Source organism: Candidatus Pantoea carbekii, assembly GCF_000971765.1.
Taxonomy (GTDB): domain Bacteria; phylum Pseudomonadota; class Gammaproteobacteria; order Enterobacterales; family Enterobacteriaceae; genus Pantoea_A; species Pantoea_A carbekii.
The window spans coordinates 767,843-825,513 of the sequence record NZ_CP010907.1; the positions used below are offsets into that span (position 1 = coordinate 767,843).

The window sequence follows — 57,671 nt, forward strand, 5'->3', positions numbered from 1 at the left end:
GCAAGGAATTTAAAGATCACGGTGAAGGTGGTGTTCTAGTTGGTAGTTCATTAAATGGGAAAATATTATTGGTAGATGATGTAATTACTTCCGGTAAAGCAATCCGTGAATCGGTTGATGTCATCAATTCATATGGTGCTACATTGAGCGCTGTTCTGATTTCCTTAGATCGTCAGGAACGTGGATATGGTGAAATTTCCGCAATGCAACAAATAGAACGCGATTACAGATGCAAGGTAATCGCAATTACTACGCTGAATCAAGTAATTGATTATTTAGAGAAACAAGAACATATGACGGATGATCTTTTTAATCTACGCGCATACCATGACAAGTATTCTGTTTGACTTATTGTCAATAAATGTACTATTTTTATACTATACTTTATTTTATATAAAATATAAGCCACTAGAAAATACTCCTTATGCCTAGCCTAATGGTGCAATTTATAACATAGCACTTTGTTGATTTAAATATTTTCATTATAGGTAAATATTTTTTAAAATCATTTGGTTAAGAAATGGCAGCAATTATAATGCTTAATTTACTACCTCAATATCTCTTAATTAGTCAATCAGTTTTCTGATGTAAACTAAGTATAACAAAACAAATTTTTTTTATTTATAACCAGAATGACCAAATCCATTGATAGCTCTTTCGCTAATAGTTTCAAAATGTTCTACTAAATTAAATTCAACCTGCACAACAGGTAAAAAGACAAGCTGTGCCAATCGGTTACCTGGGTGAACATGAAAATTTTCTTGACTTCTATTCCATACTGAAATCATGAGTTGTCCTTGATAATCAGAATCAATTAGACCAACTAAATTTCCTAGAACAATACCGTGTTGATGTCCTAAACCCGAACGTGGTATAATAACTGCCATTAGATTTGGATCTTCAATATGAATAGCAAAACCCGTTGGCACTAACGTAGTCATACCTGAAGCAATTTCTAGAGTATTATCCAAACAGGCACATAAATCTAATCCAGCTGAGCCAGAAGTTATATAAGTTGGCATTGGAAATTCGTTTCCGATACGTTTGTCAATAATTTTTATGTTGATTTTTTTCATCATAATGAGTTATGATCTCATCTATTAATTGTTGACCAAGATATACTTTGTTATTAAGCGGTAAAAATTTTTCTCCCTCTTGCCATAAAAGATGAATTGAGTTTGTATCGCTGTTGAATCTCTTTCCTAGCTGTTTTATATCATTAGCGCAGATTAGATCTAAATTTTTCAGCAGTAATTTTTGCTTTGCATTCTCTTTTGTATTCTGTGTTTCCACAGCAAATCCAACTACAAAAGGGCGATTTTTCTTAAGAGCTGCTACATCTGCAACAATATCAGGGTTTTTAATTAATCGTAATATAAAATTATCATCGTTAATCTGCTTTTTTATTTTTTTTATTTCAATATGTTCTGCACGATAGTCTGCTACAGCTGCATTAGCAATAAAAATATGTTGTTGATGAATGTCTTTCATCACCGCCGCTTGCATTTCTAATGCACTATCAACATTTATACGACGAACACCATTAGGCGTTTGAAGTATTACGGGACCACTAATCAGTGTAACTTGTGCTCCGCATCTTGCTGCGGCTGCAGCAATAGCAAATCCCATTTTGCCTGAGCTGTAATTACTAATATATCGTATAGGATCCAATGCTTCATGGGTGGGACCAGCAGTAATCATAATGTGAAGATGTTGCAGATTTTTAATAGGCTGAAACCATGAAACTATATATGCTAGAATATCCATTGGTTCAAGCATGCGTCCAAAACCTATATCACCACATGCTTGATTCCCTGTAGCTGGTCCCCAAACTAGCATACCACGCTGCTGTAGGTGTTTCAGATTTTCTTGTGTGATTATTGCATGATACATTTGTTGATTCATCGCAGGAACAATGGCAATCGGCATTTTACTAGCAAGACATGTAATAGTTATAAGATCATTAGCTCTTCCTGTAGTTATGCGTGAAATTAGATCAGCAGTAGCAGGGACGACTACAATTAAATCAGCCCATTTTGCTAATTCAATATGCTCTATTGCTTTTTGTTGTCTATTAGGATTCAGTGAATCATCACATACTAAATGTCCTGATAATACTTGTAGACTAAGAGGAGTAATAAACGATTTAGCAGAATCAGTCATTATTATACGTACCTTCGCATTCTGTTCTCGTAATCGACGCACTAATTCTGGTACTTTGTAGGCTGCAATACCTCCACCAATTCCTAGCAGGATTTTTTTTCCAGTCAATCCCATCACATTTCACCTTAATTGAAATACTTTGCTTCAGATATAATTAATCTCACTAATTTATCATACAATTTTAAAATTTTCTTTATCTGAAATATTTTATATAGGTAATCGAAAACAAGATTTTTAAAAAATGCAATTATATATTGACATATGGTATCATTAATGCATACAATTATAACTCAATCATGCTATACTGTTAAATTAAATTAATACTTTTCTGCTAAACTAGTCTTTTTATTTATGTATGATATTTAACCAATGAGTTGTGTGGATTTCTGTAATGATTAAAATTTAAAAACGATACGAATAAACACTATTTAAATATCAATTGCATATAAATGCATTACTCATAAATAATATTCAAATCAATTTAATTTAAGTAAATTTAACATTAGATTAACTTCACCTAATTATTTGAATTAATATCGCAGCAAAATTACATTTAGATGTATTTAAAAGACTAGAATATTAACTATATTTTATTTATATATTAGCAATGGAGTATAATGAAGATGTCACGAGTCTGTCAGATAACCGGAAAACGTCCAATGACTGGTAATAATCGTTCGCATTCCATGAACGCAACTAAGCGTCGTTTTTTGCCAAATCTACATTATCATCGTTTTTGGGTAGAATCAAAAAAACGCTTTATTATCTTGCGTGTATCAGCTAAAGGAATGCGAATTATTGATAAAACAGGCATAGATATAATTTTGTCCACAATCCATGACAATATGTCTAAATAATAAAATTACTTAGGACATTTTAAGTATGGCTACTAAAAGTATTCGAGAGAAAGTTAAACTTCTTTCCTCTTCTGGAACGGGTCACTTTTATACGACTACGAAAAATAAACGTAGTGTGTCAGAAAAACTAGAACTTAAAAAATTCGATCCGATTTTACGTAAGCATGTAACTTATAAAGAAGTTAAAATTAAGTAGTATTAATTACTCGTATTTTTTTATAATTGCTTGATGTACTATAGCAGGTAGTAAATTTTGCACATTACCAGCATATTGTGCTACCTCTTTAACAAGAGAAGAAGAAATGAATGAAAGTTTTTCTGAAGCCATCAAAAAAATGCTTTCAAGGTTTGGTAGTAAATAACGATTCATATGTGCTAATTGCAATTCATATTCTAAATCTAATGTTGTACGCAGTCCACGAATTAGAATATTAGCGTTTTGTTTTTTAGCAAAATTTGTAATTAGGCCGCTAAAACCAACTACATGAACATTGGATAAATGTTTTGTAGCTTCACATGCTAAATTTACACGTTCATCAAGACTAAATAATGGATTTTTATCCGAATTATCTGCAATTGCTATCACAATATTATTAAATAATTTCCCCGCCCGTATGATAATATCCAAATGGCCAAGAGTAATAGGATCAAAAGTCCCGCAATAAATTGCCTTATTGATCATAAATCAAATCCTTATGATCTTGAAGTATTATGTAGAGCCCAGAGCGCTAAGTATTTATTAAAAGTGTATTGTGCCTTCACTACTGCTAAAATCCACCCGTATTTACCATCAAGAAAGGCACGTTGCAGCAATATCGTTTTTAAAAACCCGCTTATCGTATGAGTAAAAATAGAAAATATGCTACAGGATCGACCACGTTGAAATTGTCCTTCCGCCCATGCTTGAGCATAATTTAACTGTTTATGCTGAAAGACTATGATATCACGACAAGTAAGGTGTTTCAATTCACCCGAAAGGGCTATTATAGGTGCACCTTGCGTATTTAATGATTCATGCACCAAATTTTCGTTATAGCATAGTTTACGTGGATATAATCGTATCACACGATCAGGATACCAACCACTGTAGCGCATAAAACGTCCAAGAAATAGATTACTGCGTTTAAAACTATAAACTTTTTCTGAAGCAGGTTCTTCTAGTATTTTTTGAATCATATGACGTAATTCGGGCGTTATCCGTTCATCAGCATCAAGCATTAGGATCATATCACCTGTAGAAAAGGATTGAGCAAGTTGACGTTGTTTGCCAAATCCCATCCAATTTTTTGATTCATAGATTTGTACACCATATTTACTTGCTATTTTAATAGTAGCATCGCTACTACCAGAATCAAGTAAAATGATTTCATCTGCCCAATAAACAGAATCTAGCGTTTCAGTTAGCAGTTCAGATTCATTTTTAGTGATAATGACTATAGAGAGGCTTTGACGTTGTAACATAAGTTATTTAGATCGGAGAGGTAAATATGGTTTTAGCAAATAAATAAGATCATTTAATGCTCCCTGATTTTGATGTAGTACTTTTACTGCATTATGTCCATAGTTTTCACGAGCATATTTACTATTTAATAAACTAATAATTTCTTTTTCTAGAGAAAATTCGTCTTCTACATTAATTAGTCCTTGAGCTTTTTGTAATTTATTGCATATATCTTTAAAATTCCATGTATGCGGTCCTGTTAAGATAGGGATAGTATGCACAGCAGCTTCTAGCGGATTATGTCCGCCATGTGCAACTAAACTGCCACCAATAAAAGCAAGATCCGCTATACCGTATAATAACATTAATTCGCCCATAGTATTTCCAATAACCACTTTTGTAGTACTAGAAGGAATGTCTCCGCTGCTACGCAATGTAAACATTAAACCAAGTTTAGATACTAAATTACATACATCTTGAAATCGTTCAGCGTGACGCGGTACTAAAATAAGTAAAAGTTTTGGAAAATATTTTAATAAACGACGATGTACATTTAAAACAATATTCTCTTCGCCTTTATGTGTGCTACTTGCAATCCATACAGGACGATCGGGAGCCCACTGACGTCGTAATGTCAATGCTGCTATTGTTAGTTGAGATGTTAACGAGATATCAAATTTGATGTTTCCAGTGATGGCTAGATGGGATTCTTTTAAACCAAGACTGAGAAAACGTTCACCATCTTCGGTACTTTGTGCAGCAACAAGTGTAATATGTTGTAAAAGTGTGCACATAAAATTGCCAATTTTTTTATAAGATTTTGCTGACCGTTCAGAAAGACGCGCATTAGCAATTATTAATGGAATATGACGCTGATGTAGAATACGAATGATATTCGGCCATAACTCTGTTTCCATAATAATCATTAATTTTGGTTTTATAATATCAAGAAAACGTTTGATAGCACAGGGTATATCATATGGTAAATACACATGATATACATTATTACCAAATTTTGCTTTCGTGTTTTCCGATCCAGTGGGAGTCATAGTAGTTACAGTAATCGGTAGAATTGGATAATAGCAACGAAGCGCATTGATTAAAGGAACGGCAGCAATAATTTCTCCTACTGAAACACAATGTAATACAATGCCATATGGTTTTACTTTTCCATAACAATATCCGTATCGTTCAGCCCAACGTTTTCGGTAAGCTGGATTTTTTCTACCGCGTATCCACAAACGTAAGCATATTAGGGGTTGTATTAAATAAAGTAAAATTGTATATAAATTTGCCATATAATTATTATGCATAGTTGAGGGTGATTTCTATCATGTATTTAAATCAATTTTTCTCAAATAAAGATAAATATCTATTAATAATGATTTTCAATCAAACATTAATAACTTTTTGGTAAAGCGAGCTTAGTAATTTAGCAAATCGCTCTGGTGTTAAAAATTGAATTTTTTGACGTGCTGCATCACCCATTGTAGAATTATCTGTACGTGATGGTGTCGCTAATATTGCTTCGTTTAAAGATTTAATGTCGAATGTATTACAAACAAAGCCTTCTTGACCAATGTTGATAAGCTCTGCACCTCCGCAGTTAGTGCTGGTAATAATTGCTAAACCGCAAGCCATTGCTTCTAATACAACGTTCGGAAAAGGATCATAAAATGTAGGTAATAGTAGCGCATCTGCCGCATGATAAAATGGTCGTACATCTTGTTGTATGCCTACAAAACGTAGACGAGCCAAACAATGAAGTTGATTTGCTAATTGTTGATAAAAAGAAAAATTTTTATCCTGTCCTACTATTATTAAATATCTATCGCTGTTCGAAATGGCTTCAATGGCTACTTTTAAACCTTTACGTTCAAACCCTGAACCAACATAAATCATTACAGTAGAATTTAGTGGAAGATTTAATATTTGACGTGAACGATAACGTGTTATTTCCATAGCCGGTTGAAATTTTTCACTATCGATAGGATTATAAATGACATGAATTTTTTCAGCATTTAATGAAAAAAAACGCAAAATGTTTTTTTTAACCATATTTGAATTACAAATCACTGCTTTTAGTGATGGTGCATTAAACAAGTGTTTTTCAGCTTGAAGAACATAATGATGATAAGGACTTAAGTATGTATTAAATTGTTTCCATGAAGTTCTACTAATACGTGCTCTTTCTTCAAGCCAGACGCGATGTACACCATCTCCTGCACGAAAGATATCACATCCAGCAATACGTTCATGACTTTGTACAATATCGAATTTTTCACGTTCCCAGCATTTTCGTGCAGCGCATGCAAACCCATATTCGCGTGATAGCCGTCCAAGTTTAATTGGATTGCAAATATGTAAGTTTAACAATGGATATAAGTTTGTGTTTTTCCATTTACGCGTAATGATATTAAAATTTATTTTTTCATTTCTAAGTGCTTGTAGAGTACGTGAAATAAATCGCTCTGCACCTCCATCTAATCTATACTGCTGTCTCACAATTGCTAAACGTAATTTGTTCATCCAAAGAGCCTCTTAAAGCCACAGAAACAATTTTCTAGATGGTAAAAATTGATATTACATCATATAATATTCAGTTTAATTAAATTATTCATGTAAAAACATATTATATTTATTTTTTCAAATACTTAAATCAACAGAATTTATTTTCTAAATCATTAATATGAATTTATTAGATGCAATTGCTATTGAAAGCATCGATACGATTATTATGTTTTATAAAATAAGAAGATTTAAAAAATAAATAATAAATATTAAAAATAGAAAATTAGATTACTTACAGTAACATTCATAACATTTAACGAAGTCTAATTATTTATTACCTCTATAATATAGATTTTTTAGATAATTTTTTAATAAAATAAATTATAATAATAAATTTATTATTTTTAATTTTTAGAATTATGCGTTAATTAAGTAATAGTTATAGTAACTCCTTAAGTTTTACGTTAATTTTTCATTAACGTTTTTTTCTATAAAAGTTTTGATTTGTAGTATATTATTTTTATTTAGACCAAATAAGCATTCTGCCGGTTGTGCGAACTTAAAGCATGTATCGAAAACAAAAGTAGAAGCTGGGATATCATTGAGAGGATCAATCAAAAGAACGTTGTGAAGGGGCCGTTGTTCTTGAATCTCACAGCAACCGTAAAACATAATAATTGGAATTTTTTGCGCGTCAGCAATATAAGCATTTCCTGAATCAGAAGAGATATAAAAATCCATTTTAGAAATAGCCCATGGTACATCCTCTAAACTTAATTGACCAATCAGACTGATAAGATTACTTTGATTACCTGTTAACTTTAATAAATCATCTAAATAGTTTTGATCTTCCGAAACACCGAATATATAAAAGTTATACGATAAACAACTTAATGAATCAATAAGTTGAAACCAAGTCGAAGCAGGAATAGTCTTTGCTTTGTTCCCTGCTGAAATACTAATACCAATTTTTATTCCTTTAAATTGTACGGATAGCACATCAGGAGGTACTGTAGGAAAATGTAAAGGTGAAGTGGCATGTTTAGGAAAGTCTGTATACCGAAAATTCCGATTAATTAGTTTTAGATAGCTGTTGATTGTCAAGTCTGTCTTAGTATGTATTACTATTCCTGTAGCACTACTATAGAAAAGTTTATGATGAATTTTATTTATATATGTTTTTAAAAACTGTTTATTTGGTGCATTACAGAGTGAGGCAAGAAAAAGGTTTATAGTATTAGGCTGTACAAGATAAACATTATCATACTGATTCATTATTTTAAATAACAGAATCATTTTTTTAAAAAAATTGTTTTTAACTTCTTCTATTATATAATAGTGCAATATTTTATCATCATGAAGTACTAATGGTTCTATAATTTTACTCATTATTATGTCTGAATGTCCTAAAGCATGCAACATAGGAGTAACATTAATAAAATCACCGATTTTTGCAGTTTGGATTATTAAATTTTTTCCCGTGGTTTTCTTAAAAAGATTAAATATTTTTTGAAAAGGAAATAATAATAAATACATTAAAACGTAACCCATAAATTTTTATGAATTGATTAATATTGATTGTATATGAGATAACACATGATTTACTTTTAGATCATTAAGGTTATAAGTAGACGAAATCAGTGCTATTTGATTCCTACCATATCCACCAATTAATTGAGGATCTGTTGGGCCATATAAAGTTATATTAGGTCGATCTAAAGCTGCTGCTAAATGACTTAAACCTGTATCTACAGATACGATTGCACGTGCACCGACTATTTGTTCTGCGATTTTTTCTAATGTGAGCTGAGGTAAGATAGTGACATGCTTAAATCCTTCTGACAAGCGTCTTACACGCTGATATTCAAGTTCTGTTTTCCATAATAATTTTATTTTTAAATTAGTAGGCTTGATTTTCTGAATCAATTGACGCCAGTAAAATTCTGGCCAATGTTTATTATCATGTGTAGTAGAATGTAAAAATAATAGATATTCATAAGCGTCATGTGGTAGTTGGAAAAAGGAATTTCTAGAAATTGCGTACTCTCCTTTTGTAATTGGTTTAGAATATCCAAGACTTTTGGCAAAGAGCTCACGTGTACGTTCTACAGCATGTTGTTTTTTATTAATTGAATGACATTGATCGTACCACCAGCTAGCAAAAGGTTCACGTGCACTTTTAATATCTTGTCCATGTTTTTCACCTTTTGCTAAACGTGTTACTAGTATAGCACTTTTGATCAATCCTTGAGCATCAATAATCTTATCATACTGATAAGATTGTAAATCTCGTTTAAAATACATGCGTTCTTTACGTTGTTGAGTACCGAACCAGTGTTCTCGCCATCGTCTAATTGCCACGCGTTTTACTTTATTTACTGATGGGTGCCAAGTAGGTATTTGAGCAAAATTTTCCTCAACTACCCAATCAAAACAAATTTCAGGAATTGCTCTTATTGCATCAGTAAGTGCTGGCAATGTATGTAATATATCGCCCATAGAAGAAGTTTTTACAATTAATACGTACATGTTGTTTATTTTATAGAATATAAAAGGGTATTTAATTCCTGATATACAAGTTTAGGCAAGATATTAATCATACTTTGATGATAGCCGTCTTTAGTATTACCTGTGCGTATGTTATCATAATGACTGCTGAGATGAATAATACGTGTTTTATTAGATAAAGGCGGAGTAAAATTAGGACTACTGGGTCCATATAAAGCTACTATAGGACAATTAAGCGCTGCAGCAATATGCATTAGACCTGAATCATTACTAACTATTGCAGTACATAGTGATATCAGAATTACCGCCTCTTCAAGTTTTGTATGGCCTATTAAATTACTGCAATGGCTATGAGTTGTGTTTGATAGTGTTTGTATAATTGCTTGACCTATTTTTCTTTCCTTTTTTGCACCTAATAGTATTACTTGATAACCTTCATAAATTAGCTGCTCTGCTAATAATGCATAGTAATAATACGGCCAACATTTTGCTGGACCAAATTCTGCACCTGGACAAAATCCGATTATAAGTTTGTCGCTTGGCAATATGAACTGCTGCATTAAAAGACGTTTTTCATTTTCTTCAACTTTTAACCTTGGCCATAATAATGGTTTGGGTAATAAATTCGAGGAATGAACAGGTTGATCATATGCTAATGCTATGTAACGTTCAACCATTAATGGAAATTTAGATTTATCTAAAACACGTATATCATTTAATAAACCGTAACGCATTTCACCACGCCAACCAATTCTTCGCTTAATCTTAGCAAAAAATGGCACTAAGGCTGACTTAAAAGAATTGGGTAATATATAAGCACGATCATAAAGACCATTTTTTTGTAAAAATTTACCTAAATAAAATCGTTTTTTTAATGCTAGCTCTCCATGCTTAAAGGGTAGCAATAGTCCTTTATTGACCTCTGGCATTCGTAATAACAACGATCGACACCAATCTGGTGCCATCACGTCAATTACTGCTTCAGGATATTGAGATTTAATTGTACGATAAAGGCTATGTGACATCATCATATCACCAATCCACGAAGGTCCAATCACTAGAATATTTATCATATAGAATGTATTTCTTATTGATTGTTGAGATAAGTTATATATGTATTTATACCTTCCGCTACTTTCTTAAATGGTTTAGTATAACCTATTTGACGCAAATTTCTTAGATTAGCCTGTGTAAATTGTTGATAATGTCCTTGAAGATTCACTGGAAAAGGAATGATTTTGATACTATTTTTTTTATTATGGGATTTTAATATTAATTGGGCTATTTCTTGGAAAGATACTGCACAACCAGTTCCGCAGTTGTAAATACCAGAAATATGGTTTTCCCAACACCATAGATTTACTGATACTACATCATTAACATAAATAAAATCACGACGAAAATTATTGCTACCTGCAAATAATTTTAGATCCTCTCCTTTTTTAATTTGAGTATTAAGATGGAAGATAATGCTTGCCATGTTTCTTTTATGTTCTTCTCGTGGTCCGTAAACATTAAAGTAACGTAAACCACATATTGGTGAATAGACTTTCGGTAATATGCGACGTACATAATGATCGAATAGCATTTTTGAATAACCGTATATATTTATTGGTTTTTCATATTGACGTTTTTCAATAAAATTTTCTTTACGGTTACCATATATAGCTGCAGAAGAGGCATATATAAACGGAATTTTGGCATTGATGCAAAAATGCAATATATTTTTGGAATATTCGTAGTTATTATTCATCATGTAATTTCCATCCCATTCCGTGGTCTTTGAACAAGCTCCTTGATGAAATACTACTTCAATTTGATTAAAATTTTTGCTTGCTAAAATATTATCCATAAATTCTTGTTTGTTTATATAATCTTCTATGTTCATATCCACAAGATTCGCAAATTTAGTGCCATCTTTTAGATCATCAACGACTAAAATATCATTATAACCAAGATCGTTTAATGCTTTAATAATATTACTACCGATCATACCCGCACCACCTGTAACGATGATCATATACTTTTCCCCTAGAGAATAAATGATGAGGCATTCATACGGCTACATCATAAGATTATAAAGTAAATAGATAGTGGTTTGATAATAAAGTTAAAACTAATGATGCATTTCATGCAGTATTAAATAATTTACATATAAAGATAGCAAATTTAAATTTGCTGTTTTATTTACAAAAAATCAAAATAATTCATCTGTTGTTAAATATCAATTTTAAAGTCAGGTTAATTTGAATAGGTTTTTAAAAGATTAAATAAATGAAGTTATGATAAACGTTAATTTTATTCAAAAGATCTCAGAACAAGAAATTTTGAAATACAATTTTTATCGTTTAATTAATGAGTAATAAAATTACAATGAATATTTTTAGTCATAATTCTTTTCTATATTGCATGAAATATTCATTTTAAAATTTTAAAATTCAATGTGTTATTGATATATCGGGTATGTTATAAACAATTTTTTACCGTGTCTTTGTTAAATTAATTATAATTTAGTTATATTAACATATTAATCTTATTTGTTGTTTTAAAAAATTATGTCCGATATTTTGTTCAAAATCGAGTACATTGATAATTTTTTCTGCATATGTATTTCAAATAGGTTGACCATATATTCACTTAATTAGAAATTTTAGATTATTTATCTTGCTTGTAAACTTGAAAGAATATTGACTCAACACCAGAAACATAATTTTCAATAACATAATGTTTTCTTACATGCTGACCAGCGGCTCTAGTGAATTTCATTCTTAATTCAGCATTATTATATAATCTCGTCAGATATTTTGTAAGCTGTGCAATATTTCCATATTCAAATAACAGTCCGTTTACATTATGTGTAATTAATTCCGCGGTTCCTGTTACATTTGAACCAATCACTGAAGTATTTACTAACATTGCTTCAAGGATAACGCGAGGTAATCCTTCTTTAGATGAAGCAAGAATGAAAATATCAAAGGTACTTAAATAATCTAAAGCATTATTCTGAAAGCCAGTAAAAATAACGTGTTGATGAAGATTTTCACGAAATGCTATATCTTGCAAAGATTGACGTTCTGGTCCTGTGCCTACAATAATGAATTTCCAATTGCTAGAAGAATTAATTTTTTTAAATTTTCCTAAAGCTTGTAAAATATGATGATGAGATTTACGTGCAATTAATGATCCAATTGTTCCAAAAATAAAGGTTTTTGGTGAAATTTTTAAATTCATACGAACGACAAAACGATCGGGCAAAGATTGATGGGTATCAATGGCGTTTGGAATAACTATGCAGCGTTGCTCATCAACACCATGCTTTTGAAGTATTACATTGACACTATGAGAAACAGCAATGATCATATCACAATTTTCATTGATCATTTTAACTAATTTTTTATTAAGCGATGGTTGGATACGACAATGCTGTACAACTGCAACATTAAGTTTTTTTGCTGCAATATATCCTTCTATATTTGTACTTGGTTGATTATTCATATACAGTATGTCGTATTTTCCTAATATTAGTAATGAAGAAATTTTTTTAGCATTAGGTAAAATTTTCCACTGCATATTAACATAACTAATGAAAAAAATTTTTAAATTTTTGCTAAAAAATAAAGCAATACGAAAAAATTCTTGAATAATTTTTACCCATTGTGGTTTTTTGCGTTTTGGTATAAACAATACTGGAATCTTTAAAGATGAAAGAGCCATGTCAAGAGATTCACCGTTACCGCGGAAGTAATTATTATAAAAACAACATGTGATTGAAAAATTTTCTCTATTAATACGTTTTAATAGTTCAAGCATACTATTAGTACCACCGCCCCATTCTTCGCCATTGTCAAGTAACAAGATTTTTTTTTTGTTTGATTTCATTATGTGCTAATGTCCTAAATTTATGATCTGAGCAATATAAATGGATGTGTTCTCATAAAATAGTCACTGTTTCAAAAAAAAGACGATAATGTTTTATGTGCTAAAAGCATGATTAAAAATTTATTTTATAAATATGATTATTTGAATTAAAAAATAAAATAAATAATCAATACATTTTAAATCAACATGTTATACCTTAAGCGTAAAACTTGTTTTTTTGAAATATTAAAATAAAAATGAATATTTTAATTAATGATTCTTCCCATACTAGAAAGAACAATAATCATAGGAGTTATAATCAAGATTACATTTTAATTTATTCGATAAGTCCTACAGAATTTTCTAGTATTTCATATCTTCAATCTTTTATTACATTTTTTATATTACACAAATAATATTTTAATTTAAAAAAGATCAGCGTTAGTTAAACTAATGCTGATCTTTTTTTATTATGTATATAAATATTTAATATAATTAAAAGTAATATTTTAATATTCAAAGTTATTGATGACATTATGAATTACAATATTTAATACCTCATTTTTTAGTTAAATGGATATTGAAATTATTATATGTTTTTACTTATTTTGCAAAATTTAACAATATTTTACTGTTTCTTTTTTGCAAGAATGTTTTATAAATTGTTTCATATATTTTATGCATTAGAGTATATATTTAAATTTCAATATATTATATATTTTATTTTAAAATTTGTTTTAGTTTTGAGTCAATTACATTTATTAGTGTTTTCATCTAAATTGTTGTAAATTACTTTGTTTGTGTGTATGTTCAATATATTCATTCTACTTCAGTTAAATTTTTTTAGACTAGACATAGCAAATAAATAAATACTTTGCTGGTACTTTCCTATAAGATCTACTATTACTATTTATAATGTAGTGTTTTATGACTATTTAATTGATTGAATAAGATCATGTTCTCAATAGATAATTTTTACCAAATTTTAATATGTTATGATTATTAATCATGTCTTTTTTGAATAACATTTTTCAAAAAACTACTTTAAAAAAGTCATTAAATAATTTATTTAAATAAAATTTATTGAATAAAAAATTTTTATTGCTTGGTACAATTAGATTATGGTAAGTTATTCGTTAAATTATCTTAATTAAGTTATTCATCATATGATAACATTTTTAAAAGTATGTATTGTCTAAGTACACATAATGTTTAGCTAAAGATAATGTTCTATTATGTAGAAATATTATATTTATGTATTTAATTGTCATTTTTTTTATTAACTATTGAGAAATCTTCAGGAACAAGGTGCAGGATATGATTCTATTTATATTAGAATACACATTAAGTATACTCGTATAGTCCAGTATAATTAGAATTGATCTATTAATATCACTTAGGTTTGGAGTTGTTACTTCTTATGCAAGAAGACATTATACAATTTGCAAGCAAACACTCGATCCTTATTTTAGTGTGGTTACTATTATTTGTTTTTGTAATTATTAATTTTATTAAAATAGTATTCTCGCAAGTTAACAGAATTACTCATGATGAAGTAATCCGATTAATTAATAAAAAAAATTCAGTAGTTATAGATATTCGTTCAAATGATGAGTACTGCAAAGGTCATATTATAGGAGCATTAAATTTTCCAGCAGAGGATTTTAAAAAAAACAATTTTAGTATGTTAAAAAAATATAAGTTAAGACATGTTATACTTGTCTGTGTAAATGATCATCATTCTCAAAAGTTAGCAGCATTTTTAAATACATCTGGATTTACTAAGGTTTCTGTATTGAAAGGAGGGTTGAATAGTTGGAATAATCAACATTTGCCTCTTGTACGAAATAAATGATATGTATCTTAATTAAGATACATATCATATTGATTTAATCAGTTTTTATGATTAATCTTAATTCAGAAAATTCAACTTGATTAATACAGAATTTTCGAAAATTTTTATTCATGAAAGATAAACAACATGTCAAATAGCCAACTGAATTGATTTCATTGAATTTTATATATAGCATGGTGTATAACTTTATTAATAGTTTGAGATATTTAAAATCTGTAATACTAGCATATCTAATAACAGGTGCTAGAAGGTTGATCTTTGGACCAGAATAATTTTTGAGTAAGCAATTTAAAATCTTGGGATTGAATGATATGTCAGAAAATAATAAAGAAATGCAATTCCAGATTCAACGTATTTATATTAAGGATGTGTCTTTTGAAGTACCCAAAGCACCTCACGTTTTTCAAAAAACCTGGAAACCAGAAATTAAATTGGATTTAGATATAGCGTCCTCTCAATTAGATAATCATATGTATGAGGTTGTACTACATGTTAGCGTAATAGCTACGATTGATGTAGATACAGCATTTTTATGCGAAATTCAGCAAGCAGGAATTTTTGCCATCAATGGAATTCTAGATGATCATATGGCGCATTGTTTAGGCGCATACTGTCCAAGTATTCTTTTTCCATATGCACGTGAATGTATTACGAATTTAATATCACGTGGTTCTTTTCCTCAATTTAACTTAGCACCTGTCAATTTTGATGCCTTATTTATGCATAATTCACAAAAGCAAAAAAATAATGCAATATAATCATATCAGTATATTTAACAATATATATTCATGAATACTTCTTCTATTAGTATAATTGGCGCTGGTTCATATGGAACTGCTTTGGCTATTTCGATAGCTCGTAATGGGCATATAGTTCTACTTTGGAGTCATAGACCACAAAGAATACTACAAATGCAAATAGATCGATGCAATTCTACTTTTTTGCCAGGAATGCTTTTTCCAGAAAATCTTATTCTTGAACCTAAATTAGCTAATGTAGTCAGAGCGAGTCGTGATTTATTAATTGCTGTACCAAGTTCTGCATTTGGAGATGTTCTAATACACATGAAACCTTTTTTGCGTGTAGATTCAAGAATTGTATGGGCAACTAAAGGATTAGAACAAACAACTGGGCGATTTTTGCATGACGTTGCTAAAGAGATACTTGGCAATTCGATTCCACTAGCAGTAATTTCTGGTCCAACTTTTGCTAAGGAATTGGCAATCGGGTTGCCAACAGCTATTACTTTAGCATCGACTGATTTACAATTTGCAGAAGATTTACAACAGAAATTACATTGTGGAAAAAATTTTCGTGTTTATAATAGTTCAGATATTATTGGAGTACAACTTGGTGGTGTCGTAAAAAATATTATTGCGATAGGTGCTGGAATTTCTGATGGCATAGGTTTTGGTGCTAATGCACGAACTGCTTTAATTACTCGCGGTTTAGCAGAAATGAGCCGACTTGGTAGCGTATTAGGAGCTAATTCAAACACTTTTATAGGTATGGCAGGTTTAGGCGATTTGGTTTTAACATGTACTGATAATCAGTCACGTAACCGTCGTTTTGGTATAATACTGGGTCAAGGTAAAAGCATTAATTACGCACAACATATGATCGGACAGGTTATAGAAGGATATATAAACAGTAAAGAAATTAAAAAATTATCTAAAAATGTTAATGTAGAAATGCCAATAATCGAGCAAATTTATCAAGTATTATATTGCAAAAAACCACCAAGAGAAGCAGCATTAAACTTGCTTAAACGTTCAAGCAAAGAGGAAAGTATCTAAGATAATTATGCTAATTATTATATTATATGATAGTGCTGCCTCTTAGGTGCTATTTGATTAGGAGTAGACAGTAATGTCTTCTAAAGAATTAGATTTTCTTTGGTATAATATCAATACCGAAGCTAAAGCTTTAGTTAAGCGCGAGCCTATTATGGCTAGTTTTTATCATGCCAGTTTGTTAAATCATAAAAATCTAACAAATTCACTAAGTCATATTTTAGCACATAAATTGGCTAACTCTATTGTACCAGTGATTACTATTCGTGAAATTATAGAAGAGGCTTACCATGAAGATCCAGAAATAAGTCTCTCCGCTTTTTATGATATTCAAGCTATACGACAACGAGATCCAGCTGTAGATAAATATTCAACACCTCTTTTATATTTAAAAGGCTTTCATGCGTTACAAGCTTATCGTATTGGACATTGGTTATGGAAAAAAGGGCGTCGTGCTTTAGCGCTATATCTACAGAATGAAATTTCTTTTTCTTTTTCTGTAGATATTCATCCCGCAGCACGTATTGGTCGTGGTATAATGTTAGACCATGCTACTGGCATCGTAATCGGTGAAACAGCAGTAGTAGAAAACGATGTTTCTATTTTACAGTCAGTTACGCTGGGGGGTACTGGTAAAACAAGTGGTGATCGTCATCCAAAAATCCGAGAAGGTGTCATGATTGGTGCAGGTGCTAAAATTCTAGGTAACATTGATGTAGGACGCGGAGCAAAAATTGCTGCGGGATCTGTAGTATTACAGCCAGTACCATCGCATACTACTGCTGCAGGGGTGCCAGCACGTATTGTAGGAAAACCATTTAGTCGGAAACCTTCTATAGATATGGATCAACATTTTAATAGTATTGGTTTTGAATTTGGCGATGGTATTTAGCTTTACTAAAATGTAATGTTAATTAATAAAGAATATCAATTGAGATGTTATCGAAATTAAGATGCCTTACTGCTTACAATATTAAAAAATTTAATTTTTATGCTCAGATCTCAATACACGAATAATAAATAATTGCTATACATAATATACTAATTTTGAAAATTTTATAAAAATCTTAAATCAATTCGTTAATTATTAAATAGGCATTATTTTTGATTCATTCATGCACAGTCAATGCGATTTTCATAAAAAATACAACTGGGAATAACCAATATATTCGTATATCTCTAGTAAATCATAAGGTATTGTGTTAAAAACCATTTATTAAAATCATTTATTATAATTATTTTAATATACTATATATTGTTAATATATATTGTGAATTTACTCTATATTTAATAAATAATATGTTACTTATTAAATTCAATATATGCTCGAAAAGTGGTCTAATACGATGATCACTTTAGATTTTGTTGTCAATCACAAAAAAGAGTACGAATGTAAAAATACATAACAATGCATGAAAAAGAGTTTTTGTATGTACTTAATCATAACTTGGTACCATTAAATAGCCGCAACCCCTTAAAGTTTTAAACCATGGATATCCATCAAAGCGTTCGGGCAATTTACGACGCAAATTAGAAATATGCATATCAATCGCACGATCAAAAGGAGTCAATTGCTTTCCTAATACTTTTTGACTTAGATGCTCTCGTGAAACTACTTTTCCTGAATGTTTTGCTAAAAAATATAATAAAATAAATTCAGTACCTGTAAGATCTAATATCTTATTCTTAAAACTTGCTTCCTGACAATCTGGATTAAGACGCAAGCAATCTACTGACAAAATAGGTGAATTATTTTGGTTATAATGTTGTTGTTTCCTACTCCAATTTGAACGACGCAAAATAGCTCGTATACGAGCTATTAGCTCACGATCGTGGAATGGTTTACTTAAATAGTCATCTGCGCCTAGCTCTAGTCCAAGAACGCGATCCAATTCGCTTGAACGAGCAGTTAAGATGATTATGGGTGTTGTATAATGCTGACGGACCTCTTTCAAAGTATCTATACCGTTTTTTTTTGGCATTATAATATCAAGAATTAATAAATCTATAGTATTATCTAGCAATTTAAGTGAATCATCGCTATTGTCAGCTGACATTACCTTAAATCCTTCTGTTTCAAGAAGTTTTTTGATAAAGGTAGAAACTTCTAGATCATTATCAACTAATAGAATCTTATTCATTTTTATTACCTTGTATTTTATAATGCAAAGAATGTGTTATTATTTGTTATATTATTCATAATATATGGATGAATTTTAATTCATTGTATTTAATATAGTGATTACTCTAAATTAACTTACTTAAATTACAAAAAAATCTAATACAATAAGAAGTAAATCATGTATTGTAAGAACATTGTGATTGTAACTTTAAATCATTTTTATCGCTCTAACTAGCATGTAGATGGTAGATAAAATATCCTTGATGATAGGTAGTATGAGGTAGCCTTGCTAGGTTTGATATTTAATAGTATGCAGAGCACTTGCCTAATTAAAATACAATTTTTAATAAACATGTCTAAATTATCTAATTAGATAATGAATCTTCACTTAGACGGTTAGATAACAATCTAAAATATATAATATAAATATCTTGATATTATAAATTATGCAAAACAATTATTCTGGTGCACAAACTCATAAAATCCATATGAACCAAAGCTAACTCTTTACTTTCTTTAATATAATAAAAAATATTTTGCATGAAATGCTCTTTAAAAAAAGTTCTAAAATTAGAAATAATTATGTAACATAATGAATTTTATCATATATTATTAATAATAATTTAATACTCCATCTTAATAACATTGTATCAATAACTTACAAGTAAAGTTTAAATTAAAAAAATATTATTTTGCATAAATCAGCTATATGATTTTAATTTTTTTCTGTAAAAAACAAGCATATTTTCTATAAAGAATATATTTAATAGTTACTTCAACATATTTACAATACATTTTATGCTAAGTTGATTTATATTCTTAAATATAATAATATAATTTATATTATATATAATGAATCAAAATATTTGTATTGATATTATGATCATAATATCCTAAATATGGATTTAGGATGACAATAAATTTATTTTAAATATTTTGGTATGAAGTAGTGATAATTAATGATTTTAACACAAAAACATCGTTATTAATATTTACGCAGCAAATGATTTATATTCCTGTCCATCATATCATATGTTATGATATGATGTATTTATTGATTACGTTCGATTTATATAAATAAATTTAATTTTACGATACAATAGGTTAATAGAAACATTCTATTATAATTTTAATATATATATTAGTTTAATCTGCATAGTTTTTAATAATTAAAATTTACATCCATTATCATCTATTTTATCCATAATATTCTAAATTTAAAAATATTAAATGTTATAAGTAAATTAAAAAAACAGAGGAAATATTTTTAAATTTAGAATATTATGGATACAGGAACTGTGAGTATACTATTTTAATAAGTATCCGTTACAAATTATCTTATTCAATTTTGGACTATATCTATTTCCTGGTAGTGATATAATGCTTAGTCTTATGCAATAGAGGTTTTAATGGTTAAAAAAGTTGGAGTACTTACCAGTGGCGGTGACGCGCCGGGTATGAATGCAGCTATTCGAGGAGTCGTACGTGCTGCATTAAGTGAAGAAATTGAAATTTTTGGTATTTATGACGGTTATTTGGGATTATATGAAGATCGTATGATTCATCTTGATCGATATAGTGTCTCCGACATCATTAACTGTGGAGGTACATTTTTAGGATCTGCAAGATTTCCCAGATTCTGTAATGAAAATATTCGAAAAATAGCAATTGAGAATATGAAACAACGTGGCCTTGAAGCATTAGTAGTTATTGGTGGTGACGGTTCTTATATAGGTGCAAAACACCTCACTGAAATGGGTTTTCCATGCATTGGTTTACCAGGTACTATTGATAATGATGTAGCTGGTACCGACTATACTATAGGTTACTTTAGTGCATTGCAAACAGTCGTAGAAGCGATTGACCGTTTGCGTGATACTTCTTCTTCACACCAACGTATTTCTATCGTAGAAGTAATGGGTCGCTATTGTGGTGATTTAACACTTGCAGCAGCTATTGCTGGCGGCTGTGAGTTTATTGTGATTCCAGAAATCCCCTACGTTCGTGAAGAATTAGTTTCCGCAATCAAATCTGCTATTGCTAAAGGTAAAAAGCATGCTATTGTAGCTATTACAGAACGTATTTGTAACGTTGATGATTTAGCAGATTATATACAAATAGAAACAAAACGTGAAACTCGCGTTACTGTACTGGGTCATATTCAAAGAGGTGGAGCACCTTGTGCGTATGATCGTATTTTAGCTTCGCGCATGGGAGCCTACTCTATTGAATTGCTGCTTCAAGGATATGGCGGAAGGTGTATAGGTATTCAACATGAAAAAATGGTACATCATGATATTATCGATGCTATTGAAAATATGAAACGTTCTTTTAAATGCGAATGGTTAAATACGGCAAAACAGCTGTATTAAGCGATCTTACTTAAAGATATCGCAGGTAAAGATTTAAAAAATATTTAAGGTTTTAATTGAATTAAATATTTATTAAGAGATACATAAAATTTTTTTTATAAAAACTCTAAAGTTATTTAATTTAAGTAAATGATAATTCAATTTATTTTAATCTGCTTAACATTTAGTTCATGTTAAAAATCAGTACTGGTATATATATGAGTTAATATTATTTAAACTAATATATCCTACTGATACAGAATATTTTTAGAAAAATATTAAAAAAAACTGTGAAATCAATTTTAAATACTGTTTATATAAGTGAATACGATAAAATTACTTATCGAAATAATCAGTTGAATAACGATTGCTTGAGATATGTATTAAATTTCAGTACACAATGAACGCTTATAACTAATTTGTACTATTTTAAGTTAAAGATGACATTAAAATATACGCATTATATAATCCATTTGAAATATTTTATTAAGTTACAAGAATTATAATATCAATACCGATTGATATTTATCAATATTTAGTAAACTAGATGAATTATGCTATTAATTTAGTAGAATAATAAAAAGGAAGGAAAATAATCGAATAGATGCAGCAGAGTTTTTATTTAGTATTAAAGTATTTACATGTAGCAGCAATTTTAACAATAGTTGAAAAAACGTTTGCGTTTAATGAAGCATTACCTACTAATACACCATCGATATCTGGTTGATAAAAAAATTGTGCGACATTTTTATCGTTAATAGAACCACCGTATAAAATAATAACTGTTTTGGCTACTGTCGTATCCTGTTCTGCAAGATACTCACGAATAAATTTATGAATTGTTTGTGCCTGTAGTGGAGTAGCTGATTTGCCAGTACCAATTGCCCAAATTGGTTCATAGGCAATTACTGCGTTTCTAAAAGCTGCAACGCCCTGTATTTTCAATATAGCATTGATTTGATGAGCACATATTTCATTTGTTTTTCCTCTTATATGCTCTTTCTCAGTTTCACCTACACATAACACTGGCACTAAGTTAGCATTTTTTATCATAAGGAATTTTTGTGCAATGACTTCATTGCTTTCGTTATGATAGCGACGACGTTCAGAATGGCCAACAATAATATATTTTACACCAATATCTCTCATCATATTTACTGAGATCTCACCTGTGAATGCACCAGATAAATTAACGTCAACATTTTGAGCACCTAGGTCTATATTACTAATGGAAATAAGAGCTTGTTTTACTAAATGTAGATATACAATTGGTGGCGCAATGACAATGTCACAATCTTCAATACCTAGTAGCTCTTTTCTTAAATAACTAATTAATTCGTTTGCTATTTTTTTGCTACCATTAAGTTTCCAATTACCAATAATTAGTGGACGTCGCATACGTTTCTCCGATTTACGTGAAAATGTTTTACTAGAATAGAGATATTTTATTAAGCCTTAATGATATGAAAATTAAAATAATTTAATTTTCATATTTTTCGGTTAAATCATCATAAAAGCTGTAATTTTTATTTTGCTGTCATTATCAATAAGTATTTTTCGACGTGTTGAAACATGCAAGTCAGATTTTCCAAATTGTCATTTGCCTTTTCCAATAATGAATGTTATAAAGTAAATTTTATATATAAAAACCTATTTTAAATCAATTAGATTATTCTAATCATTTGATGAGATTGAATACAGAAAATCATAACTAGTTAACATGAGTTAAAAAAGATTTTGTGTTTGAATCTACATTCATCTACAAAATTTTTCAACAATTTTAACATATATTTAAAATGGAATTTTTTATTAATGTGTTAAGTTTACCAATAAAACTCACTACTTATTTGCCCAAATTTGTGCTTAAAATGTTTACGCATATTGCGATTAGTTTCTAATATTTTTTGAGTATCACGTACCATTTGTGGATTTCCGCAAAGCATTACATGAGTATTTTCTGCTTTTATAGGTATTCCAACACTTTCTTCTAATTGACCGTTTTCTATCAGAGAGGGTATACGACCGTATAGTGCGCCAATAATTTTTTCACGGCTTACTACTGATTGTATATGTAACTTACCAGCATAACATTTTTGCAAATGCATAAAAAGTAATAAAAAATTTAAATCTGTAGCGTAGCGAACGGCATGTACTAGAACAATTTTTTCAAAGCGTTCAAGATTTTCCCCTTGTTGTAAAATTGATAAATAAGGACCAATAGCAGTTCCAGTGGATATCATCCATAATATTTGACAATCAGGAATTTCGCGTAGCAAAAAAACACCTGAAGCGTCTTTAGCTATTAGTATTCCATCTCCTGGCTGTAATAATTTTAATCGTGGGCTTAGTTGACCATTTTCCACTGTCACAATATAGAAATCTAACAATGAATCTTTGGGTGCATTAACATAAGAATATGCCCGCTGTATACGTTCCCCGTTTATTTCTAATGCTAATTTAGAAAATTGTCCAGCTATAAAAGGATTAATTGGTGCTTCAATGCGTAAGCTGAATAATTTATCAGTCCAGTGTTTAATGTCTTTCACTTCAGCATTTATCCAATCTGTCATCTTTACTCCTTAACTAATTGATATTTTAAAATTATTAGTAAAATTTTTTTAAATTTAAAAATAAAATTTTCATCATCTGTTAAGTACAGATATAACAGTATAATATATAGCAATTATGTTGTTTAATTTTACTAAAATGGTATTTTCTTTATTATTAGAAATATAATTATGTATTTATTTTAGCTATTAATTATATTTATGTAATTTAAAGTTGTATCAATAGTATTGATTATTCTTCTTTTTAAAAGAAATCAATTTTTTTTTACATTAATAAATAAATATTTTATATCTATAACGTAATTTTTTATGGTGGCTGTATCTATAATTTTTGCATGAATAAATTTATGAATTACAAAATTGTGAATATGATATTATTATCGACATTTATGATAATATTGTCATTTCAATAAGTTGGGGTGTATCTACTAAGTATCATTGTAAATAAATCCATATTAACATTTCTATTGTACAAAAGAATCAATTTTTTTACTATAAACTATAAAAATGTAACGATAATAAATACAGAAAGCATATAAATGATTTTAAAATTTGATTATCTATATTTGAAAATGGAGATATTTTTATAAAATGTTCGCATTAATATGCGATTTTTTTAAAATAATTAATTATTTTACAATGCTATATATATTAATTGAAGTAATTTAAGTAATTTTTTACTTAATTTTTTTGGTTGACTATGTGCTATCATGCATTAAATCATCCTAATTAAATTTTTTTAAAAATTTCTATAGCAGAAACAGTGTCCAACACAATAATTACTGCATTGGACAAGTAATATTTAATATAAACTTATAAAATAAAACGACTTAGGTCTTCATCTGAAACTAATTCATCTAAATATCTACCAACATATTCTGAATTAATTGTAATAGATTCGCCGTTACGTTCACTAGCATCGTAAGAGATATCTTCCATGAGACGTTCTAGAACAGTATGTAGACGGCGTGCTCCAATGTTCTCAGTAGTTTCATTTACTTGCCATGCTGCTTCTGCAATTCGGCGAATACCATCTTGAGTAAACTCTACGTTAACTCCTTCCGTTCCCATTAATGCTTTGTATTGTATAGTAATAGAAGTAGTAGGTTCGGTAAGAATTCGTTCAAAATCGTTTACTGTTAATGCTTGTAATTCAACACGAATCGGCAAACGTCCCTGAAGTTCTGGGATCAAATCTGCAGGTCTAGCAATTTGGAAGGCACCCGATGCAATGAACAATATATGATCGGTTTTGACCATCCCATGCTTAGTTGATACTGTACAACCTTCTACTAACGGTAGCAAATCGCGCTGTACACCTTCTCGTGATACATCTAATCCAGAAGATTGACTTCCATGCTTACAGATTTTATCAATCTCATCAATAAATACTATACCATTTTGTTCAACTGCATTAATAGCTTCTTGTTTTAACTCTTCAGGATTTACGAGTTTAGCGGCTTCTTCTTCGATCAATAATTTCATTGCATCTTTGATTTTTAGTTTACGTGATTTCTGCTTTTGAGAGCCAAGATTCTGAAACATTGACTGTAACTGACTAGTCATTTCTTCCATACCCGGAGGTGCCATGATTTCAACCCCCATAGGAACCGCTGCTAGATTAATTTCAATTTCTTTTTCATTAAGTTTGCCTTCACGCAATTTTTTTCTAAAAGATTGACGAGCAACAGTCGGTTCAGAATTATCCTCCTCAGTTTGACACCAATTATTTTTTGCAGGTGGGATTAGCACATCGAGGATTCGTTCTTCTGCCATTTCTTCTGCATGGTGTTTGTTTTTTTCAATTGCTTGATTTCGTACCATTTTTATAGAAGAATCAGTTAAATCACGAATAATTGAATCAACTTCTTTACCTACATAACCTACTTCAGTAAATTTTGTTGCTTCTACTTTTATAAAAGGTGCATTAGCTAACTTAGCAAGTCGACGTGCAATTTCTGTTTTACCAACACCGGTTGGACCTATCATCAGGATGTTTTTTGGAGTTACTTCATGACGTAATTCTTCATCGAGCTGCATACGGCGCCAACGATTACGCAGTGCAATAGCTACAGCTCGTTTAGCACTTTCTTGACCAATAATAAAACGGTTTAATTCCTTAACAATCTTGCGTGGAGTCATCTCAGACATGATTTTGATCCTTACGCCTTAGATAGTAATTCTTCGAATTTAATGTTATGGTTTGTATAAATACAAATATCGCCAGTAATGGTTAATGCTTTTTCAACAATATCGCGTGCAGCAATGTCTGTGTTCTCTAATAGCGCGCGAGCAGCTGCCTGGGCGTAAGGTCCCCCAGAACCAATAGCGATGAGGTCATTTTCAGGCTGAATTACATCGCCGTTACCACTAATAATTAGAGAAATATTTTCGTCAGCAATTGCTAGTAATGCTTCAAGACGACGTAATATACGGTCAGTACGCCAATCTTTTGCAAGTGCTACAGCAGCTTTAGTTAAATGACCTTGGTGCATTTCCAATTTACGCTCAAATAATTCAAATAGCGTAAAAGCATCAGCTGTACCACCTGCAAATCCTGCTATTACTTTATCATTGTAAAGGCGACGAACTTTGTTAACATTACTTTTCATGACTGTATTACCAAGGGTAGCTTGGCCATCCCCACCGATCACTACTTGACCGTTGCGTCTTACGCTTAATATCGTTGTCACAGACAAAGTCCCCTTTTTACATTACAGTGGAAAAGAACTCCTAGTATTTCGGACGCGGAGTACAATGTTGAACTTGATATGGGGTAGGATCAAAAGGCTTTCAACCCCTTTTGGTTAGGCGAACACAGCTTGAATAGATAGTATGACGTAATTGTTTGACAGTTTTATTAGCAATTTTGGGATCTTTAAATAGGCTAATTAATACACGATTTCAACCATAGCAATTCACAAGATAATCTTCACAGTCTTTTAATACTAAAATATGCGCGCATAAATTCAGCTGTATCGTTAAATGTAAAGTAGCCTGATTATACTATCTAGAATAGTCAAGTTCTTTGTCTATGAGAACGTATTTTTAATATTCATTTGAATTTATTTTTTGTACAGATCATTGATAGATTTGTATACATTTAATTTTTAGATTATTCTATATCTTTGAATATAGGCAGTGTATGTTTATTACATATTAATTTATATAAGTTTTTATATTTTCTTCAGTCATCCAATAATTTCCGTTGTTCATTACTCAGTTAATTATATTGTGGCTTGATATTACTATCAACAGAGAAATTCGTTGAAATAGTAGGTATTGTAGTCTGAGGATTATCTAGTTCTGTAATATATTTCCATTTTTCCTTAGGTTGAGTCTGAAGAATATTATTATTAATGGTATTTTCCGAATAAATTATAGGAAGATTATCCTTGTGTTTGTAATGAGATATTGACCATAATCCAATGATTGCACTAATGAATATTACTACCGCGAACGTTATTTTTAATTTTAATAATAAAAGAAAATTTTTTCTATCATTTTGATTAAGTTTAACAATTTTTTTACATTGTGTCTCTTTTAAAAATTTACACCCGATATAATCTTTTTTCACAATTTACACCATTTTGACTTAATACTGCTATTAATTCCATTGATTTTTTTCTAAAAATCCTCCTATATTATTTTAATATTAAATTTTAAAAGAGTAAATTTATAAACAAATTTACATTTTTATTCCATGATATAAGAATCATATTTTTTATTGATAATTATAGTATTGATAATATTCTCATGACTTTTTTTTACTATGCGAATAGAGCAAATTTTATATTTTCCTCAATATATCTATCTATTGTAGATAGATATATTGAGGATTGACAATTTAAAAAGAAATATTGGATGCATGTAGTTTATAAAATAATCATAATACCATTACAGTACTTAAATATAATAATGTAAGTAATAATATTGTCATTCATGTTTAAATTTAAGGTATCGTATTTTTGAATTTCAAAATTAAAAAATTTTGTTATTAACAAGTTGTTTTAATGAAAATTTTATTATATATACGTGATATATCTAATATCTTATATACATTTGATATTTTTTATCGAAATTAAAATAATTTAGAATTATTTTACAAACACTTTATAAAAAATATGTTATTCTACGCTGATTTAATTACCTTAATTTTAATTGCTATTTAATTCAAATTAATTATTTATTCATCAATATGAAAAGTTTATTTCTCATTAACGTAATATTAAATTCTAATAAAAAGTAATTGATGCGATTTTTAGTTATATTTTTTTAAACGTCAAAAAAAGATTTCATATACACTAACAAAAGATATTTTATTCCAACTAACCTGATGTTATACAAGTAATAATAAGATACAAAATCTCTAACTTTAAATACACAATTTAATAAAATAATTTTTTAAAATTTCTAACAAAAAACACTGCAGTTTATTGTTATTATTAATATTGTTTTAATTATTGATTAATGATGTGAATACTTTTCTTTGGGATCAATATCTAATAGCCACTTAACTTTTTAATTTAAATTTAACGCATTAATAAAATTGCCTGAAAGTTTAAGTAACTCATATAAATAATTACATGACGGATGTTGTAACAATCACTTCCATCTCCAATATCCATTATGTTTTTTTGCTATAGCAGGTTCAGGTGCCATTCATTAGCCATGTATGTCCTTTTTTTAAAGGACTCTATTCGAATAAATTACGATTTTTTTTAAGAAATATTATAATACGTTATGTTTATCTATGTCTTCAGCTTGAAATAGTGCATGGTGTGTCCATGTTAGTAGATGCGCAGACTGTCATTCTAGCAGTGTTTGTTTAGTAAAACAAAATAGCCATAATGTAGCAGTATCTGGAGAAGAAAATGTTCTGAATAATGTGTTTAGAGTATTAATTCACTTTGTTTTTTAAGTGGTTTTATATAGTGTGCGCTCTGTGTATAAAATTGTACAAAACGTTCAGGAGTACAAAAATTAGTAGAGAATAAAATGCTATCAATATCTAGCATTGATACTAAGTAACATTTTGAAAAAATAATCTTTAGCTATCATTTTGGTGCCAATTATGATACGAGCGCCACCTTGATTGATATCACTAAAATGTTGCTCTAATTCTCCTTTACATTTCATAATATCGTGGTCAATACGAAAAATTAGGATATTAGAAAAAATGCACTGAGATTTTGTTCTAGCTGTTCTGTATCTATACCCACAGTGATTAAATGTATTAATGTACACTTTGGACATTGAGTAAATAATGAAGATCGTCTATTATAACGGTGACAACGTAATTGTTGATCATGTTGCTGTTGATGTGCAGTGTAGTCATTATCGCATTGTTGGCATTGAGCCAATTGCCTACAATCATGACAGATAGCAGTGGTGAAAAACTTTGCCGATTTAAAAATAATAGCACTTGATTGCTAGCGCATAAATGATGGTACATTTATAGTAAAATTGGTGCTATACTACCCCTAAGCTTGAGGCCCTTAAGATCAATAATTCGCTGAAGATTTGTGTTATATCTCTACTACATGCATGAAATCAAAACTGATCATACTTACCACGATAAACATTATATAGTGTCTCTATAGAAGGGATTTGAGAACTCATAATAATTATTTGCTTGATAGGCGCGAAATGCTGCTAAATCGCGTGCCTAATATCGCCATCCTGTTTGTTATTTGTAAATGCTATGATGTTCTTCATCAATGACAATAATACCTAGGCATATTAGTGCTGTGAACGCTGCAGAACGTGTACCTATAATAATTGTATTTTCATTTCTTCTAGTACGTAACCATACATACTGAAAAAGCGCTTTTTATTATTGATACCAGAATGCAGGATATCAATTGATATGTTAAAACGTTCTCTGAAGAAGCTAAAGATAATACACGGCGGTATTAAATCAATTTCTTCTGGCACCAAGATCAGCGCTGGTGTACCTGCTGCTAAAACATTTTCAAGTACTCTGAGATACACTTCCATTTTTTAAGGCTATAATACCTGTTAATATCCAAGTATTATAGTGCCTGGCCATTTTTACTTTCAATTGTACGTATTGCTAATACTTGATCTTTATCTAGATTTTGATATTTACCTTTAACAGTAAAAATAATACGCCAGTCATGTGTCGTAGGCTTATATTTACATAAATTGCATAATCCTTTATGATGTAGCGACTTAAATGTATTTTTCTATATGTTGTTGATCAGTTTGATGAAGAAAAAAATTTGTTTTCTTAAAAAACCAGAGCCTTTTGCTGTTTTGCAGCACACTTTAAACTATTAAGCTCAATGTTACGTGCAGCATTATTTATTGATAACCCATTGCGATAGTAACTCGTGTGTTGGTCATCCTTGATGAAGAAGTACGGATGTCGTATCCTAAGCACTTTTTCGAGTCGAAAATGATAATATTTTGCTGTCTACTGTAGTAGGTAACAAAGTTTGGAAGAAAAAAGGCTCTTATTATCGATTATTCTATAAATTTTATTAAGATGGGTAATTGGTAGATTGCTAGTAGCAGTTTTTTTAAGTTAACTACAATGCCAATTATTTTACGATTACTATATTTCATAATAACGCGAGCTCCTACTACTAGATGTTACTTGTTAGTACATGTTGGTAGCAATTAATCAAATATACAGAGTAAAGGAATCGGTAACGCAATCTGTACAATAAAGAACAAGTCTATTTGTATCTATTTCTTATCAAAGAATATTTTAAAAACTGTAATATCGTAAAATTGTAAATGCTGCTTTGTTATATTATTAGATTACTATTTCCATATTTCTATATTGCACAAAAAGATTAATTTTTGTATATTAGTACAGTTTTAATCAATATTTAATTGAAATTAATTTTTTTATTAAGCCTAAAAATATATTATTTTTTAATGTTTTTAACATTATCATAATTTTTTATGAGGTTTTTCTATGAAACAGGGAATTCATCCAGTATATAAATCAGTGATTATTACTTGCTCTTGTGGTAACATAATTGAAACTCGTTCTACTATGAGCCAAAACTTAACTCTAGAAGTATGCGGTAAATGTCATCCATTTTATACTGGAAAACAGCGCATTGTAGACACTGGTGGTCGCGTCGAACGTTTTAATAAACGATTTAATATCCCAGTTAAAAAATAATATCAATGATTATTTAATTTTTTATTAATGCAAACAATCGAATTTCAAAATTTGTATATTTACTTGGATGCAATGTTGGTGTGAATAAACAAACATTATTTTTTTACTATGAATTATAATACTTTTTTAAAAACATTAGAATTACATTTTTTAGATTTAATCTTTAGGACTGTTAGAATACAGACAGATATCTTCCATTAATACTATTCAATTCTACTTATCTTAATTTATATATCTGCTTTATAAGCATTTTAATTTCTAATCTTAACTAGTATTCTAGTAAAGTGTACTGAACACGAAAATGTACGTTATAATTTTAATAGCTATTAAATAATAAACTTACTATAGAATTAAATTCAGATATTTACATCTATTGAATGTATGCATTGAATGTTATCTTTATTATTCTTCATATTTATTTTTAGGATAAGAAGCATAATGATTTGTAAACAGGCAACGATTGCAGTACGTAGCGGTTTGAATGATGACGAACAATACGGTTGTGTTGTCCCACCTATCCACCTTTCTAGTACTTATAATTTTCTTGATTTTAATGAACCACGTACCCATGATTATTCACGTCGTAGTAATCCAACACGCGATGTGGTGCAACGTGCTCTAACCGAGTTAGAAGGTGGAGCAGGAACAGTATTAACAAATACTGGTATGTCAGCCATTCATATGGTAACGACTATGTTTCTAAAACCTGGTGATTTGTTAATAGCACCACATGATTGCTATGGTGGTAGTTATCGTCTTTTTGAGAGTTTAAGCAAACGTGGAATGTATCGTGTTAAATTTATCAACCAGAGCAATAAGATAGAATTAAAAGAGGTACTGACCGAAAAACCGAAGCTAGTTCTTATTGAAAGCCCAAGCAACCCCTTACTACGTGTAGTAGATATTGTGGATATTTGTCAATCTGCACGTGAAGTAGGTGCTATTAGTATGGTAGATAATACCTTTCTTAGCCCAGCGTTGCAAAATCCATTAGCTTTAGGTGCAGATCTGGTTATTCATTCCTGTACCAAGTATCTGAATGGCCACTCTGACGTTTTAGCTGGCGCTGTAATTGCTAGTAATATATCGGTTGTTAAGGATTTAACTTGGTGGGCTAATAATATTGGTGTAACAGGTACAGCATTTGATAGTTATCTATTATTGCGAGGATTACGAACGTTAGAGCTTCGTATATCAGTTGCACAGAAAAATGCGATAGAAATTATTAATTATCTTCAAAAACAACCGTTAGTAAAAAAAATATATCATCCATCTTTGCCGGAAAATGATGGTCATGAATATGCACTACGTCAACAACGTGGGTTTGGTGCCATGTTAAGTTTTGAACTGAATGCTGATACAGCTCATTTACGTTCTTTCCTTAAATCGCTGCGTTTATTTACACTAGCAGAATCACTTGGTGGTGTTGAAAGTTTAATTTCTCATGCTGCGACTATGACTCATGCATGTATGTCTACCGAAGCTCGTGCTAAAGCAGGGATTTCTGACAGACTACTGCGTATTTCAGTAGGCATTGAACATCATGAAGATTTAATAGCTGATTTAGATCATGCATTCTGGATTTTATCTCAAAACTAAAAAATATTAAGTAAATATGCAATATTTAAGTAATGAACTCATTATTTTTATTATAAATATTTCATATAATGGCTTTTATTAATTAAATAAGCGAGAATGCAAAAAATATTTTATTAAATTAAATAAATATAAACAATTATATTGTTTATATTTATTTCATTGACATATTATATAATTAATTTGGATTTTTAAATTTAAATTATTAAATTACACAGTTAATATTTACAAAGAATTATTAACAATAAATAATAAATGCAAAAATTTTTTGTGTTTGTTTGTGCTGCTGGATTGAATTTTAAATTCTATAAGATAAAATTTTATAGGCCTACATTGCCATATTTTTCTACTATACGTATAGTATAATATTATGCAACATAATGTGTTTATATGTATAAATGATGCTATTAAATTTGACCCATTTTAAAATTGTTTCAACATATGAAAATACACTATTCACGTTACATGACATAACCTTTTAGGTTATGTCAATTTTTGCTTAAAATAGTTAAACTGTAACTTAATTCATTTTATCTGTGAAAGAACAGTTCTATGCTAAATTGTTTAAGATTTAGAATTGGTTAAACTTAACCAGTTCTAAGTCTTCTATTTGTTTAAAAATAATATAGAAGAATACAGATCATATTTTTAACTTTCTTAAAATAAGAAATATGATCTCTGTAATTACTTAAATTAGCAAGTTTTTACATAATTTCATATCTAACACATTACATCTGATGATATAACCTAATTATCATCAGGTTGAAGAAAAAATACGTAATTTTTTATCTTTAATTGCATTAATTCAAATTTTTATATTTAAATATTGAAAATATTAAACAAGTTATATGCATAATATATTTAATATTTTTTATTAATGATCTCAATATTTTTAAAGATAATTGCTTTGTTTCAAACATAGGCTAATTAATTATAATCTGGTATTGTATTACAAATAAAAGAAATAAAAATTTTATATCAAGACTTTTGTATGTTATTTATTTTTATTACTATTTTTTAATTAAAATAACATCAATATGTTAGATATTTATTAGTTGATGAATTTTTTGTTTTTTCTATACCCTCTCTTTAATAACTATACTAGTTTGGTTATCTAAATTTTAAAATAGATAACTGATTCTGCCATATCAATTATTAAATTGATATAATCGATAATTATATTTTTTAATGCAAATGTTTCAAATTGTCTGAATATTTATCATATCATTCTGTTATTTTTATATTGACCGAAAATATTTAATCATCCATGTTATAAATCTTATACTTGGTATAAAGTATCAATGCTTACTAACTAATTAAATATACGAGGTAACAGGATGAGTTTTTTTCATGCTATTCAGCACGAAGTGCTGAATCAAAGATTATGTGAACTTGATGGACAACAATTAAACATCTCTTTTGAATTTTTTCCGCCACGTTTTAATGAGCACAAAATAGAAGAAAGTTTATGGCATTCTATCTATCGTTTAAGTAAATTAAAACCAAAATTTGTTTCAGTAACATATGGTGCTAATGCAGGTGAACGAGATCGTACACATAACATTATTAAAGATATTAAAAAACGTACTGGATTAGAAGTAGCGCCACATCTTACTTGTATTAATGCTACACGCGATAAATTACTTAATATTGCATCTAATTATTGGGAAAATGGCATTCGTCATATTATAGCATTGCGTGGCGATTTACCTGTTAAAGGATGCAAACCAAAAATGTATGGCAGTGATTTAGTAAAACTACTTAAAGAAGTTGGTAACTTTGATATTTCTGTAGCAGCCTATCCCGAAGTGCATCCAGAAGCAAAAAGTGCGCAAGCTGATCTAATTAACCTAAAACATAAAATTGATGCTGGCGCAAACCGTGCTATTACACAGTTTTTTTTTGATGTTGAAAATTATTTGCGTTTTCGTGATCGTTGTGTATTAATTGGCATCGAAGTCGAAATCGTACCAGGTATTTTGCCTATTTTAAATTTTAAGCAAGCTCAAAAATTTGCAACTATGAATAATGTTCGTATGCCGAATTGGATTCATACTATGTTTCAAGGATTAGATAATGATTTGGAAACTTGTAAAATGATTGGTGCTAATATTGCTATAGATATGGTTAAACTACTATCTTGTGAAGGTGTAAAAGATTTTCATTTTTATACGCTAAACCATGCAGACATGAGCATTGCTATTTGTCATACATTGGGTATACGTGCACAATTAGCAGCTTAGGTATAGAACAATGAATTATTTAATTTACTTTAAATCGAAAAAATCGTTTGTATTCATTTATTTTCTGAATATCTTGTATTATACATTTCTATTGCAATTAAATATAAATTTATGATTTAAATTTCAATACTTTTTTATATTACAAGCAATTTATTATATTTAAATGAAATTTTCTAGTGGGTACTTATCTTACTGTATCTAAAGTTTTAGATAATCAATCTCTATATAAAGATAAAGTAGAAAATCACTTTATATTTCTAGTTAGCGTTGCAGTTTTGCCAACATTGCGCATACCGCAAATACCAGCAATGCTTATTATTAAGCACTTTTGAACATTTATATCTTTCTTTATTGTTGTATTACAATATTGTTTTGTTTAAAAAAGCGTATTATATTTTAATCTGAATTAGAATTGAAAGTAGCATAGATATTATTCAGCATTAAATGCAATAGATTTGAGTCTAAGACTGATTTACAGCTAAAATTATTTTAGTATTAAAGTTTTTTTATTTACATAAAGCTTACCTAATAACTAAATCAATCTTTCACTAAACATTGACATAATATTTTGCTAGCTGTAAATCAGTCTTAGAAAATGCCATTTTCAGTATTATAATAACAAAGTAAAAAACACTATTCTTGGTATATTACGTCTAGTTTTTCTTGATGGCCTTTGTGTATAACTTGCTGAAATACAGTACTCGCAACTTAAGTAAATAGATACAGGTAATATTAAATGATTTTGTGTTTAAGAAACATTTAAAGCATACAACAACGTTATGATTCTATGCGACCAATCAGATGAAGATTTAATGCATTCAAGAGTAAACTGAGAGCAAATTTGCTTAATTTTTATTCCAGCGTACGTACTAAGCAAAAGTAGCATAACAATCTCAATTATTAAATATATAAAAAACATGTATTATAAAACGTACTCATAAATCGTTCATTATTTTTTACTGGTTTAGGTGCAAGCATCACCATAGCTTTCTAGAATAGCATCAACATTAAAATAATGACCTGCATATCTACTTCTAATAAACTATATTTCAAACGAAATATCTGACCTGATTTAGTTACTCGTAGTTCACTTTTATACTAATCTTCAGGTTAAAATCAAAGCTACATTATTATACAGACACACGCCAGAACCAATTACCCTACCTCATATGAATAGAGTATGAGCCTGCATTCCAGTTTTATCTCAAATTTTTTATAAGAGAATCTTGCGTATGCATTGTATTTTATTTGTAGCCATGACACGTGTGTTTTTTTCTAAATCCAAACATCCCACTATAACTATAACCATTTTTTTTATCTTTAAATAAAATCACCATATTTAAGTTATTTCTAATAATTGATTTATTATTTTATTAGCATTATTAAAACTTTTTATACAACGATACTATATTAAGTATAATATTTTGTATATCAGTTTTTGCTGATTAAAACATGGACAGCTAAAGCTTTATAAACAATTGTTGTTCTTAAAATAACATATTTATTTTAACTTTTGCTTTTGTATAGGTACATAATACTTTCTTGATCAATATTAATTTATACTAATAGCATACTAAAAAACTTGATTATGTCGTACAGCATCTTTAACAAACTCGTGTTCATTAGCAACGTTTTCTTACATGACCGTATTTTAGAACAATTAATGGCTCATCAGTACAGGTTCCTAAAGTTTGGAATTTGATATTAATCGATGAAAATAGTAAGGTGGATTTTTGCTATTAAGATAAGCTATTAGGTATACTTGAATTAAGGTGAGTTGATTGCGTATCTATATAATTATAGGATATGGTTCCATCTTTTTTAGATTATTATATAATGCGCATTATTCAATATACTTTGATATTAAAAGTTTAAATGTTAAGTACTCTGTATCTTTTATCAACAGATAAATCGCTTTGAAACCTCTTGTCTGCATGACACAACGTGTTATGTTATTGTTATATTTAGATGACCATCACGATCACTGCTTATCGATAAGATAACACGGATTGGTATAAATCTACGGGCAGTTAATACTAAAAAATTCTTTCAGATATCATCTGATGTTTTTTTAGACAAGGAGTTATGCTTTTATCAAGCTATTTTTTATTACAACAATCAAAGCCTCCTTGTAATTATGTCAATAGTAGTAGTACGATCCTTTTAGATTTCATTGGTATATTATACCTATACTATTCATTGACGGAGACGGAGTATAATTTAATTCTACCTATACTTAGAAATATATTTGCTATTGATTTATTGAAGATAACTGTTTATTAAATTACTTAATCAATTCAAGTAAGTCCTGTAATTTCGGTTTTGTTCGGAGTTAAAACTCATTCTACAAATCAGAGATGCAATCACTATCTATATATTTTGTTGGTTCAAAAACTTTAACAGTTTAGCATCATATAAGCAAGTATTCTCTTTCATATTAAGAAAACAATTTAATGCTGTTGAGCGACATTATTGATAATGTTAAGAAATTAATTAAAACACAAGCTACGGAGAATAGTTTCTAAATTAAATAGATTTTTAAGGTACACAATAGTTTTGTACAGCGAATATCATTGCTTAAATAAGATGACTGAAAAAATTTAAGTATGGTTTTGCTTAATTCAAAATATTTTTTCAATATTGCTTATTATACATTCAAGTAATATAGCTAGCCTATTAATATTGTTTTACATAATGCAATATTGTTCTGTCATTTCAGTATTAGTTCCTAATATTTTCTTTTAAGAAAATTAAAATTTAAAATACTTAGCATAATTTGATTTTTTATATACTCGATATATAAATTTCATTTATCATAAAATTTATATATATTAATAATGTAATAATTTTATTATATTCAATAAAGATACAATATTTTTAAATGAGCTATTTATGGCCTGAAAAACTATATATATTTATAATAATATTTAAGAGTATATACTTATTTAACTAAAAATTAATCTTTTTGATAAAAATATTGAATAATTTTCTTAAAAATTAAAAGAGTAGGTTTAATAAAAAAAGTCTCGATGAACTCATCTGGTTGATGTGCTTGATCGATAGATCCTGGCCCTAATACTAATGTTGGACATATCTTTTGAATGAAAGATGCTTCAGTACAGTAATTAACAGCTTCTGCTTTCACAGAGAGTAGTTTTTCTATGATTTTAATTAGTTTGTGATTTTGATTGCATTCATAAGCAGGGATTGGTGGATACAATTCACTGACAGTTAAACGTTTTGGCCAACGTCTATTTATTGGTTTTAGTACTTCAGTTAACAGACTGTTCAAATGATTGAGCGATAAATCTGGCAATGGACGAATATCTATATGTAATTCGCAGGAAGTACAGACACGATTAATAATATCACCTCCATAAATATGACCAAAATTCATGGTTGAGTAGGGAACTGTAAATCTATAATCTTGATAATTTTTTTTAAAAAATATATTACGAAGCTTCATTAGCTGAGTAATTGATTTATGCATTAATTCGATGGCGTTTATACCTTGTAATGGTTCGCTAGAGTGAGCAGATTGACCTTGAATATAAAGAACCTTTGAAAGATGACCCTTGTGCATACGTATTGGCTTGAGAGAAGTTGGCTCTCCAACAATAGCGCATTCTGGACATAAATCTGTTGATTCTGAAAAATATTTTGCGCCTGCCATAGTAGTTTCTTCATCAGCAGTAGCTAAAATATACAGCGGTTTATGTAAAGCAGTGATTTCAAGATTACACAGCACATCCAAAATAAAAGCGAAAAATCCTTTCATATCAGTAACTCCAAGACCGTATAGTCTATTGTTTTCTTCAATCAACGAAAAAGGATCTCGTGTCCAACGCTCAGGATCATACGGTACAGTATCAGTATGACCAGCTAGCAGAAGTCCTCCAATACCTTTTCCTTTATGTGCTAACATATTGAATTTATGATGTGTATAAGGTACTTCGCATATTTCTATAGTAAAACCGAGATCAGAAAACCAACCTGCTAGTAAATTAATTATGGCTTCATTACTCTGATCAAACACGTCATCTATAGCACTAATGGAAGGTGTTCTAATTAATCGTTGATATATTTCGATAAAAGGTGGTAAAATTCTTTTCAAAATTAGTTATCCTTAATATTAATATGTTTAAAATTTGATTATTCATATTAAAAAAATATGTAGTTTTATTTTTGCTGTTATTATTTACGCAAAATAATCTTGTACATCTAAAAAGTACTACTGTAAATTAAGGCATACAATTTCATGTTAAATATTTTGATCATTGGTGCTAGTGGTTATGTTGGTGTAGAACTTGTTCTTTATTTAAACCGTCACCCACATATCAATATAAAAGCTTTACTAGTTTCAGAACATAGTTCAGATTGTGGAAAGTTATTATCAGATTTGTATCCAAAATTGAAAGGAATTGTTAATTTACCTTTATTCTCGCTGGAAGATATATCTACATGGACAGATGATATAGATGTAGTTTTTTTAGCTACTGATCATAAGGTTAGCCATCATCTTGCACCACAATTTCTCAAAAAAAATTGTATAGTATTTGATCTTTCTGGTGCTTTTCGAGTGAATGATATAAATTTTTATATAAAATACTATGGTTTTTCACACCAATATCAAGATTGGCTTAATAGAGCAGTTTACGGTCTAGCAGAGTGGTTACATGGCAAAATTAATGATGTTCAATTAATAGCGATCCCAGGATGTTATCCGACTGTTTCACAATTAGCTTTAAAACCGTTGGTAGAAGCAAGTTTACTAAATAACACACAGTATCCGGTAATTAATGCTATAAGTGGTGTTAGCGGTTCTGGAAGAAAGGCTAGTATTAATAATCATTTATGCGAGGTTAGCTTACAGCCTTATGGAATTTTTAATCATCGTCACCACTTAGAGATAGTAACACATCTTGGTATACCAGTAATCTTTATTCCTCATTTAGGAAATTTTTCGCGTGGTATTCTTGCTACTGTCACTTGTTATTTAAAAGAAGGTATAACATATCAGGATGTTTCAAATGCTTTTCATAATGCTTATGATGGTAAACCTCTTGTACGTATTTATGATAAAGAGGTACCAGCATTAAAATCAGTGGTTGGACTCCCGTTTTGTGATATTGGTTTTGTGTTACAAAACAGACATTTAATTATCGTTGCTGCTGAAGATAACTTGTTAAAAGGAGCTGCTTCGCAGGCAATTCAGTGCCTAAATATTCGTTTTGGTTTTCCTGAAACATTGTCTCTAATTTAACGAAAGGATCAACTAGACTATGAATAATAATCCTTTAATTATTAAACTAGGTGGAGTACTGCTGGATACTAAAGAGGCGCTAAGTCGTTTATTTACTACTTTACAAACATATCGCAATAAATATCATCGTTCATTGATTATTGTGCATGGTGGTGGTTGCTTAATAGATGACTTAATGAATAAGCTTATGCTACCGATCAAAAAGAAAAACGGTTTTCGTGTAACACCAGCGAATCAAATTAACATTTTAACTGGTGCATTAGCAGGTACTGCTAATAAAATTTTATTAGGATGGGCTAAAAAACATGGTATTAACGCTGTAGGTCTTTGTCTTGGCGATGCTGATCTAGTTAATGTTGTTCAATTTGATCCCGACTTAGGTTACGTAGGTAATGCTGAACCCGGTAGTCCATCCTTAATTAACACACTACTTGCTGCAGGCTACTTGCCAATTATAAGTTCGATTGGCATTACAGAAAAAGGCGACATGATGAATGTAAATGCAGACCAAGCCGCAACTGCGCTTGCTGCTACTATTGGTGCAGATTTAGTACTTCTATCTGATGTAAGTGGCATTCTCGATGGTAAAGGGCAACGAATTAGTGAGATGACAGAAGCTAAAGCAAAAAAGCTAATTGCTGATGGTATTATCACTAATGGCATGATTATTAAAGTAAACGCAGCACTTGAAGCAGTACGAACACTAGGTCGGCCGGTTGATATCGCTAGTTGGCGTTATGCTGAACAACTGCCAATTCTATTTAACGGCGTATCTATTGGAACCCGAATTTCAGCATAATAACAAAGGATTATAAAATGAGTGTGCAAAAAATCGTTTTAGCTTACTCTGGTGGTTTAGATACTTCTGCTATTATTCCATGGTTGAAAGAAAATTATAGTAGATGTGAAGTTATTGCGTTTGTAGCGGATGTTGGTCAAGAACGTAGTATTTTAGAAATGATTGAAAAAAAAGCAATTGAATCGGGTGCAAATAAATGTTATATTGTAGATTTGCGTGAAGAATTTATCAGTGAGTATGTTTATCCAATTTTACAGACTGGTGCTTTGTATGAAGGTACTTATTTATTAGGTACTGCAATGGCTCGTCCAATTATAGCAAAGGCTCAAGTTGACTTGGCTATAGAGATTGGTGCAGATGCTTTATGTCATGGTGCAACTGGTAAAGGAAATGATCAAGTACGGTTTGAAACTACATATGCTGCTTTGGCTCCACAGCTGACGGTAATTGCACCATGGCGCAAATGGAATCTATCTTCACGCCAAGCATTATTGCACTATTTGAAAAAACATGATATTACAACTACAGCATCGCTAGAAAAAATTTATAGTCGCGACGAAAATATTTGGCATATTTCTACCGAAGGTGGAAATTTAGAAAATCCCTGGAATGCGCCTACGAAAGAGTGTTGGGTATGGACAGTAGATCCACTTGATGCGCCTAATCAAGCGGAATATGTGAGCTTAAGTATTGATCAAGGAAGAGTAAATGCTATAAACAATGAAAAATTAAGTCCTTTACGTTGTTTAGAAAAATTAAATTTATTAGGTGCAAGACATGGTATAGGTCGTATTGATATTGTAGAAAATCGATTAATAGGAATTAAATCCCGCGGTTGCTATGAAACCCCAGGTGGTACAATCATACTAAAAGCATTGCATGCAATTGAACAATTAGTGTTAGATCGTGATAGTTTTAGATGGCGTCAGTATTTAGGTCAAGAAATGTCTTATATAGTTTACGATGGGCTTTGGTTTACCCCTTTACGTCAATCTATCCAGGCAGCAGCGGAATCTTTGTCTGAATTAATCAGTGGAGAAGTAATTTTGCAGTTGTATAAAGGTAGTGTTATGGCACTTCAAAAAAAATCTCCTAATAGTTTATATTCAGAAGAATTGGCTACTTTTGGTGAAGACAAAGTTTACAATCATCATCATGCCGATGGATTTATTCATCTTTTCTCTCTTTCTTCACGTATTAGAGCACTAAACAAACAAAAAAAACAAAAATGAGTTTATTTCGTTACATTAATTTTTGACGAAATTATTTTTATAATATTCAGGAGGATATAAAATGTCTTTATGGGGAGGACGTTTTTCAAAGGAATTGAATGAACAATTTAAAGAATTTAATAATTCCTTAAGTATTGACTATCGTTTAGCAGAGGAAGATATCTTAGCATCTATCGCCTGGTCAAAAGCTTTAGTAACAGTTAATGTATTAAGCAGTGCAGAGCAACAGAAACTTGAAGCGTCGCTGTGTGAATTATTAGAAGAAGTGCGTATTAATCCAGAAGTAATTCTCAAAAGTAATCAGGAAGATATTCATAGTTGGGTAGAAAATAAATTAATAAAAACAGTCGGCCTTTTAGGTAAAAAATTACATACAGGTCGCAGTCGCAATGATCAAATTACTACTGATCTAAAATTATGGTGCAAAAAACATATTACTTTTTTATTAGATGCCATATATAAATTACAAAAAACACTAATCATAATTGCTGAAGCGAATCAGCATTCTCACATGCCTGGGTATACTCACTTACAACGCGCACAGCCAATAACATTTGCACACTGGTGTCTTGCTTATGTTGAAATGTTAGCACGTGACCAAGATCGCTTACAGGATACTCTAAAACGTCTTAATGTCAGTCCTCTTGGTTGCGGAGCTTTAGCAGGAACAACTTACAATGTTGATCGTGAGCAATTAGCTATTTGGTTAGGTTTTAGCGCTGCAAACGACAATAGTCTTGATGCTGTTTCTGATCGTGATTATGTTTTAGAATTATTGTCGAATGCATCTATTAGCATGGTACATCTCTCACGTTTTGCTGAAGATATAATTTTTTTTAATACCGGCGAAGCAAATTTTATTGAATTATCTGATATGATAACTTCTGGATCATCTTTAATGCCGCAAAAAAAGAATCCTGATGCGCTGGAATTAATCCGTGGTAAATGTGGTCGGGTGCATGGTGCATTAACTGCAATCACAATGATGTTGAAAGGCTTACCTTTAGCATATAATAAAGATATGCAAGAAGATAAAGAAGCGCTATTCGATGCTCTCGATACTTGGTTAAGTTGTTTAAATATAACTATATTAGTGCTAAATAATATTGAGGTGAAACGGATAAATTGTCAGAAAGCTGCTGAACAAGGTTATGCTAATTCAACTGAACTTGCAGATTATCTAGTAACAAAAGGAATACCATTTCGAGAAGCGCATCATATTGTAGGTAAAATTGTTATAGAAGCAAGTAAACAAGGCATAAGTCTTAAAGCATTAAAATTAAGTCAGTTTAAAGAGTTTAGTTCGTTGATCGAAGATGATATCTACTCTGTTCTTTCATTAGAATCTTGTTTAAAAAAACGAAACGCGCAAGGTGGTGTTTCCGCACAACAGGTAACTATAGCGATCAATAAAGCTAAGAAGCGATTATACAACTTCAGTATATCTCATAAAACATAAATTTAGTTTTTGCTTACTAATATATTAAATCTAATTTGAGATTTATAATTTGTTGTGTATTCTTTAAAAAGACACTTGAAAAATATCAAGACATAATGTATGGAAGATGTCAACAGATTATAAAAATAGCATAAATGTTAATTTAATAAAATTTTAAAAAACTAAACTATGTGCATAGCATAGCAGTATTTTCTGATAATTATTTAATAATATATCAAATTTAACATTTTTATAAAATAGAATATATATAGAATAATATTTTTGTAATTATTTTTTATTTATTAAATGTACTTTATAGTGATTAAATTTAATTTAAAATTTTTGATTCTTTAAATATTACATAAATTACCATAATTTCACTATTTTCGATAGAAAATAAATTAAGAAGCAAAAGAATATATATTTATTAAGTAAATATATATTCTTTTAAATAAATTTTTGCTATATAATTAATTATCTATGCTGTCTTTTATTTAAAATAATAGCTAGCGGACTAGATTTCTAGATTAGTAAATATTACTTTAAAAATTACTGGAATTCATTGTAGCATAGGATACTCTTGACGTATAAAAATACCTTAATTAATTATGAAATATGATTTCCAATATAAGTTCCACTATATTAGTATTTGATTCTGGCGTTGGCGGCCTATCTGTGTACCAAGAAATTCGAAAATTATTACCGAATTTACACTATCTTTATGCTTTTGATAATAAAGGATTTCCTTATGGTCAAAAAAGTGCAAGTGAGATAATTAAATGTATTATTTCTATAGTGAATGCAATCAGCCAACGTTTTCAATTATCGCTAGTAGTCATTGCTTGCAATTCAGCTAGTATAGTGTCTCTTCCTTTTTTACGAAAACATTTTACCTTTCCTATCGTAGGAGTAGTACCAGCCATTAAACCTGCTACTTGTCTAACTCGCAATGGTGTGATAGGTTTATTAGCTACACACGGTACTGTAAAAAGCAATTATATTCAACAGTTAATAACGCAATTTGCACATGAATGTAAAATTGAAATGTTAAGTTCATCTAAACTAGTAGAGTTAGCAGAAGCAAAGCTACACGGCGAAATAATAAATTTGGCTGATATACGCGAGATTATAAAACCATGGCTTTGTATGCAAGTATCTCCAGATACAATAGTATTAGGATGTACACATTTTCCATTGCTGCGGCATGAATTACAATCTATATTATCAGATAAAATACAATTAGTAGATTCTGGTACAGCAATTGCACGTCGCATAGGTTCGTTGCTGAAATACAACAAATCAAAAAAAAAACCTTTTTCAAAAGAAAATATAGCCTTTTGTACACGTATGGATAATAACACTATGCAATTAGTGCCTGTTTTACAGTATTATGGATTTCATTGTTTGAAAAAGTTAATTATTTGTAATTATTAGCAATAATGAATGTTATTCGATAACATTTTCTTAAAATAAGAATATATTAACATTTATATAAATTTATTTATTTACTTATCTTAAGTATCTGTTTAAAAAAATAAATTGGTTCTATTTAAAAATAAAAAACAATTAAATTATTGTTAATAATCTCAATTTTTGAAATCCATAAATTGCTTATTGATAATAAATAATTGTTAAATTCAAACAGGGCGAGAATTTTAATCTACATAAATATATCAGTTAGTAATTTATCTATAATTTAAGCAATTAAATCTGGATTTAATATAGCTTCATATAAAATCTCTACCCTATCAAAAAATTAAATTAAAATTAGTGATCTGGATATTAAAAAATTTATACCTTCTACAATTAAGAGGTTAGTAGACTATGCCAATTAGGATTCCAGATGAATTACCGGCAGTAAATTTTTTGCGACATGAAAATGTTTTTGTTATGACATCATCACGTGCTCATGTACAAGAAATTCGGCCATTAAAAGTGCTTATTCTTAATCTCATGCCTAAAAAAATTGAAACTGAAAATCAATTTTTGCGTTTACTTTCTAATTCTCCGCTGCAAATTGATATCCAGCTGTTACGCATAGATAGCCGTGAATCACATAATACGTCGAACGAACATTTGAATACTTTTTATTGCAATTTTGATGATATTCGAAATGATAACTTTGATGGTTTAATTGTTACTGGCGCACCTCTAGGCCTGGTAGATTTTAATGATGTAGCATACTGGTCACAAATTCAGTGCATTCTCCATTGGTCCAAAGAACATGTCACTTCTACACTGTTTTTGTGCTGGGCAGTGCAGGCAGCACTGAAGATATTATATGGACTTTCAAAAAAAACTCGTAAAAAAAAACTTTTAGGTGTGTATGAACATAATATCTTACGTCCACATGCCCTATTAACACGTGGTTTTGACGATCATTTTTTGGCTCCTCATTCTCGTTATGCTGATTTTCCAAGTCAATTAATTTATGATTACACGGATTTAGAGCTTTTTGCTGATTCTGAAATTACAGGAGCGTATTTAATGGCTAGTAAAGATAAAAGATTAGTTCTCGTTACTGGTCATCCAGAATACGATGCAACAACGCTATTAACTGAATATAATCGCGACCGTGATGCAGGGTTACAACCTGAAGTTCCATTTAACTATTTTCCAGAAAATAATCCTAATCTTTTACCAAATGTTACCTGGCGTAGTCACGGTAACTTATTATTTTGTAATTGGCTTAATTATTATGTGTATCAAATCACTCCTTTTGATCTGCGTCATATGAATCCAACACTTGAGTAAAATGAGTTTTGTTGATTTAGCAATGTGATTGATTTGATAAAATCATCATAAGTTTGTATTAAAATTTAACATTAAATACAGTTTAAAAATTTTTTTATATTTTACCAATCTAATATTGATTTTTATAAAATAATTCAATAATATATTGTTAAAATAAATATTTAAATGAATGTGTTAATATTTGAGATAAAGATAATTTATTATAAAGTTTTATTTAGTGAACACTTAAAAAAGTTAACGCCAAGCTTTGTAGCGATTAATTAGAGCATTAGTTGAACTATCATGACTTGCAATATTTTTATTATTTTTTAGTTCAGGTAAAATGCGGTCAGCAAGTTGCTTACCAAGCTCAACACCCCATTGATCGAATGTAAAGATATTCAGAATTGCCCCTTGCGTAAAAATTTTATGTTCATATAGAGCAATTAACGCACCCAGAGTGAATGGAGTGATTTTTCGCAATAGAATAGAATTGGTTGGTCGATTTCCTTCAAATACTTTAAATGGTATAACATTAGTTCTAATTAAAAACGATTTATCTACATGTTTACATTCTTGTTCAACTGTTTGTCTTGATTTGCCAAATGCCAATGCTTCTGTCTGAGCAAAAAAATTTGATAATAATTTTAAATGATGATCGGATATCGGATTGTGTGAGATTACAGGAGCGATAAAATCACAAGGTACTAATTTAGTACCTTGATGCATTAATTGATAAAATGCATGCTGACCATTGGTGCCCGGTTCTCCCCAAATAATTGGACCTGTTTGATAATTAACAGTATTACCGTTACGATCGATACATTTGCCATTGGACTCCATATTGGCTTGTTGAAAATATGCTGCAAAACGATGCATATATTGATCATATGGTAATATAGCTTCAGTCTGGGCACCAAAAAAGTTGTTGTACCAAATCCCGATCAATCCTAACAACACTGGTAGATTTTTTTTCAGTGGTGCAGTAGAAAAGTGTTGATCCATAGCATGTGCACCATCGAGCATTTTTTCAAAATTATCAAACCCTATAGATAAAATAATTGACAGGCCTATTGACGACCACAAGGAATAACGGCCACCTACCCAATCCCAAAATTTAAACATATTAGCCTTATCGATACCGAACGCTTCCACTGCAATTTCATTCATTGAAATTGCTATAAAATGTTTTGAAATATCTTGTATATTAGCTTTTTTTAAAAACCATTTTCGGGCACTATAGGCGTTAGTCATAGTTTCTTGAGTTTTAAAGCTTTTTGAAGAGACTAAAAATAAAGTATTTTCTGAATTTAAATTTTTTAATGTTTCGGTAATATGTGTTCCGTCAATGTTAGACACAAAATGCATACAGAGATGATTTTTATATGGGCGTAGTGCTTCAGTTACCATATGTGGCCCAAGATCAGAACCTCCGATACCAATATTGACCACATTAGTAATAATTTTACCTGTATATCCTTTCCATTGACCACTAATAATTTTTTGTGAAAAGCTTTTCATTTTATCTAAAACTAGATTTACTTCAGGCATAATATCTATATTATTAATCAATATAGGTGCGTTGCTGCGGTTACGAAGAGCAATATGAAGTACTGAACGATCTTCAGTGCGGTTAATTTTTTTTGCTGAAAACATAGATTTAATTGAATCGACCAAATCAGTTTCTACTGCTAAATCTTGTAATTTATTAAGCGTTTCTTCAGTAATGCGGTTTTTAGAAAAATCGATTAATATCTGATCGCAGAAGGTAGCAGAAAATTTTGAAAAACGGTTAATATCTTGTTTAAAAAGGTCAGCTATGTGGACTGATTTCATATTATTACAATAATGTTGGTATAGTGCTTTCCAAGCCGATGTTTGAGTTGGATTAATACTTTTCATAATGTCCTTCTGATCTTAAAAATTGCTTATTGTGCTGTAGTGGATCTAACTATTTTGACATTGCTTAATATATATGGTATACAAAAACATTCTGCTTATAATTATATATTTTATTTATAATAATATTATATAGTTTACAGAACTGATTTTATTTTAATTTTATTAAGCTGTATACCAGTTATGCAAATACTATTCATGAAACTATGTTCAATATTTTGAAAAAAATGTTTGTCAGTAATTTTAATTCATTGTTTTTTAAAAGTTTTTTATCTATATTTTGGAATATTCAAAATTAAAGAAGAGCATAAATTCTTCTTGAAATATTCTGAATAGAGATATTATTTATATTTGTATTATATGATTTTCATACTTTTAATTAACATAATTATTGAAAGAAAGATTAGCAATTAGTGTCTAATTAATTATGCCAATATATCAGAAAAGTGAAATATTGGATAATATACAAGTAACTTTGATATCTGTTTCGATGATCAAAAGATTAATCTTTTGTTTTTTTTATTATTATTATCTTTTTATCTCTAGTTTGAAAATTACAAAGATGATTTACGTTCAGAGAACTCTTTAGTAATTTTCTATATATTTCTTACTTTTTTCTATTGCTCAAGTAAGATAATGTATCTTTATCACAATTCCAAAAAATCAGAAAAAAGATAACTTGATACGAGCTTTTTACATGTCTCAAACTTTAATCATTTCTAAATTTGGTGGCACTAGCGTTGCTGATTTTTATTCGATGAACCATAGTGCAGATATAGTATTATCTAATAATAATACGCGACTCGTAGTACTTTCTGCATCTGCTGGCATTACCAATTTATTGGTTTCTCTTTCTGAAGGTCAAGAACAAAGACATCGTTCCTATCTATTAAATGAAATCAGTCGCATTCAATATGCTATTATTGATTTTCTGTCATCTAAAATAGTTCGTAATGAAATTAATGTAATGTTAGAAAATATTGCTATGTTATCTGATGCTGCTGCATTAGCTACATCGCAAGCATTAACTGATGAGCTGGTAAGCTACGGCGAATTAATGTCAACTTTATTATTTGTCGAAGTTCTACGAGAACGCGAAGTAAATGTGCAATGGTTTGATATCCGTAAAGTAATGTATACAAACGAGCGTTTTGGTAGCGCTGAACCTGACGTTGTTAGGATAAAAGAAAACGCAACTCGGCTTCTTCTTCCTTATATTGAGCAAGTATTGATTGTTACACAAGGTTTTATAGGTACCGAAAGTAAAGGACGCACTACTACGTTGGGTCGAGGCGGAAGCGACTATACTGCAGCTTTACTAGGTGAAGCACTAAAAGCAACTCGTATTGATATTTGGACAGACGTTGCAGGTATTTATACTACTGATCCGCGTATAGTTCCAGAAGCTAAACGCATTCAAGAGATTAGTTTCGAAGAAGCAGCAGAAATGGCAACCTTTGGTGCTAAAGTTTTACATCCAGCTACTTTGTTACCTGCATTACGTAGTGATATTCCAGTTTTTGTTGGATCCAGTAAAGATCCAGTTTCTGGTGGCACTCGTATTTGTAATAAAACTAAGAATCCACCATTATTTCGTGCTGTAGCACTGCGTCGTCATCAAACTCTAGTGACACTACATAGCCTCAATATGCTTCACACTCGTGGTTTTCTTGCTCAGGTATTTGAAATTTTAGCACGTCATAATATTTCTGTTGATCTGATAACTACTTCTGAAGTTAGTATAGCACTGACTTTAGACACTACTGGTTCAACATTCACTGGTATTAGCCTATTAAATGAGGAATTATTAAGTGAACTTTCATCGATGTGTCATGTTGCAGTAGAAGAGCATATCGCATTAGTGGCAATCATCGGCAACAAATTATCAAAAGCATGCGGTGTAGGTAAAGAAATTTTTGAAGCATTAGAACCGTTTAATCTTCGGATGATTTGCTATGGCGCTAGTAATTATAACCTCTGTTTTCTAGTTTCGACGCATGATGCCGAAGCAGTTGTACGAGCATTGCATAAAAATCTCTTTGGTGGTTAAAATTTTTAATACTCATAAAATTTCAGAATTAGTGTTTATCTCTTTTGTAATTTTTAGTTTTATACATATGATAATTTTGTAAAGCAGAGAGTTCATAATACCTCTTGCTCTTTCCCCGTAACACTGCTGTAGATAAGCAGTATTATCAGTCTGATGTTGATAAAATCTTTTTTTTCACTGCTAAGTAGCATAAAAAAATTAAATATTATGGATAATCTATCTAAACAAAAAATACTACCTTAGTTATAAGGTTGTTAAAAATTTTTAAAGCTTCATATAAATTCGAATACCATCTAAAAACATTTGTGCCGCTAGCATAATAAGGATTAGACCCATTAAACGTTCTAATGCATTGACCCCTTTTTCACCAAGGAGGCGTAAGAATAATCCTGATAGCAAAAGAATTATTGCGGTTGCTCCCCAGGCAATTAAAAGTGCTATTACTAAACTCATCATGTGGTTAGGATATTGATGCGAAAGCAACATTAAAGTAGCTAAAAGTGACGGGCCTGCTACTAAAGGAATTGCTAAAGGTACAATAAAAGGCTCTTCACCGGCTGGCAAACCACTGCTATTAGTTTCGTTTGAAGGAAAAATCATACTGATTGCAATTAGAAAAAGAATGATACCGCCAGAAATCGATACAGTTTCTGTACGTAAGTTTAAAAAAGTTAATATATATTCTCCAGAAAATAAAAATAAAATCATTAAAATTAATGCAATCAACATTTCACGTATAAGCACTATATGACGACGTTTAGGAGCAAGATGCTTCAGAATTGACATAAATATCGGTAAATTACCTAATGGATCCATAATTAAGAACAGTAATATAGTTGCAGATATCATTTCATTCATTTGTTGTGAACCATCCTTTAAGTTATTTTACTACTGCAAAATAGAATAATTGAATAATGTACTTTATAAAAAGTATGTATTTTGTAGAGTTTAAGTATGTAGGTAAACGTGATTATTATTTAAATCAGTATATGAATAATTCAGCCGAATTTTCCCTTCTAAATTACTATAACAATCTCCCTTAAAAGAATCTGAGACGGAAAAAATGAAAAATGTAGGTTTTATTGGTTGGCGTGGTATGGTTGGCTCTGTACTAATGGATCGTATGCAACAAGAACGCGATTTTGATTTAATTAATCCAACTTTTTTTTCTACGTCAAAAGTAGGTGAAATAATACCAATTCTCAATAGAACATCACCTAGCATGCTACACAATGCCTTTGATATTGATATTCTAAAAGAACTTGATATTATTATTACTTGTCAAGGTAGTGATTATACTATTCAAGTTTATCCAAAATTGCGCAAAAGCGGTTGGAAAGGTTATTGGATTGATTCTGCGTCTACTCTACGTATGCAAGACAGTGCTATAATTATTCTCGATCCAGTTAACTATCAAGTCATTCTTGAATCACTCAATAGAGGCATTAAAACATTTGTAGGAGGTAACTGTACTGTTAGTTTAATGTTGATGTCACTAGGTGGTTTATTTATTAATAATTTAGTAGAGTGGGTATCAGTTGCTACCTATCAAGCGGCTTCTGGTGCTGGTGCTCGTCATATGCATGAATTGCTTAGACAAATGAGTATGGTAGATAACTGTATAGCAAAATTATTACAAAAGCCGACAGTAACAATTTTAGATATAGAACGCAAGATTACTGATTTTACTCGTTCAGGTATCTTACCAACTGATAATTTTCATGTCCCCTTAGTTGGTAGTTTAATACCATGGATCGATGAAAAATTGAATAATGGTCAGAGCAGAGAAGAGTGGAAAGGTCAGGCCGAAACTAATAAAATACTTTCAACTAAAAATATTATTCCCATAGATGGTCTGTGCGTGCGTATAGGTGCGTTACGTTGTCATAGTCAAGCATTTACTATAAAATTAAACAAAAATTTATCTATTAACGAAGTTAAACAACTTCTGCAATGCCATAACGAGTGGGTCAAAGTAATACCAAATGATCGAGATATTACTATACGTGAATTAACGCCAGCAGCAGTTACAGGAACTCTATATGTTCCAGTTGGTCGTCTTCGTAAGTTGAATATGGGTCCGGAATACCTTTCTGCTTTTAGCGTGGGCGATCAGTTGCTATGGGGTGCTGTAGAGCCACTGCGTCGCATGATGCGTTTATTGCTTGACCAATAGAAGATATTAGAATAATAATTCAGCACTAACAATCTAATATTTATTACATATGAATTTTGTATTATCTATTTTCTTTATAAAAAAATTTATATTAGCAACAAATTATATTGCTATTTACGGTTTTTTCATACTAATTCGTTTAAAAATAGTTGTTCTATGCAATAAAATTAAATATATATATGACTATTAGTTATCATTTTGAAAATTTACAACTTTCTCTTTTAGCTTATCTCTATATTATATAAATATAAGTAGTATTTATTTTTGTTAAAATCAATTTCAATCTGCATATGAATTGAAATATATTGTTAGTGCTTTCAGTATGGTAGTAAGAAGTATTCTATAAAATGGAAGGAAAAAAATTATACAAATTAATATTTTGAAACTTGCATCTACTATTGCAATTTCAATCCAATGGGTTGCCATAAAAATATCTAAACTTTTATAAAAGGCTATAAAGAAAAAAGTTGCTGTATCTATTATATTTCCAAAAAACATACTCAAAATGGGAGGAACCCACCATAATGAAAAATGTTTCCGCATATAGTTAAAGATATAGACGTCAAGAAACTGACTGAATAGATATGCTATAAAACTGGCAAGTGCTATACGTATGCTAAATAAATTAATTTTTTTCAAAGCTATCCAACTTTGCCATTCACCTTGATAAAATAAACAGGAGATAAGATAAGAAATACATAGGGCTGGACCCATCGCTAATAAAATGATACGGCGAGCTAATGATACATGGAAAATACGTACAGTAAGGTCGGTTACAAGAAAAATTAATGGAAAACTAAAGGTTCCCCACGTCGCATGCAATCCAAAAATAGATACAGGTAATTGTACTAAGTAATTGCTGAAAACAATAACCAAAAGATGTAAAAAACATAAGTAAAATAACACGTAGATACGCTGATATATAGAGAGCTTTATCATATTAAATATATTAACTTAAGTGAGTTTATTTTAGGTAATATTACAAAATATTAAAAATTAATATTGGGATTTTGATGTTTTATATAGACATCTATATATTAATTACAATTATGACTATATTTACTGTACTATTCTAGGATCAATAAGTAGGTTAGAATAAATTATTATGATTAAATATACGGATGCAGAAGATTTATGAATGATTTCTTTTCTCAATCTAACTATATATTGAATATTTTAGGTTTGCGTTGTCCTGAACCTGTCATGATGCTGCGTAAAACCGTACGTAACATGCAAATAGGTGAAACTCTTCTTGTTATTACTGATGATCCCGCTACTCCACGTGATATTGCTGGTTTTTGTCTCTTTATGAAACATCGATTAATAGTTCAACAAACAGAAAATTTGCCATATAAATATTTAATTCAAAAGGGTATTGAAGACTAAATGTTAAATACAAATTTTTATTAAAATCTAGAATTGCATTGGTAAACAATGAATAACATTACTAAATGTAGTAAATGATTCTGATGATAAGGATACGCTAGTATTTTATTAAAAATATTTATAACTACCTTAATTTTTAGGCATTATATATAACTAATATGTTTGGTTAAATATGTGGATATGTAAGTTAGATGTGGTTTAAACAATTGCGAATAATGTTATATCTATTGACTATCTGACTATCATCAGGTGATGAACATACCATGTTGGTTTGTATAAAATATTATCATTACTTTTTTTACGAAAATATTATGTCAATATAAATTTTATAGATAATTTTATCTTTAATTTAATTTAATTAAAAATTTGTATTTTATACATCACGATGATGAGATACTAGAACAATATATTAGAGATATTGTTTAAATTTTTATAACTACCCTTAACTAAAGAAGGAATGAATAATATAAAATGTTATTATATTTTTTGATAACGTTTATATAAATAATAGACTACTTGCCCAGCGATTTTCTTTCTGTGTTGATGCCAATTATTAGGTGTATGTAGTTGACTATTTTCTACTTCACTTTCAACGTAAATCCAAGCATTATTTGCTAACCAACCTGTTTCTTCTAATAATCTAATAGTTTTTTCTGTTAGTCCTTTACGGAAAGGAGGATCAATAAATACGATATCATATTGAGATACTTGTTTCGTTTGACTTAAAAACTGAAGAGTATTAGTTTCTATTACTTTTGCTTGTAATGCACACAATTTCTTTAAATTCTGCATCAGAAGATGTGCTATAGAACGTTTTAATTCTAAAAATGTAACTAAATCTGCATAACGAGATAGCGCTTCCAATCCTAGTGCACCGCTGCCAGCAAAACAATCTAAACAGCGTGACTGTTGGATATAAGGAGCAAGCCAATTGAATAAAGTTTCGCGAACGCGGTTAGCAGTAGGGCGCACGTTAGCATTATTCGGTACAGGCAACTTACGACCTTTCCATTGACCACTAATGATGTATATATTACCACTTTTAATGCTGTTATTACAAGACATATTCATTCTTACATTTAAAAATATTTTATATTTGATAATAAATTATTTTCTTATCACATACCACTGTATAAATTTTAATAAAAATTAATATAATGCATTCATTAGATTCTTTTAAATACAGATAGCTTATCAAATTTGTCGATTTGCACGATACATTAATAATATAATATATTTTTTAGGCTAGTTTTGAACATCAAGATTAATACAATATAATTTAGACGAAAAATTACACTTTGTAAAAGTAACACATACACAACTTAATTAGATATATGTTCTTTTTTAAAAAGTTCATTTCAATGATTTTTTATTGTTTTTTGTAAGAATTTTCAAAATTGATTATTCAAAAATTAAATATAATAAAAGTGCTAAATAAAAAAGTTTTTTTGAAAGTAATGAAAAGTAGTTAAACAAACAATGACGTTAATAGTTCTATCTGTTAATCTTTATTAAAAATCATTTACAATTATGGGTTATTGATGGTTAGTTCTAAACTAAAAAAAGGATTACAACATCCTAATAAAGAAAGTTTTTTTAGTCGTTTAAAGCGTCATATGGCTAAAACACGAGAAAATATAGGTTCAGGTTTTATTAATTTATTACGCGGTAAAAAAGTTAGTAGCGAGTTATTTAACGAGATAGAGGAACGTCTACTGATTGCCGATATAGGCGTAGAAACTACACAAGATCTCATTGCAAATCTAAAGCAACAGGCTAATCAAAAACAATTACATAATGCAGAAGCACTGTATAACTTACTTAAAAGTCAACTCGTCAATATTCTTCATAAAGTTGACTTACCCCTAGAGATTAGCAATCGAATGCCATTTATAATTCTTATGGTAGGAGTTAATGGTGTAGGCAAAACGAGTACCATCGGTAAATTAGCACACTATTATCAGAAACAAAGTAAATCAGTAATTTTAGCAGCTGGTGATACTTTTCGAGCAGCGGCATTAGAACAGCTAAAAATATGGGGAACACGTAATGATATTCCTGTGATAGGGCAACATATTGGTGCTGATTCTGCTTCAGTAATTTTTGACGCTATTCGAGCAGCTAAATCACGTAAGATTGATATCTTAATTGCTGATACTGCAGGCCGTCTACACAATAAATTACACTTAATGGAGGAATTAAAAAAAATAGTTCGTGTAATAAAAAAGTTAGATACACATGGACCGCATGAAGTAATTTTGACTATTGATGCTAATACTGGACAAAATGCTGTGAATCAAACTAAATTTTTTCATGAAGCATTAGGTATAACAGGTATGATTATAACGAAATTAGATGGTACAGCAAAAGGCGGCGTAATTTTTTCTATTGCTAACCAATTTAAAATTCCAATTCGATATATTAGTGTTGGAGAAGACATTAATGATTTAAAGTCATTTAAAGCGTTAGATTTTATTGAAGCGCTATTTTCTTAAAAACATATAAATCAAAAAAAGTTTTTTAAGAACTTTCAATCTAGAAATCTGGTTACAGTAGATGTTTAACATAATGTGATACAATTTTTTAAAATAAACAATAAAGTTATATCATATCTGTATGAAAAAATTTAATTTTTAAAAAATATAATTTAATACTTATAGATAAATGAATAATCTTAACTTGTTATTGATCAATAGTGCAACATGCAATCACATACGTGTCATCATACATCACTACTCAAATGTATTTATTGTCATATTTCATTTCTTGGACAATAATCAATGCAATGGGCGGTCTATACAAGCCATTCTCATTTGTGTACATTGAATTTTTGTTTGATAACCATCAATAATTAATCGTATTACAATATACCAATATTTGTAAAAAAATTGATAATTTTTCTATTTAATAGAAATTATACAACGTTGTATTTTAACTAAAAGCACAATAATTATTTCGTTATATTTGTATGTTTTTAGTATTATTTTTGTATCTACAAAAAGATTTTTTAAAAAAATTGTAGAAATACCTTACAATATGATAATTGTTCTTTTAAAATTATTCCATAAAAAGATTGATTAGTACATTAATGCTTTCATTAATATTTTTATTATTTTCATATCGAATCTCATTGATATAAAGATATTAAAGTACGATGATTGCATTATTAAAATATCTTAAACATTCTATTTTAACTAAATTTTATTTAAGTGATGCTTCTTGATGAGACGAAATATGCAAAATTCTATTGAATTTGTGAGGATTTGAATGGCTAAAGACATACAAACTTTAGTGATTGCGCCTCTGGGCAACCTAGATGCTTACGTAAGAGTAGCTAATAGTTGGCCGATTTTAACAGCTGAAGAGGAAAAAGTACTAGCTGAACGTTTATATTACCAGGCCGATTTAGATGCAGCTAAGAGGTTAATATTATCTCATTTACGTTTTGTTGTTCATATAGCGCGTAACTATTCTGGTTATGGTTTACCACAAGCGGATTTAATTCAGGAAGGTAATATTGGATTAATGAAAGCCGTACGGCGTTTTAACCATCAAGCTGGTGTGCGTTTAGTATCATTTGCTGTCCATTGGATTAAAGCTGAAATTCATGAATATGTTTTGCGTAATTGGCGCATTGTAAAGGTTGCAACAACTAAAGCACAGCGTAA

45 protein-coding genes and 1 pseudogene (2 of these 46 running past the window's edge) are annotated in these 57,671 nt (G+C 29.8%); 23 read left to right on the forward strand and 23 right to left on the reverse strand.

From position 1 onward, the window contains the following. On the forward strand, positions 1-347 hold the 3' portion of the coding sequence (gene pyrE, locus BMSBPS_RS02735; protein WP_022564072.1) for an orotate phosphoribosyltransferase. The gene continues 295 nt to the left of window position 1, outside the view; only the last 347 of its 642 coding nucleotides appear in the window; the start codon falls outside the window, past its left edge; its stop codon occupies positions 345-347. Between the two features lie 270 nt (positions 348-617). Here the strand turns inward: pyrE and dut are convergent, their stop codons facing one another. Together dut and coaBC are read right to left on the reverse strand one after the other, a co-directional pair. Further along, positions 618-1,079 (reverse strand): dUTP diphosphatase, encoded by a 462-nt coding sequence (dut, locus tag BMSBPS_RS02740; protein ID WP_044169936.1) that lies wholly within the window; start codon positions 1,077-1,079, stop codon positions 618-620. Further along, the gene (gene coaBC / locus BMSBPS_RS02745) at positions 1,048-2,277 is read right to left on the reverse strand and encodes a bifunctional phosphopantothenoylcysteine decarboxylase/phosphopantothenate--cysteine ligase CoaBC (protein WP_022564074.1); all 1,230 of its coding nucleotides are present in this window, start codon (positions 2,275-2,277) and stop codon (positions 1,048-1,050) included. The genes dut and coaBC overlap by 32 nt, the downstream gene beginning before the upstream one ends. 509 nt (positions 2,278-2,786) lie before the next feature. Here coaBC and rpmB point away from each other — a divergent pair. After that, a complete protein-coding gene (gene rpmB / locus BMSBPS_RS02750; RefSeq protein ID WP_022564075.1) occupies positions 2,787-3,020 on the forward strand; it encodes a 50S ribosomal protein L28 in 234 nt (77 codons plus the stop codon). Between the two features lie 25 nt (positions 3,021-3,045). After that, positions 3,046-3,216 carry a 50S ribosomal protein L33 gene (rpmG, locus tag BMSBPS_RS02755; protein ID WP_022564076.1) on the forward strand — a complete coding sequence of 57 codons (171 nt, stop codon included), beginning with the start codon at positions 3,046-3,048 and terminating at the stop codon, positions 3,214-3,216. Positions 3,217-3,222: 6 nt separating this feature from the next. On the opposite strand, the gene coaD is transcribed toward rpmG, so the two are convergent. The 9 genes from coaD to BMSBPS_RS02800 form a co-directional block, all read right to left on the reverse strand. Beyond that, positions 3,223-3,702: a pantetheine-phosphate adenylyltransferase gene (gene coaD / locus BMSBPS_RS02760; RefSeq protein WP_022564077.1), complete on the reverse strand. Its 480-nt coding sequence runs from the start codon at positions 3,700-3,702 to the stop codon at positions 3,223-3,225. An 11-nt stretch (positions 3,703-3,713) separates the two neighbouring features. After that, on the reverse strand, positions 3,714-4,481 hold the full coding sequence (locus BMSBPS_RS02765; protein WP_022564078.1) for a glycosyltransferase family 2 protein: 768 nt from the start codon (positions 4,479-4,481) through the stop codon (positions 3,714-3,716). Positions 4,482-4,484: 3 nt separating this feature from the next. Then, complete coding sequence (gene waaA, locus BMSBPS_RS02770; protein WP_044169940.1) at positions 4,485-5,759, reverse strand: lipid IV(A) 3-deoxy-D-manno-octulosonic acid transferase; 1,275 nt, start codon at positions 5,757-5,759, stop codon at positions 4,485-4,487. Positions 5,760-5,853: 94 nt separating this feature from the next. After that, a complete protein-coding gene (locus BMSBPS_RS02775; protein WP_022564080.1) occupies positions 5,854-6,990 on the reverse strand; it encodes a glycosyltransferase family 4 protein in 1,137 nt (378 codons plus the stop codon). Positions 6,991-7,431: 441 nt separating this feature from the next. Then, positions 7,432-8,508, reverse strand: coding sequence for a glycosyltransferase family 9 protein (locus BMSBPS_RS02780; RefSeq protein WP_235375450.1), 1,077 nt, complete (start codon positions 8,506-8,508; stop codon positions 7,432-7,434). 21 nt (positions 8,509-8,529) lie between these two features. After that, the gene (rfaC, locus tag BMSBPS_RS02785) at positions 8,530-9,501 is read right to left on the reverse strand and encodes a lipopolysaccharide heptosyltransferase RfaC (RefSeq protein ID WP_022564082.1); all 972 of its coding nucleotides are present in this window, start codon (positions 9,499-9,501) and stop codon (positions 8,530-8,532) included. Between the two features lie 5 nt (positions 9,502-9,506). Then, a complete protein-coding gene (gene waaF / locus BMSBPS_RS02790) occupies positions 9,507-10,550 on the reverse strand; it encodes a lipopolysaccharide heptosyltransferase II (protein ID WP_046201215.1) in 1,044 nt (347 codons plus the stop codon). A 17-nt stretch (positions 10,551-10,567) separates the two neighbouring features. Continuing rightward, positions 10,568-11,500, reverse strand: coding sequence for an ADP-glyceromanno-heptose 6-epimerase (gene rfaD, locus BMSBPS_RS02795; RefSeq protein ID WP_046201155.1), 933 nt, complete (start codon positions 11,498-11,500; stop codon positions 10,568-10,570). A 635-nt stretch (positions 11,501-12,135) separates the two neighbouring features. After that, entirely contained in the window at positions 12,136-13,359 is a 1,224-nt protein-coding gene (locus BMSBPS_RS02800) for a glycosyltransferase (protein WP_022564085.1), read from the reverse strand. Positions 13,360-14,758: 1,399 nt separating this feature from the next. Here BMSBPS_RS02800 and BMSBPS_RS02805 point away from each other — a divergent pair. From BMSBPS_RS02805 to cysE, 4 genes are all read left to right on the forward strand, one after another. Continuing rightward, positions 14,759-15,193, forward strand: a complete 435-nt coding sequence (locus tag BMSBPS_RS02805; RefSeq protein WP_046201156.1) for a rhodanese-like domain-containing protein — start codon at positions 14,759-14,761, stop codon at positions 15,191-15,193. Positions 15,194-15,504: 311 nt separating this feature from the next. Next, entirely contained in the window at positions 15,505-15,951 is a 447-nt protein-coding gene (gene secB, locus BMSBPS_RS02810) for a protein-export chaperone SecB (protein WP_022564087.1), read from the forward strand. A gap of 30 nt (positions 15,952-15,981) precedes the next feature. After that, positions 15,982-16,989, forward strand: a complete 1,008-nt coding sequence (gpsA, locus tag BMSBPS_RS02815) for an NAD(P)H-dependent glycerol-3-phosphate dehydrogenase (protein ID WP_022564088.1) — start codon at positions 15,982-15,984, stop codon at positions 16,987-16,989. Between the two features lie 73 nt (positions 16,990-17,062). Beyond that, positions 17,063-17,878, forward strand: coding sequence for a serine O-acetyltransferase (cysE, locus tag BMSBPS_RS02820; RefSeq protein WP_022564089.1), 816 nt, complete (start codon positions 17,063-17,065; stop codon positions 17,876-17,878). A 544-nt stretch (positions 17,879-18,422) separates the two neighbouring features. Here the strand turns inward: cysE and cpxR are convergent. Further along, the gene (gene cpxR, locus BMSBPS_RS02825; RefSeq protein ID WP_022564090.1) at positions 18,423-19,127 is read right to left on the reverse strand and encodes an envelope stress response regulator transcription factor CpxR; all 705 of its coding nucleotides are present in this window, start codon (positions 19,125-19,127) and stop codon (positions 18,423-18,425) included. 1,390 nt (positions 19,128-20,517) lie between these two features. Here cpxR and pfkA point away from each other — a divergent pair. Then, positions 20,518-21,480, forward strand: coding sequence for a 6-phosphofructokinase (gene pfkA / locus BMSBPS_RS02830; protein ID WP_022564091.1), 963 nt, complete (start codon positions 20,518-20,520; stop codon positions 21,478-21,480). 597 nt (positions 21,481-22,077) lie between these two features. Here pfkA and tpiA read toward each other — a convergent pair. The 4 genes from tpiA to hslV all read right to left on the reverse strand — a co-directional run bounded on the left by tpiA (position 22,078) and on the right by hslV (position 26,719). Continuing rightward, the gene (gene tpiA, locus BMSBPS_RS02835; RefSeq protein ID WP_046201157.1) at positions 22,078-22,857 is read right to left on the reverse strand and encodes a triose-phosphate isomerase; all 780 of its coding nucleotides are present in this window, start codon (positions 22,855-22,857) and stop codon (positions 22,078-22,080) included. Positions 22,858-23,282: 425 nt separating this feature from the next. Next, positions 23,283-24,029: a ferredoxin--NADP(+) reductase gene (gene fpr, locus BMSBPS_RS02840; RefSeq protein ID WP_022564093.1), complete on the reverse strand. Its 747-nt coding sequence runs from the start codon at positions 24,027-24,029 to the stop codon at positions 23,283-23,285. An 810-nt stretch (positions 24,030-24,839) separates the two neighbouring features. Further along, positions 24,840-26,177, reverse strand: a complete 1,338-nt coding sequence (gene hslU, locus BMSBPS_RS02845) for an HslU--HslV peptidase ATPase subunit (protein WP_022564094.1) — start codon at positions 26,175-26,177, stop codon at positions 24,840-24,842. An 11-nt stretch (positions 26,178-26,188) separates the two neighbouring features. Beyond that, positions 26,189-26,719: an ATP-dependent protease subunit HslV gene (hslV, locus tag BMSBPS_RS02850; RefSeq protein ID WP_022564095.1), complete on the reverse strand. Its 531-nt coding sequence runs from the start codon at positions 26,717-26,719 to the stop codon at positions 26,189-26,191. 1,962 nt (positions 26,720-28,681) lie between these two features. Here hslV and BMSBPS_RS04695 point away from each other — a divergent pair. After that, entirely contained in the window at positions 28,682-28,858 is a 177-nt protein-coding gene (locus tag BMSBPS_RS04695; RefSeq protein WP_235375451.1) for a hypothetical protein, read from the forward strand. A 172-nt stretch (positions 28,859-29,030) separates the two neighbouring features. Here the strand turns inward: BMSBPS_RS04695 and BMSBPS_RS04745 are convergent, their stop codons facing one another. After that, the gene (locus BMSBPS_RS04745; RefSeq protein ID WP_268748049.1) at positions 29,031-29,165 is read right to left on the reverse strand and encodes a hypothetical protein; all 135 of its coding nucleotides are present in this window, start codon (positions 29,163-29,165) and stop codon (positions 29,031-29,033) included. Positions 29,166-29,798: 633 nt separating this feature from the next. Further along, positions 29,799-30,026: a hypothetical protein gene (locus tag BMSBPS_RS04700; protein WP_235375452.1), complete on the reverse strand. Its 228-nt coding sequence runs from the start codon at positions 30,024-30,026 to the stop codon at positions 29,799-29,801. Positions 30,027-30,975: 949 nt separating this feature from the next. On the opposite strand from BMSBPS_RS04700, the gene rpmE reads away from it, so the two are divergent. The 3 genes from rpmE to metF all read left to right on the forward strand — a co-directional run bounded on the left by rpmE (position 30,976) and on the right by metF (position 35,027). Continuing rightward, positions 30,976-31,188: a 50S ribosomal protein L31 gene (gene rpmE / locus BMSBPS_RS02865; RefSeq protein WP_022564099.1), complete on the forward strand. Its 213-nt coding sequence runs from the start codon at positions 30,976-30,978 to the stop codon at positions 31,186-31,188. Between the two features lie 438 nt (positions 31,189-31,626). Beyond that, positions 31,627-32,787, forward strand: coding sequence for a cystathionine gamma-synthase (gene metB / locus BMSBPS_RS02870; protein WP_046201159.1), 1,161 nt, complete (start codon positions 31,627-31,629; stop codon positions 32,785-32,787). A 1,334-nt stretch (positions 32,788-34,121) separates the two neighbouring features. Further along, complete coding sequence (gene metF, locus BMSBPS_RS02875; RefSeq protein WP_022564101.1) at positions 34,122-35,027, forward strand: methylenetetrahydrofolate reductase; 906 nt, start codon at positions 34,122-34,124, stop codon at positions 35,025-35,027. A gap of 2,956 nt (positions 35,028-37,983) precedes the next feature. Here metF and argE read toward each other — a convergent pair. Next, positions 37,984-39,141, reverse strand: coding sequence for an acetylornithine deacetylase (argE, locus tag BMSBPS_RS02880; protein ID WP_022564102.1), 1,158 nt, complete (start codon positions 39,139-39,141; stop codon positions 37,984-37,986). Between the two features lie 144 nt (positions 39,142-39,285). Here argE and argC point away from each other — a divergent pair, with 144 nt between their 5' ends. From argC to metA, 6 genes are all read left to right on the forward strand, one after another. Further along, positions 39,286-40,290, forward strand: coding sequence for an N-acetyl-gamma-glutamyl-phosphate reductase (argC, locus tag BMSBPS_RS02885; protein WP_022564103.1), 1,005 nt, complete (start codon positions 39,286-39,288; stop codon positions 40,288-40,290). Positions 40,291-40,309: 19 nt separating this feature from the next. Then, positions 40,310-41,089, forward strand: a complete 780-nt coding sequence (argB, locus tag BMSBPS_RS02890) for an acetylglutamate kinase (RefSeq protein WP_022564104.1) — start codon at positions 40,310-40,312, stop codon at positions 41,087-41,089. Positions 41,090-41,106: 17 nt separating this feature from the next. Beyond that, the gene (locus tag BMSBPS_RS02895) at positions 41,107-42,321 is read left to right on the forward strand and encodes an argininosuccinate synthase (RefSeq protein ID WP_022564105.1); all 1,215 of its coding nucleotides are present in this window, start codon (positions 41,107-41,109) and stop codon (positions 42,319-42,321) included. Positions 42,322-42,382: 61 nt separating this feature from the next. Next, positions 42,383-43,780, forward strand: coding sequence for an argininosuccinate lyase (argH, locus tag BMSBPS_RS02900; protein ID WP_022564106.1), 1,398 nt, complete (start codon positions 42,383-42,385; stop codon positions 43,778-43,780). 594 nt (positions 43,781-44,374) lie between these two features. Further along, positions 44,375-45,193: a glutamate racemase gene (gene murI / locus BMSBPS_RS02905; protein WP_044169942.1), complete on the forward strand. Its 819-nt coding sequence runs from the start codon at positions 44,375-44,377 to the stop codon at positions 45,191-45,193. A 390-nt stretch (positions 45,194-45,583) separates the two neighbouring features. After that, entirely contained in the window at positions 45,584-46,513 is a 930-nt protein-coding gene (metA, locus tag BMSBPS_RS02910) for a homoserine O-acetyltransferase MetA (protein WP_022564108.1), read from the forward strand. 234 nt (positions 46,514-46,747) lie between these two features. Here metA and pgi read toward each other — a convergent pair whose 3' ends face one another. Next, positions 46,748-48,394 carry a glucose-6-phosphate isomerase gene (gene pgi / locus BMSBPS_RS02915; RefSeq protein WP_022564109.1) on the reverse strand — a complete coding sequence of 549 codons (1,647 nt, stop codon included), beginning with the start codon at positions 48,392-48,394 and terminating at the stop codon, positions 46,748-46,750. Between the two features lie 694 nt (positions 48,395-49,088). Here pgi and lysC point away from each other — a divergent pair. After that, positions 49,089-50,441, forward strand: a complete 1,353-nt coding sequence (gene lysC, locus BMSBPS_RS02920) for a lysine-sensitive aspartokinase 3 (RefSeq protein ID WP_022564110.1) — start codon at positions 49,089-49,091, stop codon at positions 50,439-50,441. A 264-nt stretch (positions 50,442-50,705) separates the two neighbouring features. Here lysC and BMSBPS_RS02925 read toward each other — a convergent pair whose 3' ends face one another. Beyond that, positions 50,706-51,299: a YhgN family NAAT transporter gene (locus BMSBPS_RS02925; RefSeq protein WP_022564111.1), complete on the reverse strand. Its 594-nt coding sequence runs from the start codon at positions 51,297-51,299 to the stop codon at positions 50,706-50,708. A 205-nt stretch (positions 51,300-51,504) separates the two neighbouring features. Here BMSBPS_RS02925 and asd point away from each other — a divergent pair, with 205 nt between their 5' ends. Next, entirely contained in the window at positions 51,505-52,617 is a 1,113-nt protein-coding gene (asd, locus tag BMSBPS_RS02930) for an aspartate-semialdehyde dehydrogenase (RefSeq protein WP_022564112.1), read from the forward strand. A gap of 279 nt (positions 52,618-52,896) precedes the next feature. Here asd and BMSBPS_RS02935 read toward each other — a convergent pair whose 3' ends face one another. Beyond that, positions 52,897-53,556 (reverse strand): 7-cyano-7-deazaguanine/7-aminomethyl-7-deazaguanine transporter, encoded by a 660-nt coding sequence (locus BMSBPS_RS02935; RefSeq protein ID WP_044169943.1) that lies wholly within the window; start codon positions 53,554-53,556, stop codon positions 52,897-52,899. 195 nt (positions 53,557-53,751) lie between these two features. On the opposite strand from BMSBPS_RS02935, the gene tusA reads away from it, so the two are divergent. Continuing rightward, positions 53,752-54,003 carry a sulfurtransferase TusA gene (tusA, locus tag BMSBPS_RS02940; RefSeq protein WP_046201160.1) on the forward strand — a complete coding sequence of 84 codons (252 nt, stop codon included), beginning with the start codon at positions 53,752-53,754 and terminating at the stop codon, positions 54,001-54,003. Between the two features lie 477 nt (positions 54,004-54,480). Here the strand turns inward: tusA and rsmD are convergent, their stop codons facing one another. Then, positions 54,481-55,068, reverse strand: a complete 588-nt coding sequence (gene rsmD / locus BMSBPS_RS02945; RefSeq protein WP_044169944.1) for a 16S rRNA (guanine(966)-N(2))-methyltransferase RsmD — start codon at positions 55,066-55,068, stop codon at positions 54,481-54,483. A 512-nt stretch (positions 55,069-55,580) separates the two neighbouring features. Between rsmD and ftsY the strand changes: the two are divergent. Both ftsY and rpoH read left to right on the forward strand, forming a co-directional pair. Next, positions 55,581-56,498, forward strand: a pseudogene (gene ftsY / locus BMSBPS_RS02950) (signal recognition particle-docking protein FtsY); the annotation flags it as partial. 772 nt (positions 56,499-57,270) lie between these two features. Then, positions 57,271-57,671, forward strand: the 5' end (the start) of a protein-coding gene (rpoH, locus tag BMSBPS_RS02955; protein WP_022564116.1) for an RNA polymerase sigma factor RpoH. The gene runs 457 nt beyond the window's last position; the window shows 401 of its 858 coding nt (coding positions 1-401); the start codon lies at positions 57,271-57,273; its stop codon lies off the right edge, out of view.

Bases quoted from the DNA above. Each gene is read 5' to 3' on its own strand.
- dut (WP_044169936.1), bottom strand. From the start codon at position 1,079: ATGATGAAAAAAATCAACATAAAAATTATTGACAAACGTATCGGAAAC.
- coaBC (WP_022564074.1), bottom strand. From the start codon at position 2,277: ATGGGATTGACTGGAAAAAAAATCCTGCTAGGAATTGGTGGAGGTATT.
- rpmB (WP_022564075.1), top strand. From the start codon at position 2,787: ATGTCACGAGTCTGTCAGATAACCGGAAAACGTCCAATGACTGGTAAT.
- rpmG (WP_022564076.1), top strand. From the start codon at position 3,046: ATGGCTACTAAAAGTATTCGAGAGAAAGTTAAACTTCTTTCCTCTTCT.
- coaD (WP_022564077.1), bottom strand. From the start codon at position 3,702: ATGATCAATAAGGCAATTTATTGCGGGACTTTTGATCCTATTACTCTT.
- BMSBPS_RS02765 (WP_022564078.1), bottom strand. From the start codon at position 4,481: ATGTTACAACGTCAAAGCCTCTCTATAGTCATTATCACTAAAAATGAA.
- waaA (WP_044169940.1), bottom strand. From the start codon at position 5,759: ATGGCAAATTTATATACAATTTTACTTTATTTAATACAACCCCTAATA.
- BMSBPS_RS02775 (WP_022564080.1), bottom strand. From the start codon at position 6,990: ATGAACAAATTACGTTTAGCAATTGTGAGACAGCAGTATAGATTAGAT.
- BMSBPS_RS02780 (WP_235375450.1), bottom strand. From the start codon at position 8,508: ATGTATTTATTATTATTTCCTTTTCAAAAAATATTTAATCTTTTTAAG.
- rfaC (WP_022564082.1), bottom strand. From the start codon at position 9,501: ATGTACGTATTAATTGTAAAAACTTCTTCTATGGGCGATATATTACAT.
- rfaD (WP_046201155.1), bottom strand. From the start codon at position 11,500: ATGATCATCGTTACAGGTGGTGCGGGTATGATCGGTAGTAATATTATT.
- BMSBPS_RS02800 (WP_022564085.1), bottom strand. From the start codon at position 13,359: ATGAAATCAAACAAAAAAAAAATCTTGTTACTTGACAATGGCGAAGAA.
- BMSBPS_RS02805 (WP_046201156.1), top strand. From the start codon at position 14,759: ATGCAAGAAGACATTATACAATTTGCAAGCAAACACTCGATCCTTATT.
- secB (WP_022564087.1), top strand. From the start codon at position 15,505: ATGTCAGAAAATAATAAAGAAATGCAATTCCAGATTCAACGTATTTAT.
- gpsA (WP_022564088.1), top strand. From the start codon at position 15,982: ATGAATACTTCTTCTATTAGTATAATTGGCGCTGGTTCATATGGAACT.
- cysE (WP_022564089.1), top strand. From the start codon at position 17,063: ATGTCTTCTAAAGAATTAGATTTTCTTTGGTATAATATCAATACCGAA.
- cpxR (WP_022564090.1), bottom strand. From the start codon at position 19,127: ATGAATAAGATTCTATTAGTTGATAATGATCTAGAAGTTTCTACCTTT.
- pfkA (WP_022564091.1), top strand. From the start codon at position 20,518: ATGGTTAAAAAAGTTGGAGTACTTACCAGTGGCGGTGACGCGCCGGGT.
- tpiA (WP_046201157.1), bottom strand. From the start codon at position 22,857: ATGCGACGTCCACTAATTATTGGTAATTGGAAACTTAATGGTAGCAAA.
- fpr (WP_022564093.1), bottom strand. From the start codon at position 24,029: ATGACAGATTGGATAAATGCTGAAGTGAAAGACATTAAACACTGGACT.
- hslU (WP_022564094.1), bottom strand. From the start codon at position 26,177: ATGTCTGAGATGACTCCACGCAAGATTGTTAAGGAATTAAACCGTTTT.
- BMSBPS_RS04745 (WP_268748049.1), bottom strand. From the start codon at position 29,165: ATGAAATGTAAAGGAGAATTAGAGCAACATTTTAGTGATATCAATCAA.
- BMSBPS_RS04700 (WP_235375452.1), bottom strand. From the start codon at position 30,026: ATGGAAGTGTATCTCAGAGTACTTGAAAATGTTTTAGCAGCAGGTACA.
- rpmE (WP_022564099.1), top strand. From the start codon at position 30,976: ATGAAACAGGGAATTCATCCAGTATATAAATCAGTGATTATTACTTGC.
- metB (WP_046201159.1), top strand. From the start codon at position 31,627: ATGATTTGTAAACAGGCAACGATTGCAGTACGTAGCGGTTTGAATGAT.
- metF (WP_022564101.1), top strand. From the start codon at position 34,122: ATGAGTTTTTTTCATGCTATTCAGCACGAAGTGCTGAATCAAAGATTA.
- argC (WP_022564103.1), top strand. From the start codon at position 39,286: ATGTTAAATATTTTGATCATTGGTGCTAGTGGTTATGTTGGTGTAGAA.
- argB (WP_022564104.1), top strand. From the start codon at position 40,310: ATGAATAATAATCCTTTAATTATTAAACTAGGTGGAGTACTGCTGGAT.
- BMSBPS_RS02895 (WP_022564105.1), top strand. From the start codon at position 41,107: ATGAGTGTGCAAAAAATCGTTTTAGCTTACTCTGGTGGTTTAGATACT.
- argH (WP_022564106.1), top strand. From the start codon at position 42,383: ATGTCTTTATGGGGAGGACGTTTTTCAAAGGAATTGAATGAACAATTT.
- murI (WP_044169942.1), top strand. From the start codon at position 44,375: ATGATTTCCAATATAAGTTCCACTATATTAGTATTTGATTCTGGCGTT.
- metA (WP_022564108.1), top strand. From the start codon at position 45,584: ATGCCAATTAGGATTCCAGATGAATTACCGGCAGTAAATTTTTTGCGA.
- pgi (WP_022564109.1), bottom strand. From the start codon at position 48,394: ATGAAAAGTATTAATCCAACTCAAACATCGGCTTGGAAAGCACTATAC.
- lysC (WP_022564110.1), top strand. From the start codon at position 49,089: ATGTCTCAAACTTTAATCATTTCTAAATTTGGTGGCACTAGCGTTGCT.
- BMSBPS_RS02925 (WP_022564111.1), bottom strand. From the start codon at position 51,299: ATGAATGAAATGATATCTGCAACTATATTACTGTTCTTAATTATGGAT.
- asd (WP_022564112.1), top strand. From the start codon at position 51,505: ATGAAAAATGTAGGTTTTATTGGTTGGCGTGGTATGGTTGGCTCTGTA.
- BMSBPS_RS02935 (WP_044169943.1), bottom strand. From the start codon at position 53,556: ATGATAAAGCTCTCTATATATCAGCGTATCTACGTGTTATTTTACTTA.
- tusA (WP_046201160.1), top strand. From the start codon at position 53,752: ATGAATGATTTCTTTTCTCAATCTAACTATATATTGAATATTTTAGGT.
- rsmD (WP_044169944.1), bottom strand. From the start codon at position 55,068: ATGTCTTGTAATAACAGCATTAAAAGTGGTAATATATACATCATTAGT.